44 protein-coding genes and 1 other RNA gene (2 of these 45 running past the window's edge) are annotated in these 57671 nt (G+C 71.8%); 8 read left to right on the top strand and 37 right to left on the bottom strand.

Annotation, left to right across the window (positions count from 1 at the left end):
* On the bottom strand, positions 1 to 1409 hold the 5' portion of the coding sequence (locus ACIRF8_RS02765; RefSeq protein WP_404210136.1) for a hypothetical protein. 247 nt of this gene lie to the left of the window's left edge; the window shows 1409 of its 1656 coding nt (coding positions 1-1409); it begins with the start codon at positions 1407 to 1409; its stop codon lies off the left edge, out of view.
* Positions 1409 to 1960, bottom strand: coding sequence for a hypothetical protein (locus ACIRF8_RS02760; protein WP_404210135.1), 552 nt, complete (start codon positions 1958 to 1960; stop codon positions 1409 to 1411). Before ACIRF8_RS02760 ends, ACIRF8_RS02765 begins: the two co-directional genes overlap by 1 nt.
* 271 nt (positions 1961 to 2231) lie before the next feature.
* On the opposite strand from ACIRF8_RS02760, the gene ACIRF8_RS02755 reads away from it, so the two are divergent.
* Positions 2232 to 2786 carry a hypothetical protein gene (locus tag ACIRF8_RS02755; protein WP_404210133.1) on the top strand — a complete coding sequence of 185 codons (555 nt, stop codon included), beginning with the start codon at positions 2232 to 2234 and terminating at the stop codon, positions 2784 to 2786.
* Positions 2787 to 2849: 63 nt separating this feature from the next.
* Here the strand turns inward: ACIRF8_RS02755 and ACIRF8_RS02750 are convergent, their stop codons facing one another.
* From ACIRF8_RS02750 to ACIRF8_RS02710, 9 genes are all read right to left on the bottom strand, one after another.
* Positions 2850 to 5168 (bottom strand): xanthine dehydrogenase family protein molybdopterin-binding subunit, encoded by a 2319-nt coding sequence (locus ACIRF8_RS02750; protein WP_404212242.1) that lies wholly within the window; start codon positions 5166 to 5168, stop codon positions 2850 to 2852.
* 26 nt (positions 5169 to 5194) lie between these two features.
* Complete coding sequence (locus tag ACIRF8_RS02745) at positions 5195 to 6928, bottom strand: 2Fe-2S iron-sulfur cluster-binding protein (RefSeq protein WP_404210131.1); 1734 nt, start codon at positions 6926 to 6928, stop codon at positions 5195 to 5197.
* Positions 6925 to 7821 (bottom strand): FAD binding domain-containing protein, encoded by an 897-nt coding sequence (locus tag ACIRF8_RS02740; RefSeq protein WP_404210129.1) that lies wholly within the window; start codon positions 7819 to 7821, stop codon positions 6925 to 6927. Before ACIRF8_RS02740 ends, ACIRF8_RS02745 begins: the two co-directional genes overlap by 4 nt.
* A 311-nt stretch (positions 7822 to 8132) precedes the next feature.
* Entirely contained in the window at positions 8133 to 9758 is a 1626-nt protein-coding gene (locus ACIRF8_RS02735; protein ID WP_404210127.1) for a beta-N-acetylhexosaminidase, read from the bottom strand.
* Between the two features lies 1 nt (position 9759).
* Positions 9760 to 10632, bottom strand: a complete 873-nt coding sequence (locus ACIRF8_RS02730; RefSeq protein WP_404210125.1) for a carbohydrate ABC transporter permease — start codon at positions 10630 to 10632, stop codon at positions 9760 to 9762.
* Positions 10629 to 11522 carry a carbohydrate ABC transporter permease gene (locus tag ACIRF8_RS02725; RefSeq protein WP_404210123.1) on the bottom strand — a complete coding sequence of 298 codons (894 nt, stop codon included), beginning with the start codon at positions 11520 to 11522 and terminating at the stop codon, positions 10629 to 10631. Before ACIRF8_RS02725 ends, ACIRF8_RS02730 begins: the two co-directional genes overlap by 4 nt.
* The gene (locus ACIRF8_RS02720) at positions 11519 to 12829 is read right to left on the bottom strand and encodes an extracellular solute-binding protein (RefSeq protein WP_404210121.1); all 1311 of its coding nucleotides are present in this window, start codon (positions 12827 to 12829) and stop codon (positions 11519 to 11521) included. The genes ACIRF8_RS02725 and ACIRF8_RS02720 overlap by 4 nt, the downstream gene beginning before the upstream one ends.
* 217 nt (positions 12830 to 13046) lie before the next feature.
* Positions 13047 to 13334 carry a DUF3039 domain-containing protein gene (locus ACIRF8_RS02715; RefSeq protein WP_404210119.1) on the bottom strand — a complete coding sequence of 96 codons (288 nt, stop codon included), beginning with the start codon at positions 13332 to 13334 and terminating at the stop codon, positions 13047 to 13049.
* A 52-nt stretch (positions 13335 to 13386) separates the two neighbouring features.
* The gene (locus ACIRF8_RS02710; RefSeq protein WP_404210117.1) at positions 13387 to 13947 is read right to left on the bottom strand and encodes a YqgE/AlgH family protein; all 561 of its coding nucleotides are present in this window, start codon (positions 13945 to 13947) and stop codon (positions 13387 to 13389) included.
* 263 nt (positions 13948 to 14210) lie between these two features.
* Between ACIRF8_RS02710 and murA the strand changes: the two genes are divergently transcribed.
* Positions 14211 to 15557, top strand: a complete 1347-nt coding sequence (gene murA / locus ACIRF8_RS02705; RefSeq protein ID WP_404210115.1) for a UDP-N-acetylglucosamine 1-carboxyvinyltransferase — start codon at positions 14211 to 14213, stop codon at positions 15555 to 15557.
* Between the two features lie 345 nt (positions 15558 to 15902).
* On the opposite strand, the gene ACIRF8_RS02700 is transcribed toward murA, so the two are convergent.
* The 13 genes from ACIRF8_RS02700 to ACIRF8_RS02640 all read right to left on the bottom strand — a co-directional run bounded on the left by ACIRF8_RS02700 (position 15903) and on the right by ACIRF8_RS02640 (position 32218).
* Positions 15903 to 16184, bottom strand: a complete 282-nt coding sequence (locus ACIRF8_RS02700) for an HU family DNA-binding protein (protein ID WP_161701580.1) — start codon at positions 16182 to 16184, stop codon at positions 15903 to 15905.
* A gap of 327 nt (positions 16185 to 16511) precedes the next feature.
* Positions 16512 to 17945 carry an NAD-dependent malic enzyme gene (locus ACIRF8_RS02695; RefSeq protein ID WP_404210113.1) on the bottom strand — a complete coding sequence of 478 codons (1434 nt, stop codon included), beginning with the start codon at positions 17943 to 17945 and terminating at the stop codon, positions 16512 to 16514.
* A gap of 366 nt (positions 17946 to 18311) precedes the next feature.
* Positions 18312 to 20687 carry a HelD family protein gene (locus ACIRF8_RS02690; protein ID WP_404210111.1) on the bottom strand — a complete coding sequence of 792 codons (2376 nt, stop codon included), beginning with the start codon at positions 20685 to 20687 and terminating at the stop codon, positions 18312 to 18314.
* Between the two features lie 91 nt (positions 20688 to 20778).
* Positions 20779 to 21588, bottom strand: coding sequence for a zf-HC2 domain-containing protein (locus ACIRF8_RS02685; RefSeq protein WP_404210109.1), 810 nt, complete (start codon positions 21586 to 21588; stop codon positions 20779 to 20781).
* Positions 21585 to 22160 (bottom strand): sigma-70 family RNA polymerase sigma factor, encoded by a 576-nt coding sequence (locus ACIRF8_RS02680; protein WP_404210107.1) that lies wholly within the window; start codon positions 22158 to 22160, stop codon positions 21585 to 21587. Before ACIRF8_RS02680 ends, ACIRF8_RS02685 begins: the two co-directional genes overlap by 4 nt.
* 115 nt (positions 22161 to 22275) lie before the next feature.
* Positions 22276 to 22875 (bottom strand): CGNR zinc finger domain-containing protein, encoded by a 600-nt coding sequence (locus ACIRF8_RS02675; protein ID WP_404210105.1) that lies wholly within the window; start codon positions 22873 to 22875, stop codon positions 22276 to 22278.
* A gap of 88 nt (positions 22876 to 22963) precedes the next feature.
* Positions 22964 to 24130: a uroporphyrinogen-III synthase gene (locus ACIRF8_RS02670; protein WP_404210103.1), complete on the bottom strand. Its 1167-nt coding sequence runs from the start codon at positions 24128 to 24130 to the stop codon at positions 22964 to 22966.
* 136 nt (positions 24131 to 24266) lie between these two features.
* Entirely contained in the window at positions 24267 to 25628 is a 1362-nt protein-coding gene (locus ACIRF8_RS02665) for a nitrate/nitrite transporter (protein ID WP_404210101.1), read from the bottom strand.
* 147 nt (positions 25629 to 25775) lie between these two features.
* Positions 25776 to 26600, bottom strand: coding sequence for a hypothetical protein (locus tag ACIRF8_RS02660; protein ID WP_404210099.1), 825 nt, complete (start codon positions 26598 to 26600; stop codon positions 25776 to 25778).
* Positions 26601 to 26722: 122 nt separating this feature from the next.
* A complete protein-coding gene (locus ACIRF8_RS02655; RefSeq protein ID WP_404210097.1) occupies positions 26723 to 28078 on the bottom strand; it encodes an acyltransferase family protein in 1356 nt (451 codons plus the stop codon).
* Entirely contained in the window at positions 28075 to 30261 is a 2187-nt protein-coding gene (locus ACIRF8_RS02650) for a glycosyltransferase (protein WP_404210095.1), read from the bottom strand. The genes ACIRF8_RS02655 and ACIRF8_RS02650 overlap by 4 nt, the downstream gene beginning before the upstream one ends.
* Complete coding sequence (locus ACIRF8_RS02645; protein ID WP_404210093.1) at positions 30262 to 31068, bottom strand: hypothetical protein; 807 nt, start codon at positions 31066 to 31068, stop codon at positions 30262 to 30264.
* Positions 31069 to 31225: 157 nt separating this feature from the next.
* Positions 31226 to 32218 carry a LysR family transcriptional regulator gene (locus tag ACIRF8_RS02640; RefSeq protein ID WP_404210091.1) on the bottom strand — a complete coding sequence of 331 codons (993 nt, stop codon included), beginning with the start codon at positions 32216 to 32218 and terminating at the stop codon, positions 31226 to 31228.
* Between the two features lie 84 nt (positions 32219 to 32302).
* Between ACIRF8_RS02640 and ACIRF8_RS02635 the strand changes: the two genes are divergently transcribed.
* Complete coding sequence (locus tag ACIRF8_RS02635) at positions 32303 to 33553, top strand: MFS transporter (protein WP_404210089.1); 1251 nt, start codon at positions 32303 to 32305, stop codon at positions 33551 to 33553.
* A gap of 4 nt (positions 33554 to 33557) precedes the next feature.
* On the opposite strand, the gene dacB is transcribed toward ACIRF8_RS02635, so the two are convergent.
* The 7 genes from dacB to ftsE form a co-directional block, all read right to left on the bottom strand.
* Positions 33558 to 35204, bottom strand: coding sequence for a D-alanyl-D-alanine carboxypeptidase/D-alanyl-D-alanine-endopeptidase (gene dacB, locus ACIRF8_RS02630; protein WP_404210087.1), 1647 nt, complete (start codon positions 35202 to 35204; stop codon positions 33558 to 33560).
* A 28-nt stretch (positions 35205 to 35232) separates the two neighbouring features.
* The gene (locus tag ACIRF8_RS02625) at positions 35233 to 36225 is read right to left on the bottom strand and encodes a PHB depolymerase family esterase (protein ID WP_404210085.1); all 993 of its coding nucleotides are present in this window, start codon (positions 36223 to 36225) and stop codon (positions 35233 to 35235) included.
* Between the two features lie 102 nt (positions 36226 to 36327).
* Positions 36328 to 36716: a transfer-messenger RNA gene (gene ssrA, locus ACIRF8_RS02620) on the bottom strand.
* 104 nt (positions 36717 to 36820) lie between these two features.
* Positions 36821 to 37372, bottom strand: coding sequence for an SsrA-binding protein SmpB (smpB, locus tag ACIRF8_RS02615; RefSeq protein WP_404212240.1), 552 nt, complete (start codon positions 37370 to 37372; stop codon positions 36821 to 36823).
* 19 nt (positions 37373 to 37391) lie between these two features.
* Positions 37392 to 38573: a S41 family peptidase gene (locus tag ACIRF8_RS02610; RefSeq protein ID WP_404210083.1), complete on the bottom strand. Its 1182-nt coding sequence runs from the start codon at positions 38571 to 38573 to the stop codon at positions 37392 to 37394.
* 78 nt (positions 38574 to 38651) lie between these two features.
* Positions 38652 to 39569, bottom strand: a complete 918-nt coding sequence (gene ftsX / locus ACIRF8_RS02605; RefSeq protein WP_404210082.1) for a permease-like cell division protein FtsX — start codon at positions 39567 to 39569, stop codon at positions 38652 to 38654.
* A gap of 39 nt (positions 39570 to 39608) precedes the next feature.
* Positions 39609 to 40298, bottom strand: coding sequence for a cell division ATP-binding protein FtsE (ftsE, locus tag ACIRF8_RS02600; protein ID WP_404210080.1), 690 nt, complete (start codon positions 40296 to 40298; stop codon positions 39609 to 39611).
* 327 nt (positions 40299 to 40625) lie between these two features.
* Between ftsE and ACIRF8_RS02595 the strand changes: the two genes are divergently transcribed.
* Positions 40626 to 40820 (top strand): hypothetical protein, encoded by a 195-nt coding sequence (locus ACIRF8_RS02595; RefSeq protein ID WP_404210078.1) that lies wholly within the window; start codon positions 40626 to 40628, stop codon positions 40818 to 40820.
* Between the two features lie 114 nt (positions 40821 to 40934).
* Here the strand turns inward: ACIRF8_RS02595 and ACIRF8_RS02590 are convergent, their stop codons facing one another.
* From ACIRF8_RS02590 to ACIRF8_RS02575, 4 genes are all read right to left on the bottom strand, one after another.
* Complete coding sequence (locus tag ACIRF8_RS02590; protein ID WP_404210076.1) at positions 40935 to 41840, bottom strand: hypothetical protein; 906 nt, start codon at positions 41838 to 41840, stop codon at positions 40935 to 40937.
* A 335-nt stretch (positions 41841 to 42175) separates the two neighbouring features.
* On the bottom strand, positions 42176 to 43279 hold the full coding sequence (gene prfB, locus ACIRF8_RS02585; RefSeq protein WP_404210074.1) for a peptide chain release factor 2: 1104 nt from the start codon (positions 43277 to 43279) through the stop codon (positions 42176 to 42178).
* A gap of 56 nt (positions 43280 to 43335) precedes the next feature.
* Entirely contained in the window at positions 43336 to 44655 is a 1320-nt protein-coding gene (locus ACIRF8_RS02580) for a serine/threonine-protein kinase (protein WP_404210072.1), read from the bottom strand.
* Positions 44656 to 44776: 121 nt separating this feature from the next.
* Positions 44777 to 46495 carry a protein kinase gene (locus ACIRF8_RS02575; protein ID WP_404210070.1) on the bottom strand — a complete coding sequence of 573 codons (1719 nt, stop codon included), beginning with the start codon at positions 46493 to 46495 and terminating at the stop codon, positions 44777 to 44779.
* A 402-nt stretch (positions 46496 to 46897) separates the two neighbouring features.
* On the opposite strand from ACIRF8_RS02575, the gene ACIRF8_RS02570 reads away from it, so the two are divergent.
* From ACIRF8_RS02570 to ACIRF8_RS02555, 4 genes are all read left to right on the top strand, one after another.
* Positions 46898 to 50095 carry an FHA domain-containing protein gene (locus ACIRF8_RS02570; protein WP_404210068.1) on the top strand — a complete coding sequence of 1066 codons (3198 nt, stop codon included), beginning with the start codon at positions 46898 to 46900 and terminating at the stop codon, positions 50093 to 50095.
* A 238-nt stretch (positions 50096 to 50333) separates the two neighbouring features.
* Positions 50334 to 51704, top strand: a complete 1371-nt coding sequence (locus ACIRF8_RS02565; protein WP_404210066.1) for an ABC transporter substrate-binding protein — start codon at positions 50334 to 50336, stop codon at positions 51702 to 51704.
* A 127-nt stretch (positions 51705 to 51831) separates the two neighbouring features.
* Positions 51832 to 53160: a carbohydrate ABC transporter permease gene (locus tag ACIRF8_RS02560; RefSeq protein WP_404210064.1), complete on the top strand. Its 1329-nt coding sequence runs from the start codon at positions 51832 to 51834 to the stop codon at positions 53158 to 53160.
* Positions 53157 to 54038 (top strand): carbohydrate ABC transporter permease, encoded by an 882-nt coding sequence (locus ACIRF8_RS02555; RefSeq protein ID WP_404210062.1) that lies wholly within the window; start codon positions 53157 to 53159, stop codon positions 54036 to 54038. Before ACIRF8_RS02560 ends, ACIRF8_RS02555 begins: the two co-directional genes overlap by 4 nt.
* Positions 54039 to 54074: 36 nt before the next feature.
* Here the strand turns inward: ACIRF8_RS02555 and ACIRF8_RS02550 are convergent, their stop codons facing one another.
* On the bottom strand, positions 54075 to 55220 hold the full coding sequence (locus tag ACIRF8_RS02550) for a glycosyltransferase (RefSeq protein WP_404210060.1): 1146 nt from the start codon (positions 55218 to 55220) through the stop codon (positions 54075 to 54077).
* Positions 55217 to 57671: the 3' portion of a CDP-glycerol glycerophosphotransferase family protein gene (locus ACIRF8_RS02545; RefSeq protein WP_404210058.1), read on the bottom strand. The gene runs 281 nt beyond the window's last position; only the last 2455 of its 2736 coding nucleotides appear in the window; the start codon falls outside the window, past its right edge — the gene reads right to left on this strand; it ends in the stop codon at positions 55217 to 55219. The genes ACIRF8_RS02550 and ACIRF8_RS02545 overlap by 4 nt, the downstream gene beginning before the upstream one ends.

The following is a 57671-nucleotide window of genomic DNA, read 5'->3' as shown; positions in this document are numbered from 1 at the left end:
CGGGTGTTCGCACGCTGTTGTTGGGGGCGGCCCCCGACAATGCCGCCCTTCTGTCCGGTGGTTCCGGGGGTCGAACGGCCGGTGGCAGCACCACGCGGATCGGCGCCGAACACGCCGGGCTTACTTCCGGCCGACCGCTGTCCACCGGCTCCCTGGGCCGGACCACGGCCTCCGGTGCTCCCCCGCGCGCTGTTCGCTCCTTCATTGCCCATGACGGTGCCGCGCGGCATCCCCTTGCCGGGCTTGTCCGTCGTCGGCTGCGCGCGGCCACCCGTGACACCGCTCTGAGCGGGTCCGCGTCCCATCGATGAGCCTCCCGGCCCGCGCGTGCCCGTTGCCCCTTGCGCCGACGGCGCATTGGTGGTCGGGCGGCCGAACACACTGGGCGTCGACGGGCCGGAGCGCCCGTTCGTGCCACCTGGAGAGGTCGGCGTCGCCCGGCTGCCGGACGACGTGCTCTGGCCGCGAGCGCTCGGCGGAGTGCCGCCTGTGATGCCGTAGGCGGGTGGGACCGGCACTTGGCCCATGGGTTGGCTCCCGCCAGGCCCGGGCGTGCCCGAAACGCTCGGCGGAGTCGGTGCGGTCTGTGTTTGTGGACGTACGTCGACCGAGTCGACATCCATCCGTGCCCGCTCCTCCGAAACGACCGGGGCCGATGTGCCCGTGTGCTCGACGACCGGGGCCGATGTGCCCGTGTGCTCGACGACCGGGCTTCGGGTTTCGACGCTGCCCTGAGAACCTCCCGTTCCGCTGTGCACCGCCTCTCGGGTAGTCGCATGCCCGGGCACGACACTGGTGGACGAAGCGGCGCCTGTTCCACCTCCCCCGCCGACAGCGAAGTCCTTGCTGCCCCCATCGCGGGCATGAGCTGCGGGATCCTGGATCGCTAGTGGCGGCGGCGGGAACTTACGCGGCTTGGACGACTGCATCTGCGTCTTGGACAGCGAGTAAGCCTGCCCGAGCTTCTCCAGCTCGTCCGCCGTCTGCTGCCGGACGGCCATGTTCTTCGACAGGACGTCTTGCGCGTCGGGGTCGTTGTGGGCCGACTTCGCCGCGTCGATGTTGGCGTCCACGCCCTTGTCACGCGGGACCGATGTCTTGGCCCGCCCAATAGCCTGGGCCGCCTGCCCCAACCAGTGCGCCTGGTGCTCACTGTACTCACTCAGCGACAGGGTGGACTTGGCGAGATCAGCGGCCCAGGTACGGAAGGAATCCGCGCTCTTGCCCTTCCACTTCACCCACTGCGGGCGAATCTGGAGCTCCTCCGCAATGCTGTTGATCTCCTTGGCCGCGGCAGCGAGCCGGTCTGCCGCGCCTTGGACCGATTCGGCGTCCGCGGCATCGAGCCACGCCAGCATCTGTTCGTGCGTCATACCGTCGAACGGGGTCTTCTTGCCCTTGCCGGCCATCAAAAGCTCGCCTCCTTCGTGCCGCTGTCAGGCTTCGCATCGGGGCCACCCGAGTCGCCGGGCCTACTGCCCGCAGTCGACTTCTCGCCCTCCACGGCAGGCGACGGAGGCACGTAGTCGCCCCCGTAGTGCTGCCGCGTCTCGGCGTTGATGGCCGCCATACGGTCGCGAATATCCGAGTCGATGTTCTCGAAGCCCTTGTGCGACGCCAGCACCGCGAAGCCCATGGATTCGATCGAACCGGAGAGGATTTCCGAGAGGTTCTCCAACTCCCGGATCACCGTGCTGTACTCGCCGTACAGGTCGTCCGCCTCGTACCAGCCCTTGTCTCCCCCACCGAACTTCTGCCGCGTGAGCTGCCCCTCGCTCACCTTCTTGGGGCCTGCAGGCGACCCCTTCAGGTCCTTGATCAACTGATCCACCCGCTGCTGGAACTTCGTGAACGACTCCAGCTCCGTGACGATGTCCGCCGCCGCGCCCTTCGCGGCCTCCACCACGTTGAACGCCCAGCCACCCAGGCTCCCTGATCCGCCGCCTTTGTCGTCCGCCATCGCGTGACTCCCTCCCCGTTCCCCCGTGAGCATGCCTTTACAGAAAGTAGGCTGAGTGACAACTTTAGCCACCCGCTCCGACAGTTCACAGGCGCCTCAGTGCAGAGGCGATTCACATCACGTCACAGGTCGACACGGTTCGGTCGCAGCTCCGAGGCTCGTCTGCCCGCGAGGTGAGCGGGAGTGCGAGGTCGCCCGAACCGGGGGCCTCGTCGGAGTCGTTGACGCAGGCGACAGGAAAAATGGCGACGGGAAAAACGGGGGATTACGCGTGACCGTCATGGCGTACATGTTGCTGGCCGCTGCCGTGGTGTTCGGTGTGCTCGGCGCGGTGAACCAGGAGTGGCTTCGGGAGCGGTTTCCCGGTGGGCGGGGGCCGTCCGCCGGAGCTTCCTCGGGCTGGCGGCGGGTGTTGTTCCTGGTCATCGCCGTGGTCGCCGCCTATCAGGGATACAAGGGGCTCCGGCTCGTGGACGAGACGTCCTGGAGCGCCGACGAACTCCGGCAGTCCGTGCGGCAGGCCGCCGCCGCGTTGGAGGAGGAGACGCACCTCGACGATCCCTACGAGGACTATTCGTCGCTGATCAGGGATGAAGTGGTCGAAGCGGGTGAGGGGCTGGGGCCTGCCTTCCGTGTGGACGTCGAAGCGGTCGGCAGGAGTTCCTACCATGTGACGGCCACCGGCGCCGGGGACGGCTACTGCATGCACCTCTCGCAGTCCGAGGACGAGGAGGGCGGCTTCATGGTGCCCGGCGCCGGCGATCAGGGGCCGACCCGCGTTCCCGAGTACACGCTTTCCGCCCGAGTCGGCCAGGGCGCGTGCTGAGAGCGCGGCGCGGGCGATCGCAGCGCGGGGGATCGCGGCGGGGCGTCCCGACTAGGCCGCAATTCAGCTAGTTGCCTCCTGCGGCGCCCCGGTGCCGGTCGTCGGCGGGTCCGTCACCACCGCCGCCTGCGGCCTGATCGGGAGGCGGTTGATCGGGCGGCCCGTTGCCGCGCGGACCGCCGAGGCGATCGCCGCCGGGGACGCGACCACCGGGACCGCGCTGGCCGCCTTGGCGCCGAAGGGGGCCACCACGTCGCGTTCCTCGACCAGTTTCACGATGCGGATGTCCGGCGCGTCCAGCGCTGTGGGCAGGGCGTAGCCGGTGAGGTCGGGGCGGCGGACGACGCCCTGCGGGGTGCGCAGGTTCTCCGTGAGGGCCGCTCCGACGCCCTGGGTGACCCCGGCCTCGATCCGCGCCGCGAGCTGTCCTGGGTTGAGGATGCGGCCGACGTCCTGGGCCACCGCCAGTTCGACGACGCGGACGGAGCCGATCTCGATGTCGACGTCCACGACCGCGCGGATCGCGCAGAAGGCCAGGCCGACGAAGGCGTCCCCCTGGCCACTCGCGTCCAGGGGCTCCGTCGGGTGGGGGCGGCACTGGGCCGTCGCCCACAGCTCCTTGCCGTCCATGGCCTCTTCGACCGTCGTGGAGAGGACACCGTCGTACGAGGTGATCTTGCCGTCGGCGATCTGGAGCAGCTCCGTGGACATGCCGAACTTGTGGGCCAGCGGCTGGAGGAGCTGCGTGCGGACCATCTTCGCGGCGCGTTCGACCGCTCCGCCGGATACCCAGGTGTGGCGGCCACGGCAGCCGGGGCCCGCCGGCGGCTGGTCGGTGTCGACCGGGGCGACGTGCACCTCGTCGATGCCCAGCGTCTCCTGGACGATCTGCCGGGCGAGGGTGGTGAAGCCCTGGCCCGTCTCGACCGCCGCGCAGATGACCGTGGCCACGCCGTCGTGCACCTTGACCGTGGCCGTCGAGACCTCGTCCGCGCCCTCCGCGCCCAGCATGTGCACCATGCCGATGCCGTAGCCGACGCCGCGGCGCACGGCGCCGGGCTCGCCCGCGCCCTCGGGTCCTCCGGGCAGCAGCCAGTCCTCCTCCGGGGTGTCCTTGGGGAGGGTGGGGAGCGGGTAGTGCCGTACGGCGTCGAGGAGTTCGGCGACGGGGGCGGGGCAGGTGACCGTCTGGCCGGTGGGGAGTACGTCGCCGGTCGCGAGGACGTTGCGCATCCGCAGTTCCGCCGGGTCGACGCCCACCTTCTTCGCCAGCTTGTCCATCTGCGCCTCGTAGGCCGCGCAGACCTGGAGGGCGCCCTCGCCCCGTACGTGGCCGGAGGGCGGGTTGTTGGTGCGTACCGCCCAGCCCTCGATGGAGGCGTGCGGGACGACGTACGGGCCGCAGGCGAAGGCGACGGCCGCCGCGAGCGCGTCCGACGACGTGTCCGCGTAGGCGCCCGAGTCGAGGAGGATCTGCGCCTCGACCTTCACCAGCCTGCCGTCCGCGTCCGCGTGGTGGCGGTAGCGCAGGAGCGTCGGGTGGCGGTGCGGATGACCCAGGAAGGATTCCTCACGGGTCGCCGTCAGCTTGACCGGGCAGCCGGTGTGCAGTGCCAGCAGGCCGAGGGGCAGGTGGAAGCTCTGGTCCTCGCGGTCCGCGGTCGCGCCGGGGACGCCGGTGACCACGACCTTCACCCGGTCGGGTTCGAGGCCGTAGCGGGCCGCCGCGGCGTCGCGGTCGCCGTGCGGGTCGGTCGAGGCGATGTAGAGCTCCACGCCGCCGTCGGGGCGGGGCACGGCGAGGCCCGCTTCCGCGCCGATGGGGGCCGGGTCCTGGCGGCCGATGCGGTAGAGGCCGTCGACGATCACCTCGCCCGTCGCCTCCAGGTCGCCGTGGCGCAGGGGGATGTGGCGGATCAGGTTGCCGTCGGGGTGCAGGGGCTCGGCGGCGAACGCCTTCTCCGGGTCCGTGACGGGTTCGAGGATCTCGTACTCGACGATGATCGCCGCGGCTGCCATGCGCGCGGTGTCCGGGTGGTCGGCGGCCACCGCCGCGAGGGGTTCGCCGTGGTGGCGTACGACGTCGGAGGCGAACACCGGGCGGTCGGCCGTGCGGTGGCCGGACAGCGGGCCGCCGGGGACGTCCTCGTGCGTGACGACCGCGCGGACGCCGGGCATCTCGCGCGCGTGGGTGGTGTCGATGGAGACCACGCGTGCGTGCGCGTGCGGGGAGCGCAGGATCGCCGCCCACAGGAGCCCTTCGGCCCACAGGTCGGCGGCGTAGGGGAAGGTGCCTTCGGCCTTGGCGCGCGCCTCCACCGAGGGCAGGGTCGTGCCGAGTCCGTGCGGGATCTCTTCCGTAGCGGGGGTCGCGGGGGCCATGGGGGCCTCCGTCGTCGTCTCGTTGGTCACGCTCGGCCTCCGTCCCGAGTGTCCCGGCTGTCCTGGGCGTTCCGGACATCCCCGATGTCCTGACCCTCGTGGCCGGTGTAACCGTCGTGGCCCGCCTGGCCGGTGTGACCGTCGTGGCCGTCGCGGATGTCCTCGCTGGAGGACGGGCCCGCCTGGTGCGGGATGCGCGCTCCGCCCTCGGGGGGCGTGCCCGTCGTCTCGCCCTGCTGGGTCGGATCCACCGTCTCCACCGCCTCCGCCGACGAGCGGCGTTCGTCGGCGACCTGGCGCACCGCGTCGAGCACGCCCCGGTAACCGGAGCAGCGGCACAGATTGCCGCACAGCGCCTGGCGCGTCTCCAGGTCGGTGGGGTTCGGGTTGCCTTCGAGCAGGTCGTGGACGGTCATCGCCATGCCGGGGACGCAGAAGCCGCACTGGACCGCGCCGCAGGCCGCCAGCGCGCGCTGCACGTCGGAGCCGTGGCCGTCGGCGGCGAGGCCCTCCACGGTGCGGACCTCGCTGCCCGCGGTGGTCGCCGCGGGCACCAGGCAGGAGGCCACGAGGCGGCCGTCGACCTGGACGTTGCACGCGCCGCACTCGCCCTGCGAGCAGCCGTCCTTGGCGCCGGCGAGGCCGAGGCGCTCGCGCAGTACATACAGCAGTGACTCGCCGATCCAGGCGTCGGTTACGGGGCGGTCGGTGCCGTTGACCCGCAGGACGTAGCTGGCCATCGGGTGGTCGTCGTGGAGCGGGACGGGGGTGGTGGAGGCGGAACTCTCGCTCCCCGGCGCGCCCTCGCTTTCCGGCGCGCCCTCGTCCTGCGGTCCACCCTCGTCCTGCGGACGGTCCTCGTGCTGCGGGCGGTCCTCGTGGTGCGGGCGGTCCTCGTGCTGCGGCCGGTCTTCGCCCTGCGGGCGGTCCTCGCCCTGCGGTCCGGCGTTCTCCTGCGCTCCGTCCTCGTTCTCCCGCGGTCCGTCCTCGTTCTCCGGTTCCCTCTCGGGCGTCGTCGCCTGCTCGGGCTCCGCGATCGGTTCGGGCTCGGGCTCGGGCGCGGGTTCCGTCGCGCGCTCCGGTGCCACGTCCTCATCCGTCGCGGCGGGCCCGGTCTCGGGCACCACCTCGACCGGTACAGGCGCGGGCACGGGCTCCGGTTCCGGTTCGGCCACCGGCACCGGCGCCGGTTCCGTCACGCCCGTCTGCGCCCACGGTTCCGACGCCCAGGGCGCCGCCGCTCCCCCGGGCAGCGTCGCGGGCGGTGTGCGGTCACCCCACTGCGCGGCAAGGGACGACGTCGTGTACTCCCCCGATTCCTCGGGGAGTTCGCCGCCCGCGACCGGGATCGACCACTGGCCGGTCTCCCCCGGCGCCGCGTACGGCTGCTCGGCGTGCGGGTGCGGTTCCGGCTCGTGGTGCGCCGGGGGCCAGTTGACCTGCGGCGGCCCGGACTGCTGCTGTTCCGCGGAGACGATCGGGAAGCCCTCGGCGCCCCCGTCGCCCGTGAGGTCCGCCGGCAGCATCCACACGCCGGTCGCCGCCGGGTCGGTCGCGGCGGTGCCCGAGGCCGGGCTCACCGTTATCTGCGGCGGTACGTACCCGTGGCCGGGCGCGGCGAGCGGCGCGTCCGGGAAACTGTCGGGGGGCAGGTGCACGAAGGCCGTGGCGTCGGAGTCGTAGTCGCCCTGGGGCAGCGGCCGCCAGCCGTCCGCGTCCGGTGCGGCGCCCGAATCGGGTCCGTTGTACTCGTTCGTCACGACAGCGCCCTCCCAAGTGCACGTCGGGCCAGGGCGGCGACGGTGCGCCGCAGATGCAGTACGGCGGGCGGCAGTGGCTCCTGCGTGCCGTCCGGGGCGGGGGCGTGGTCGGGGATGCAGGCCGCGGCGACGTACTCGCCGAACGCCTGCACGGCCTCGGGCACGAGCGCGCCGCGGTCACCGTCCCAGTCGATGAGCGAGGCCACCCACTGCTCGGCCTCCAGGGGGCGCAGCGGCATCGGCGCGATGGCTCCGACGGCGCAGCGCACGGTGCGGCGGGCGGGGTCCATCACGAGGGCCACGGAGGCGGTGGCGCGGCCGGGTCCCGTGCGGCCGGTCGCCTTGAGGAACACCTGCGGCGCGTGCAGCAGCGGTACGCGTACGAAGCCGATGAGTTCGCCCGGGCGCAGCATCTCCATGCCGGCCAGCAGGTGCGAGACGGGCACCTCGCGGCGTGCGCCCTGCGGCCCGGCGATGATCAGGGTGGCTTCGAGGGCGGCGAGGACGGGCAGCGCGTCGTTGGTCGGGGCGGCCGAGGCGATGTTGCCGCCGAGCGTGCCGGCGTTGCGGATCTGGGGCGGGCCCGCCGCGCGCGCGGAGGCGGCGAGGGCCGGGATGAGGGCGGCGAAGTCGGGGCGGCCGATGCGGGCGTGGGTGAGGCCCGCGCCGAGCAGCGCGTGGCCGTCCTGGTACTGCCAGCCGCGGATCTCGCTGATGCGGTTCAGGCCGACGAGGGCGGCGGGGCGCAGTTGACCCGCGTTGACCTGGGCCATGAGGTCGGTGCCTCCGGCCACGGGCACGGCGGCGGGCATGGCCGCGAGCGCCGCGACCGCCTCGTCCAGCGAACTCGGAAGTACCGCGGCCTGTGTCGCCTGCGGTGCGTGCGTGGTCAAACCGGCTGCCCCTTCCCGATGCCCGGCCGCGCGCCCGGCGGCCACGGTGGTGCTCACGTGGGCTGTGCCGCTCGCGTGACCGCCGTTCCCGCCGTTACGCCTGTTCCGCCGTACGGTACGTGCTGACAGGCCGGACGTGGCAACTCTGGCACATCTTCCCCGGCACCCGGAGAGGGGGTCCGGTAGGAGGCATTCGCCCCTTCCACCTGGGAGATGACCGATTTGGCAGGCCATCGCCCGTGAGGGCTGATTGACCCTCTTCGGTGACGTATGGGGCGGTGGGCGGGGCCCCCGTCGCCGGGGGCGTTCCCTCACACGTTCGGGGGCGCCCCTTCGATCGGGCGTCCGAGCACTCCGGGTCGACGCTGCCGGGGCAACGGTCCGTCCGGCCTGCGGTAGTCGACGCCCAGGGCGTCAAGTCGGCGGTAGTGGGTGGTCATTCGGCGCTCGAAGTCGGCGTAGTCGCGATCGGCGGGTGCGGGAAGGGCGCTCCAGGCCACTTCGCTGAAGGCGGACAGGCGCGGGAACGCCTGGTAGTCGACGCGTTGCTGGTTCTCCATCACCTCGGTCCACAGGTTGGCCTGGGTGCCGAGGACGTGGCGCGCCTCCTCCTCGGTGAGTTGCGGCGGCACGGGTTCGAAGCGGTAGACGTCCTCCAGGGTGCGGACGAAGCCGATGGGGACCGGTTCGTCGTCGCCGGGTGCCTGCCGGTGGTCCAGGTAGACCTGCTGCTCCGGGCACATGACGACGTCGTGGCCCGCCCTGGCGGCGGTGATGCCGCCCTGGTAGCCGCGCCAGGAGGAGACGGCGGCGCCGGGCGCGAGGCCGCCTTCGAGGATCTCGTCCCAGCCGATGAGCCGCCGGCCGCGTGCGCTCAGCCAGGTGTCGAAGTGCCGGATGAACCAGGACTGGAGCTCGTCCTCGTCCTTGAGGCCCAGTTCCCTGATGCGGGCCTGGGCGGTCGGCGACTGCCGCCACTGGTCCTTGGGGCATTCGTCGCCGCCCACGTGGATGAAGGTCGAGGGGAAGAGGTCGAGCAGTTCCTCGAAGACGCCCTCGTAGAAGCGGAGGGTGGTGTCGGTGGGGGCGAGTACGTTCGGATTGACGCCCCAGGTGTCCCAGACGGGGAGGGAGGACGTGTCGATGACATCGGAGTTGCCGAGTTCCGGGTATGCGGCGATGGCGGCCTGCGAGTGGCCCGGCAGGTCGATCTCGGGGACGACCGTGATGTGGCGGGCGGCGGCGTAGGCGACGATCTCGCGGATGTCGTCCTGGGTGTAGTAGCCGCCGTGCGGCTTGTCCTCCCACAGGGGTGAGGCGCGGTGGCCGAATTTCGTCCGGGCGCGCCACGATCCGGTCTCGGTCAGCCTGGGGTGGCGGGTGATCTCGACGCGCCAGCCCTGGTCGTCGGTGAGGTGGAAGTGGAAGACGTTGAGCTTGTGGGCGGCGAGCAGGTCGAGGTGGCGCAGGACGCCGTCCTTCGGCATGAAGTGCCGGGCGACATCGAGCATGGTGCCGCGCCAGGGGAAGCGCGGGCTGTCCTCGACGGTGACGTGCGGGACGGCCCACTGCCGTCCCGGGGTGAGCGGTGCCTTGCGGAAGGCGTCGGGGCCGAGGAGTTGACGCAGCGTCTGGGCGCCCCAGAAGACACCGGCCGCAGCGCCGCCCTCGATGCTGACGCCGGTGCCGGTGACGCGCAGCCGGTAGCCCTCCGGCGCCAGGGCCGGGTCGAGGGTCAGGCGTACGGTGCCGCCCTCGTCCTGCGGTGGCAGGTCCAGGCCGGTGGCCGGGCCGAGCGTGGCCCGCAGCCACTGTGCGGTGGTTTCGGTGCCCTGCCCCGCCGTGATGCCGGTGCCGCTGTCGAACACGTAGGTGCCGTCGCCGTCCCGGGTCAGTCGGTGGGGCGCCGGGATGAGATCCAAGGGTGCGTCAGACACTTCAGTCCTTAACCGCGCCGCCGAGCCCGGAGACCAGGCGGCGCTGTACGAGTACGAAGAAGACCAGTACCGGAAGGGTCATCACGGTCGACGCCGCCATGATTCCGCCCCAGTCGTTCTCGTCGGGTTTGAAGAAGACGAGCAGAGCCATCGGCAGCGTCGAGTGGGACGTGTCGCTGATGATGAATGATTTCGCGAACAGGAAGTCGTTCCAGGTGGAGATGAAGGAGAAGACGCTCGTCGCCACGAGTCCTGGCAGGACGAGCGGGAAGAGGATCTGCCACAGGAAGCGGGAGCGGCTCGCGCCGTCGAGATACGCGGCTTCCTCCAGCGCCTCGGGTACGGCTTTCACGAAGCCGCGCAGCATCCAGATCGCGAACGGCAGGGAAAAGGCCAGATGCGGCAGGATCAGCGAGCCGAGGGTGTTGAGCTGCCCGAAGTCCCGCATGAGGAAGAACAGCGGGATGGTGAGGGCTTCCACGGGCACCATCTGCGCGACGAGGAACATGATGAGCAGCGTCGTGCGGAACTTGAAGCGGAACCGTGTCACGGCGGTCGCCGCGAGGAAGGCGACGAGCGCCGAGAGGACGACGACCGTTCCGGCCACGATGAGGCTGTTGAGGAAGTACCGGCCGAAATCCTGCTGTTGGAACACACGGCGGAAAGAGTCGAGCGACGGGGAAAGCGTCCAGGGGCGCGGCTCGGTCGATTCGATCTCGCCCGCCGGTTTGAAGGCGCTGAGCACCATCCAGTAGAGGGGAAAGGCGACCGCGAGGGCGATCAGAAGTGTGGACACCTCGGCGGCGAGCCGCCAGGGTCGGCGGATGCGCGTCGCGCGCAGGGCTCGTATGCCGGAAAGGCCCGTGGCGCTCATGTCTCCCTGCCTTCTCTGCGCATCAGCCGCAGGTAGACGAGTGTGACGGCGAGCAGGATGACGAGCATCACGACGCCGATCGCCGAGCCGAGGCTGTACTCGCTGCCCGCGAAGGCTTTTTGGTAGGCGTAGACGTTCAGGACGAGGTTCTGTCCCGCGATGCCGCCGCCGTTCGTCATGACGTAGATCTGGGTGAAGACCTTGAAGTCCCAGATGATCGACTGGATGGTGACGACGACGAGGATCGGCCGGAGCATCGGTGCCGTGACCGAGCGCCAGGTCCGCCACTGCGAGGCGCCGTCCAGTGCCGCCGCCTCCAGCACCTCGCCCGGGATCGCGCGGATGCCCGCGTACACGGTGACCATCACGAACGGGAAGGAGCACCACACCACTTCGAGCAGGACGAGGGCGAAGGCGCTGTACCGCCCGTACGTCCAGGAGTGGTCGCCGAGCCCGAGCACCTTGTTGACCGGGCCGAAGTCGGGGTCGAAGAGGAACACCCAGACGGTGGACCCGGTGATCGCGGGGGTGGCCCAGGCGCCGAGCGCGGCCAGCATCAGCGCGAGGCGGGGCACGGCCCGCACGCGCGTGAGGAGCACGGCGAGCGCGCAGCCCACCAGGAGGGTGCTGACGACGCAGGCCGCCGCGAAGAGCACGGTGGCGGACAGCACCTGCCAGAACTGGCTGTCGGAGAAGAGGCGCTGGTAGTTGCCGAGCCCCTGGAAGGTGGTCGGTTCGCCGCCGCTGACCTGGGCCTGGGTGTACTCCAGGAAGGAGATCAGGCCGAGTTGGTAGATCGGGTAGACGAGCAGGCCGCCGAGGAGGACGAGGGCGGGGGCGAGGTACAGCCAGGGGGCCGCTCCCCCGCTCCGGGCCCGTACGGAGCTCACCCGGCGGACCCGAACGCGTCGTTCATCTTCTTCGCCGCGTCACCGGAGGCCGTCTTGACGTCCTTGCGGCCGCTGACGACCTCCTGGAACATCGTCGGCAGGACGAGCGAGGCGTCGATCTTCGCCCAGGCGGGCGATGCGGGCACGAACTTGGCTCCGGCGCCGAGCGTCTTCACGAAGGGCGCGACGAACGGCTCGCGCTCGGCGACCTCGGCGCGGACGTCGGTGTAGGTCGGCAGGAAGCCCATCCCCGAGAAGAGGGCGCGCTGTGCGTCCTTCCCGGCGAGCCGCTTCATGAGGTCCACGGCCAGCGTCCGGTGGGACGTGCTCTTGAGGACGCCGATGTTGTTGCCCCCGGCGAACGCGGGCGCGATCTCCCCCGCCTTGACGCCCGGCAGCGGTACGACGCCGTACTTTCCCTTGACCTTGCCGTCCTCCATGGCCTGGTGGCTGAAGTCGCCGCCGATCGCCATGGCGGCCTTGCCGGAGGCGAAGGCGGTGACGGTGTCGTTGCCGCCCATGCCGGCGCACTTGGCGGCGGGACAGTTCGCGTCGCCGAACAGGGAGGTGTACGCCTTGATGCCCTTGCGCGCGGCGGGGCTGTCGAGGGTGGAGACGTACGAGTCGCCCTTCTTCTCGGCGAGTTCGCCGCCGTTGGCCCAGAGGAAGGGCATGGCGCCGTAGGTGTACGCGCCGCCGACGGCCAGCCCGTACAGCTCGGGCCGCGCCTTGTGGATCCTCCTGGCGGTGGCGGCGAGTTCGTCCTGGGTCCTGGGGACGGCGATGCCGAGGTCCTTGAAGACGTCGGTCCGGTAGTAGAGGGCGCGTACGCCGACGAAGTAGGGGGCGCCGTAGATCTTCCCGTCGACGGTCACGGACTCCTTGGCGGTCGGGTCGGTGTCCTTGGCGTCGGCCCACTGTCCGAACTCGGCGGTCACGTCGGCGAGTCCGCCGTCCTTCACGTATCCGGCGGTGTCGGTGTTGCCGTACTCGATGACGTCGGGCGCGCTCTCGGGGTCGTTGAACGCGGCCTTGATCTTCTCGGCGCGGGTGTCGACGGGGATGTAGTCGACCTGGACCTCGGCGCCCTTGTGCGCCTTCTCGAAGGCGTCGATGGCGGTGTCGACGGCCTTCTTCTTGGGCGCGTTGTTGACCTCCTGGAAGAGCCAGACGCGCAGGGTGCCGCTTCGTTCGTCCTTGGCGGAGCCACTGTTGTCGGAGGTGCCGGGGGCGCAGCCGGTGGCGGCGAGGACAAGGGCCGTGAGGGGCAGGACCGTTCGTGCGGAGAGTCGCACAGGGAGCTTCATCGGAAACGCCTCCGAAGTGTCGTTGCAACATACGCAATGGTTGTTTCGCTGTGCACAACAGGAGGGAGGCTAGAAGGACTGGACCAGTGAGCGCAATGGGTCACGAGGGACGGAAGGAACGGAGGGAACCCGAGGTGTGGACACGCAAAGGCCCCCGGCGTGCGTCACCGCACACCGGGGGCCTCGCGAAGCGAACGCGGAAAGCGGGGTGCCTGCCCTACTTGCCGCCGTCCTTGCCGTTGTCCTTGTCGCCACCGGCGCCCATGGACTCGTAGATCTCCTTGCACATGGGACAGACGGGATACTTCTTCGGGTCGCGGCCCGGTACCCACACCTTGCCGCAGAGCGCGACGACCGGCGTGCCGTCCAGAGCGCTCGCCATGATCTTGTCCTTCTGGACATAGTGGGCGAAGCGCTCGTGATCGCCGTCGCCGTGCGACGTCTGCGGCGTCGGCTCTACGAGGGTCCCCGTACCTGTCCCGCGCTCGGGCTCAAGAGTGCTCATAGGAGCCAAGGGTACTGAAGGCCGCCCCCTGGGCGAAGCGGTGCCGGGGCCCTCAGTTGAGCGAGGGATCGTCCGGGTACGTCGCCACCATCGCCAGCTCGCCGCGCTGCCGGCGCAGCACCGCCCGCCACAGCCCCTCGGGGTGCGTGGCGGACACGTCCCCGGGCTCCGACTCGACGACGTACCAGGCGCCCTCGGTCAGCTCGTTCTCCAGTTGGCCCGGGCCCCAGCCGGCGTATCCGGCGAAGATGCGCAGCGAGCCGAGCGCCGCCGCCAGCAGCTCGGGCGGCGCCTCCAGGTCGACGAGGCCGATCGCGCCGTGCACCCGGCGCCAGCCCAGCGGGCCGTCCTCGCCGGGGATGACGGCGACGCCGAGCGCCGAGTCGAGGGAGACCGGGCCGCCCTGGAAGACGACGCCCGGCTCACCCGCCAGCTCGCCCCAGCCCTCCAGGATCTCGCCGACGTCCACCGGGGTCGGCCGGTTGAGGACGACGCCGAGGGAGCCCTCCTCGTCGTGGTCGAGGAGAAGCACCACCGCGCGGGCGAAGTTCGGGTCGGCGAGGGCGGGTGTGGCCACGAGCAGCCGCCCTGTGAGCGAGGACACCTCGGTCATGCCAGACATGATCCCGCACATTGCCCGCGCGGGGGGAGACAAGCGCGAGAACCGGAAGAACGCAGCTCAGGGCGGATCGAAGCACGAAGGGAGCGGACGCATGGTTCCACAACGCGCCTGTCACCCCATGTGCCACGTTCGTGACGGTTCGTGTTGTAGCGAAGTCATGACGGTCCCGGGCCTCCTCCGGCTTACGGAACAGGGGGACCGGGCCTTTACCCTTGTCCCTTGGTCCCTGCCCCCCTCTTCGGAACGCGAGATCCATGACCGTCACCGGCATTGACGACGTACTGCTTGTCCACGGCGGAACCCCGCTGGAGGGCGAGATCCGTGTCCGCGGCGCCAAGAACCTGGTGCCCAAGGCCATGGTGGCCGCGCTGCTCGGCAGCGCTCCGAGCCGGCTGCGCAATGTCCCGGACATCCGTGACGTCCGGGTCGTACGCGGCCTGCTCCAGTTGCACGGCGTGACGGTCCGCCCCGGTGAGGAGCCGGGCGAGCTGGTGATGGACCCCTCGCACGTGGAGTCGGCGAACGTCGCGGACATCGACGCCCACGCGGGCTCCTCGCGCATCCCGATCCTGCTCTGCGGCCCGCTCCTGCACCGCCTCGGGCACGCGTTCATCCCGGGCCTCGGCGGCTGCGACATCGGCGGCCGGCCGATCGACTTCCACTTCGAGGTGCTCCGCCAGTTCGGCGCGACCATCGAGAAGCGCGAGGACGGCCAGTACCTGGAGGCCCCGCAGCGCCTGCGCGGCACCAAGATCCGGCTGCCCTACCCGTCCGTCGGCGCCACCGAGCAGGTGCTGCTGACCGCCGTGCTCGCCGAGGGCGTCACGGAGCTCTCGAACGCGGCCGTGGAGCCGGAGATCGAGGACCTGATCTGCGTCCTGCAGAAAATGGGCGCGATCATCGCGATGGACACCGACCGCACCATCCGTGTCACCGGTGTCGACAAGCTCGGCGGCTACACGCACCGCGCGCTCTCCGACCGCCTGGAGGCGGCGTCCTGGGCCTCGGCCGCGCTCGCCACCGAGGGCAACATCTATGTGCGCGGCGCCCAGCAGCGTTCGATGATGACGTTCCTCAACACGTACCGGAAGGTCGGCGGCGCCTTCGAGATCGACGACGAGGGCATCCGCTTCTGGCACCCCGGCGGCCAGTTGAAGTCGATCGCGCTGGAGACGGACGTCCACCCCGGCTTCCAGACAGACTGGCAGCAGCCGCTCGTCGTCGCGCTCACGCAGGCCACGGGCCTGTCCATCGTCCACGAGACGGTGTACGAGTCGCGCCTCGGCTTCACCTCCGCGCTGAACCAGATGGGCGCGCACATCCAGCTCTACCGCGAATGCCTCGGCAGCTCCGACTGCCGTTTCGGCCAGCGCAACTTCCTGCACTCCGCGGTCGTTTCGGGCCCGACCAAGCTGGAGGGCGCCGACCTGGTCATCCCCGACCTGCGCGGCGGCTTCTCGTACCTGATCGCGGCGCTCGCCGCGCAGGGCACGTCCCGGGTGCACGGCATCGACCTGATCAACCGCGGCTACGAGAACTTCATGGACAAGCTCATCGAGCTCGGCGCCAAGGTCGAACTCCCGGGCAAGGCGCTCGGCTAGCCGCCGCGTTCCCCGGCTCTACGGCGATGGGGCCCACCCGGATCTTCCGGGTGGGCCCCATCGCCGTTCCGGCGGCTCAGAGGGTGCTCTGAGGGCTCTCGCGGCCGTCTGCGGGTGGTTCGTGGCTGGTCGCGCAGTTCCCCGCGCCCCTGAGATGCGCACTGCGTGCGCCATCTCATGGGGCTGCGGCGAAGCCGCATGCTCCAGGGGCGCGGGGAACTGCGCGATCAGCCACGACGGCGTCGCACTCGGCGACGAGACGTCAGCCCGGCAGACGCCGCCCCGCGAACGCCCGCGGGCGGCCACCCGGAACCCCGGATGGCCGCCCGCCGAAAAGGCCGAAGGCTACTTGCCCTTGGCGGCTTCCTTGAGCTTCGAGCCCGCGGAGACCTTCACGCTGTAACCGGCCGGGATGTCGATCGGCTCGCCGGTCTGCGGGTTACGAGCGGTGCGAGCGGCACGGTGGGTGCGCTCGAAGGTCAGGAAGCCGGGGATGGTGACCTTCTCGTCGCCCTTGGCAACGATCTCGCCGACGGTCTCGGCGAACGCGGCCAGCACGGCGTCGGCGTCCTTGCGAGTCACCTCGGCGCGGTCGGCCAGCGCGGCCACCAGCTCACTGCGGTTCATGTTTGTACTCCCGTGTTCTTCTTGCCGTTGAGGCGTGCCATACGGCTGGGCCGCATGTTGGGCAACAGCGAAGCCGATGCTGCCAGGGTCTCGGTCAGGCCCAGTACCCGGGGTCCGTTGTCCGGACCCTCGCGCCCGTGGGGGCGCCCCCTGGACGCAGTCCTTGGGGAAGCATCCTGCCCCCACCAGCGGCGGTAAAGCCAATCCGGCACCCGTCGGGGTCACACGGAGAGGCTCACCACCAGGGGCCGGGGCGGGTCCCGGGGCCTGCTTCCCGGCCACCCTAGAGGGCCCGGAGGGACCCCACGTTCCGCGACGCGCCGGGCCTCAGGCCGTCGTGGCGCCCGTCACAACGGTCCCGGCGGCCTTCGCGGCATCGCGCACGGCACCGGCGACGGCACCCGCGACCTTGTCGTTGAAGACGCTCGGAATGATGTAGTTCGGGTTGAGTTCGTCCTCGCTCACCACGTCGGCCAGGGCCGTGGCGGCGGCCAGCATCATCTCCGTGTTGACCGTACGCGACTGGGCGTCGAGCAGGCCGCGGAAGACGCCGGGGAAGACCAGGACGTTGTTGATCTGGTTGGGGAAGTCGGAGCGGCCCGTGGCCACGACCGCCGCCGTCTGACGGGCGATCGCCGGGTCGACCTCGGGGTCCGGGTTCGCGAGCGCGAACACGATGGCGCCCTCGGCCATGGCCGCGACGTCGTCGCCGTTCAGCACGTTGGGCGCGGAGACGCCGATGAAGACGTCCGCGTCGACGACCGCTTCCTTGAGCGTGCCGGTCAGACCCTCCGGGTTGGTGTTGTCGGCGATCCAGCGCAGCGGCGAGTCGCTGTCGGCGTCCTTCAGGTCCTCGCGGTCGGCGTGCACGACGCCGTGGATGTCGGCGACCACCGCGTTCTTCACGCCCGCGGCGAGGAGCAGCTTGAGGATGGCGGTGCCGGCGGCGCCCGCACCGGACATGACGACGCGGATGTCGCCCATGCCCTTGCCCGCCACGCGCAGCGCGTTGGTGAGGGCGGCGAGGACGACGATCGCGGTGCCGTGCTGGTCGTCGTGGAAGACGGGGATGTCCAGGGCCTCGCGCAGGCGGGCCTCGATCTCGAAGCAGCGCGGCGCGGAGATGTCCTCCAGGTTGATGCCCGCGAAGCCGGGAGCGATCGCCTTGACGATCTCGACGATGGCGTCGGTGTCCTGGGTGTCCAGGCAGATCGGCCAGGCGTCGATGTCGGCGAAGCGCTTGAAGAGGGCGGCCTTGCCCTCCATGACGGGCATGGCGGCCATCGGGCCGATGTTGCCGAGGCCGAGCACCGCGGAGCCGTCCGTCACGACCGCGACGGTGTTGCGCTTGATGGTCAGGCGCCGGGCGTCCTCGGGGTTCTCGGCGATCGCCATGCAGACGCGGGCCACGCCCGGCGTGTAGACCATGGAGAGGTCGTCACGGTTGCGGATGGGGTGCTTGGACTGCATCTCGATCTTGCCGCCGAGGTGCATCAGGAACGTTCGGTCGGAGACCTTCCCGAGCGTGACGCCCTCGATGCCGCGCAGCTCCTCGACGATCTCGTCCGCGTGGGACGTGGAGCTGGCCGCGATCGTGACGTCGATCCGGAGCTTCTCGTGGCCGGAAGCGGTGACGTCGAGGCCGGTCACCGAGCCGCCGGAGGACTCCACGGCGGTGGTGAGCTGCGAGACAGCCGTACCGCTCGCGGGCACCTCCAACCGGACCGTCATCGAGTAGGAGACGCTGGGCGCCGTTGCCATGGCCGACTTCCTCTGCTTTCACCGTGTAGCTGTTGCCGTCCGATGGTCGCACCTACCGCCGAGTACGTGGTAGCCGCATCGGATTGTGAACGTTACGTTCACCGCGCTTTTGGAAACTTGTTTCCACCATACGAGAAGTCGCGGGGAACAGGAAGGGCTGCCCGGAAACGAGAAGAGGCCCACGTCACTGGGTGACGTGAGCCTCTCTCTCCGTTCATGACACCGGCCCGCCATGCTCGCCTCGCGGCAAGTGGTCCCTCTGAGGGACGAAGGTTGGGCCCGGGGGCTTGGATCGAGCCGGTGCCACCACCAACGGTACTCCATTCTCCGGAAACACCCCAGACCCCTGTGGCCCTCGCCGGCCCCTCAGTCGCGCAGCAGGTCCGGCACCCCCGAGGCGTCGGGCACGTCCCGCTCGCCGGAGACCACCGTGAGCTGCTGCGTGGCGCGGGTCAGCGCCACGTAGAGCACGCGCAGGCCCGCCGGGGACTCGTCGGCGATCTCCGCCGGGGAGACCACCACCGTGGCGTCGTACTCCAGGCCCTTGGCCTCCAGGGAGCCGAGCGCGACGACCCGCTCGCCGAGCCCGTCGAGCCAGCGGGCCGCCTCCGCGCGGCGGTTCATCGCCACGACGACACCGACCGTGCCGTCGACCCGGTCGAGCAGCTGGGCCGCCTCCTGTCGGACCGTGGCGCCGAGCCGGTCCGCGACGACGGCGAAGCGCGGCTCGACCCCCGTGGAGCGGACGGCGGACGGGGACTGCGCGCCCGGCATCGCGAGCGCCAGGACCCGCGCGGCCAGCTCCGCGATCTCGGAGGGGTTGCGGTAGTTGACGGTCAGCGTGAAACGGCGGCGCGGGCGGGTGCCCAGCGCCTCGTCGCGGGCCGCCGCCGCCTCGTCCGGATCGGACCAGGACGACTGGGCCGGGTCACCGACCACCGTCCAGGTGGCGTGCCGGCCGCGGCGCCCGACCATGCGCCACTGCATCGGCGTGAGGTCCTGCGCCTCGTCGACGATGACGTGCGCGTACTCGGTACGTTCCTGCGCAAGGCGCTCGGCGCGCTCCCGCTGGGTCTCCTCGCGCTGCGGCATCAGCTCCTCCAGACCGGTGAGCTGGTCCAGCGGGTCGTACTCGCGCTTGCGCCGCGGGCGGGCCGGGGCGCCGAGGATCGCGTTCAGCTCGTCGAGGAGCGCCACGTCGTGCACCGACAGCGCCTCGCGCCGCAGCGAGCGGGCGACCTTGCGGACCTCGCCCGGATTGAGGACGCGGCGCGCCCAGCGGCCCAGGCGCCGCTCGTCGGACATGGCGGACAGGACGGCGCGGGGCGTCAGCTCCGGCCACCAGGCGTCCAGGAAACGGACGAAGTCGTCCTCGCCGGTGATGTCCTCGTCGAAGGAGGAGCGCAGCTCCGCCGCCAGCTCGGGGTCGGTGTGCCGGCCGCCCGCGCCGGACTGCTCCCACAGGGCGTCGAGGAGGAGCTTGCGGGCGCGCGGGCGCAGGTGGTTGACGGGCGCCGTGCCGCCGAGAGCGGCGTGCCGGATGCGGTGGAGCTGCCCCGCCTCCAGCTCCAGGCGGCGGCCGAAGGCGACGACACGCAACCGGGTGGGCGTACCGGCGGGTGCCGCGGCCTGCGCCTCCTCGTCCGGCTCCTCGCCGAAGGCGAGCTGCCCGGTGGCGGCCGGGGCCGCGCGGCCCGACTCCAGCGCGCCGCGCGCCGCCTTGCGCAGCACCTTCAGCATGCGCGAGGAACCCTTGACGCGGGCCACGGCCGGGCTGTCGTACTCGGTGGCCTCGGCCCCGTCGACCAGGGAGCCGACCGCGCGGATCGCGACCTGGCCCTCCTCGCCGAGCGAGGGGAGCACGCCCTCGGTGTACGCCACGAGCAGCGGCGTGGGCGAGACGATGAGGATGCCGCCCGCGTACCGGCGGCGGTCCTGGTAGAGGAGGTAGGCGGCGCGGTGCAGGGCGACCGCCGTCTTGCCGGTGCCAGGACCGCCCTCGACGTACGTCACGGAGGCGGCGGGCGCCCGGATCACCTGGTCCTGCTCGGCCTGGATGGAGGCCACGATGTCGCGCATCGAGTGGCTGCGGGCCTGGCCGAGCGCGGCCATCAGGGCGCCGTCGCCGACGGCCGGGAGCCGCTCGCCGTCCAGGTACGCGGTCAGCTCGGGGCGCATCAGGTCGTCCTCGACACCGAGCACCCTGCGCCCCTTGGAGCGGATGACACGGCGGCGTACCACCCGCCCCGGGTCGACCGGCGTGGAGCGGTAGAACGGCGCGGCGGCGGGCGCCCGCCAGTCGATGACCAGCGGCGAGTAGTCCGCGTCCAGGACACCGATGCGCCCGATGTGCAGGGTCTCGGCGATGTCGGCCGTGTGGTCGGGGCGGACCGCGCCCTCGGCCGGTTCGACGGCCGTGTACGCGCCGTCCGGGCCCTTCTTGCCGTCCTTGCCCCGGAGCAGGTCGATACGGCCGAAGAGGAAGTCCTCGAACTCGTTGTTGAGCCGGCTGAGATGGACGCCCGCGCGAAAGACCTGCGCGTCCCGCTCGGCGAGCGCGCCGGGCGTGCCGACCTGCCCGCGCTTGGCGGCGTCGTCCATCAGGAACTCCGCCTCGTGGATCTTCTCTTCCAGGCGGTGGTAGACGGCGTCGAGATGTTTTTGTTCCACGCCGATCTCGCGATCACGAACGGAGTCCGTATCCGAGTCCACCGCTGGATCCTGTTGAGCCTGAGCGGCCACCGGGCCCCCTTCTGACGTGCTGGGCAGCCGTCAAAGGTACGCGAAAGGGGGCCCGCGCGGCTACGTGCCCGGCGGTCGGCTCACCAGGCGGTCACGCGTTCACCTCCACGAGCCGCTTCCCGTCGAGCGTCTCGACCTCGAAGTGATCGATCTGGTTCCGGTCGAAGGCGGCGCCTCCGTGCACGTACAGCGGGTAGTGGGCGCTCTCGTGCGCGCTGCCCTCGATGCCGTAGCCCCACTTCGGGACGGCCCACGTGGTGACGGTCTCGCGCTCGCCGTTCTTGCCGACCGCGATCAGCGAGCACTTCAGGGGCCCCTTGACGTTCTTCAGTCGCAGGACGGTGTGGGTGCCCCATGCCTTCTTCTCCATGCCGACCGTCGCACTGACCTTCGTCGTCGCGTCGGTGGCCGACACCTTCTCGTCCATGTGGTGGAAGAAGGCGTCCTGCGCGGGGCTCGTGGGGTGCGGCTCCGCCACGTTGCCCGTACCGCCGTCGTCGGTGACCGCCATGACCGTCAGCGGCCCGCCGATGATCAGCGCCGCCGCGGCGGCCACCAGATAGAGGCCCCTGCGCCGCTTGCGTCCGCGCCTGCGGGCGACCTCGTCGACCAGGGACTCCGCGAGCCGCGGCCCCGGCGTGGCCGCGAGGGACTCCCCGACGCGCCGCACACCGGACGCGTCGCGCGCGGCCGGCAGGTCGGCGAGGGCGGCCAGCATCGGCTCCATCCCCGCGAACTCCTCCAACTGCGCCGCGCACCGCTCGCATCCGGCCAGGTGGGCCTCGAACGCGCTCGCCTCGGCGTCGTCGAGGACGCCCAGCGCGTAGGCGCCGACCGTCTCGTGCACGTCACCCGCCGGTTCGTGACCGGACGGTCCGTACGACCCGTACGCGGACGTCATGCCGTCACCCCCCGCTCCTCAAGGGCCAGCTTCATGGAACGCAGTGCGTAGAACACGCGGGAGCGCACCGTGCCGCTGGGGATGCCGAGCGTCTCGGCCGCCTCATTGACGGTACGCCCTTTGAAGTACGTCTCCACGAGTACTTCCCGGTGCGCGGGGGTCAGGTCCTCCAGGGCATCGGAGAGGGTCATCAGCCAGAGCGCCTTGTCGATCTCGTCCTCCGCGGGAATGACCTCCAGCGGTGACGCGTCGACCTCCTGTGGCCGGGCCTGCCGGCTGCGGTGGCCGTCGATGACGATGCGTCGGGCGACCGTCACCAGCCAGGGGCGTACCGAGCCGGTCGCCCGGTTGAGCTGACCGGCGTTCTTCCAGGCACGGATGAGCGTTTCCTGCACGACATCCTCCGCGCGCTGCCGGTCCCCCGCCACCAGTCGGAGCACATAGGCGAGAAGCGGTCGCGCGTGCTCGGCGTAGAGCGCGCGCATCAGCTCCTCGTCCAGCGCAGGGGGCCGGGGTGCGCGATGTCGGGCCCGGGAAGGGCGTTCATCGGCCACGGCGGAATCCTTGCGCACGCCTACCTCCGGTGTCCCCAGTTCGACGATCCGACCGTCTTTTCTCGGCTGGGCTCACCGGTGGAATACGTACGCGAACACGCCGGTGTTCAAAGGGAGTTCGGGGAGACGTGGGTCAGGCCCTGGCCAGCGCCGCCCGGCGGCGGTGCCGGGCCACGCGTTCGCGGTTGCCGCAGACCTCGCTCGAACACCAGCGGCGTCTGCGCCCGCGGGACGTGTCGAGGTAGATGATCGGGCAACTGTCGCCCTCGCACTGGCGCAGGCAGCCCCGGACGGCGGGGTCGGTGAGCAGGTCGACGACGTCCCGGGCGACGGCCGCGAGCAGGGCCGGGCAGCCGGGCTCCTCGTGCAGCGCCCGGACGAGGGCGCCGTCGGCGGTGCGGACGGCGCGGGGTGCGGGCGGGGCCGCGCGGGCGAGCAGGTTGACGCGTTCGAGGGCGGTCGGCGCGGGAAGACCGTCCAGCTCACCCCGCACCAACTGGCCTATGTGGACGCGCAGTTCGCGGAAGGCGGCGAGCCACGCCGGGGTGCACACGGGCAGTGCGGCGGGATCGGGGACGAGCCCGGCGCCCAGGAGCCAGGCGCGCAGCCGATCGGTGGAGGTGAGGCGTTCGTCGGGGTGTGCGGTGGCGACCAGATCCAGGCAGAGGCGTCCGGAGTCGAACCGCAACTCGCAGAGAGGGGGGAGGGAGGACCCTGTGGGTACTGCTGCCATGCCCTCTACAGTGCCCGCCACGACGCGCCACCGTAACCCCCGCTCCCGCGGGGCTGCTTGCGGAGGCGCGGGGGCGGGCGGCGGCGGCTCACTCGGCGGCGTACTTCGCGTCCGCCGACGACGGTTCGAGGGCCAGCCGGTAGCCGCGCTTGACCACCGTCTGGATCAGTTTCGGCGCGCCGAGGGCCGACCTGAGCCGGGCCATCGCCGTCTCCACCGCGTGTTCGTCGGTGCCCGCGCCCGGCAGTGCGCGCAGCAGGTCCGCGCGGGCCACCACCCAGCCGGGCCGCCGCGCGAGGGACCGCAGCAGGGACATGCCGGCCGGCGGTACGGGCCGCAGCTCCCCGTCGACCATGACGGCGTGCCCGCGGATCTCCACCCGGTGCCCCGCGATCGGCAACGTGCGGGCCCGGGAGGGAAGTTCGTGGCAGAGGAGCTGCACCAGCGGGCCGAGCCGGAACCGCTCCGGCTGCACCGTGTCCACGCCGTGCCCCTGGAGCGGCAGCGCCGTCACGGGGCCCACGCAGGCGGGCACGACGTCATGGTGCAGCGCCGCCAGCAGCTCGGGCAGCAGGCCGCGCTCCTCCGCCCGGTTCAGGAGCGACGCCGCCGCGGGCGCCGAGGTGAACGTCAGCGCGTCCACGCCCCGCGCCACCGTCGCGTCCAGGAGCCGGTCGACGGGCCCGATGTCCTCCGGCGGCATCCACCGGTACACCGGCACCCCCACCACCTCGGCCCCGGCCTCGCGCAACGCCTCCACGAAGCCGGGCAGCGGTTCACCGTGCAACTGGACCGCGACCCGCCTGCCCTGGACGCCCTCGGCGAGCAGCCGCTCAAGGACCTCCGCCATCGACTCCGACGACGGCGACCACTCCTCCGTCAGCCCCGCCGCGCGGACCGCCCCCTTCACCTTGGGCCCGCGCGCGAGCAGCTCCACCCCGCGCAGCCGGGCGATCAGCTCCTCGCCCAGGCCCCAGCCGTCGGCCGCCTCGACCCAGCCGCGGAAGCCGATCGCGGTCGTCGCCACCACCACGTCGGGGACCTGGTCGATCAACTCCTTGGTGGCGGCGAGCAGTTCGCTGTCGTCGGAGAGGGGCACGATCCGCAGCGCGGGCGCGTGCAGCACCGTCGCGCCGCGGCGCTTGAGCAGCGCGCCCAGTTCGTCGGCGCGGCGTGCGGCGGTCACGCCCACGGTGAAGCCCGCGAGCGGGCCGTGCGGTTGCGCGGCCCCGGCTGTCTGCTGTTCCTCGTCCATGCTGGTTCTCGTCCCGCTCGACGGTCGTCCGTGCTCTGCCGGCTCGGTCTCTGCTGTCACGCCGACGTCCGAGCCTGTCAACCCACCATGACAGGCCCGGATCAGCATGATTGCGTACGTGTTACGTGCTCGCTTCTCACACCTCGGCGTAGCTGAGCTGCGGCTTCGCCTCGGCGGCCGGCGCGGCCTCGGCGCGCGCGGCCGTACGGCGAAGGTATACGGCCCAGGTCACGGCGAAGCAGACCGCGTAGAAGACGAGGAAGGAGACGAAGGCCCCGGTACCGGTACCGGCCGTCTGGAAGGACTGGCGGAACGCCAGGTTGATGCCGAGTCCGCCGAGCGCGCCGACCGCGCCGATCAGCCCCATGGAGGCGCCCGAGAGACGGCGCCCGTACGCGGCGGCCTCCTCGCCCGTCAGCCCGAGGCCGAGCGCCTTGTTGTGGAAGATGCCGGGGATCATCTTGTACGTGGACCCGTTGCCGAGGCCGCTCAGCACGAACACGACGATGAACGCGACGGTGAACAGGGCGAGCGACTTCTGGACCGACGCCAGGATCACCACGGACGTCGCGGCGCCCATCGCCACGAAGTTCCACAGCGTGATGCGGGCCCCGCCGAACCGGTCGGCGAGCCGTCCGCCGACGGGCCTGATCAGCGAGCCGAGCAGCGGCCCGATGAAGGTGACACCGGCGGCCTGGAGCGGCGTACGGCCGAACTGGGTCTGGAGGACGAGCCCGAACGCGAACGAGTAGCCGATGAACGAGCCGAACGTGCCGACGTAGAGGAACGCCATGATCCAGGTGTGGGCGTCCTTGGCGGCGTCCCGGGCGGCGCCGGTGTCGTTCTTCACCGACGCCAGGTTGTCCATGAACAGGGCCGCGCAGAGCGCCGAGACCAGGATCAGCGGGATGTAGATGCCGAGCAGGACGCGCGGGCCGCCGCTCATGCCGATGACGGCGAGGGCGACGAGCTGGATGACGGGGACGCCGATGTTGCCGCCGCCCGCGTTCAGGCCGAGCGCCCAGCCCTTCTTGCGCATGGGGAAGAAGGAGTTGATGTTCGTCATGGAGGAGGCGAAGTTGCCGCCGCCGACGCCGGTGAGCGCCGCGCACACCATGAACGTGCTGTACGAGGTCCCCGGCTCCATCACGACGAACGCGGCGATCGCCGGTACCAGCAGCATGCTCGCCGAGATGACCGTCCAGTTGCGACCGCCGAAGACGGCGACGGCGAAGGTGTAGGGCACGCGCGCGAAGGCGCCGACGAGGGTGGCCATCGAGACGAGGAAGAACTTGCCCGCCGGGTCGATGCCGTACTCGGGCCCCATGAACAGGACCATGACCGACCACAGGGTCCAGATGGAGAACCCGATGTGCTCGGACAGGATGGAGAAGAGGAGGTTGCGCCGGGCGACCTTCGCGCCCGTCTCCGCCCAGAACGTCTCGTCCTCGGGGTCCCACCGATCGACCCACTCACGGGTCCGGCTCCGGCCTGCCATCTCACGCCTCCAGGGTCGCTGGTCCTGCCTTCCGCGACCGACGGTAGAGAGGGCGGATTTCCGGACTGTGGCGTGCGATGACCGGTGGGGAACGTTGCTCTCACCCGGGGCGGCGGCGAGCGGTGAGGCCCGGGCAAGGGCGACGGATCAGTCGGAGCCCGCACCCGACCAGGGCAGCTTCACCGAGCCGCCCTTGTCCCAGGTGAGGGTGACGACGTCGGCGGCCTGGCTGAGGTTGGCGGCGAAGACCTCGTCGCCGGTGTCCTTGCCCAGGCAGGAGACGGCGATCCGGAAGCCGTCCCCGCCGCGCGTCTCCCCGATGCCGCTGCAGATCCCCTTACCGGCGGAGTCGATGTAGGAGACGCTGTACTTCCCCTTGGCGTTGCCGGACGCGATCTTCGCGCCGACGGTGAGGGTCTGCGCCTTCTCGTTCTGCCACTGCCCCTGGTAGCCGGTGGAGCCCGCCGGGCGCTCGCTCGGCTCGTCGCCGTACGGGGTCTCGGACGGGGGTGACCCGGGGCTCGGGTAGCCGGTCTCGCTCGGCGCCGGTCCGACGCTGCCCGTCGCGACGATGCTGCTCCGCTCGGCGACCGGCTCGGCATCGCCGCCGTCGTCGTCGCCGCTGGTGGCCAGGAGGACACCGCCGCCCGCGAGCGCGGCGCCGACCACGACCGCGACGGCGACCAGCACCGCCCGCTTCCTGCCACCGCCGCCGCCCGGACCGCCCTGCCCCGGCTGGGGCGGGAAGGGGGCCTGCGGCGGCGGGAACCGGCCGTACGGCGACTGCCCGTACGCGGGCTGTTGCGGTGGGGTGGGGGGCGCGCTCGCGTACGGGTTGCCGGTGCCGTACGGGCCGGGGTGGTGCGCGGGGGCGCCGTAGGGACCCGGCGCCCCGTAGGGCCCGGCGGGCGGCTGCTGCGGGGGCGGCCCGCCGTACCCGTACCCCGGCCCGTCCTGCGGCGGCTGCGTCATGGCTGTCCCCGTCCCCGTACTCCCCGTACGAACCGAGCGGCCCACGCCGCACAGCGCGCACAAGTCAACCCGGAGGCAGCCTTCGGGCACAAGCCCTGCCGGGGCCTCGGGGCCTCGGGCCCTCAGTGCCGTTTGCGCCGTCCCTTCGGGCGGCTGCGCGCGCCGTCCGGCCAGAGGCGCGGCGGGCGCTTGGCGGCCAGGTCCTCGACCCAGCCCGTGCCCACGATCGCGAGCGCGATCAGCGGCCAGACGAGGACGAACGTCCAGAACATGTACGTCGAGTCGAGGGCGGAAACCAGCCCGTCCGTCATGAACGGAAGCGAATAGACCAGGTCGACCAGCGGGAACGTCGCCATGATCAGCAGGTTGTGCCAGAGGTAGATCGTGACGGCCCGGTTGTTGGCCAGCGTGATCGGCCTGTCCCAACGGGCCAGGCGCCCCGGCAACTCCCGCCAGGAAGGCGCGTACTGGAGGAGGATGACGACGAAGCCGAGGGACCACGTGGCCTGCGCCGGCGGGATCTCGTTCAGGTCCCAGCCCTCCTCGGTCAGATGGCCCGAGGCCCACCACAGGCCGAAGGCCATGACGAGGGTCGCGCCGGAGACCGCCAGATAGCGCGGCACCTTCGCCAGTACGCCCTCGTGGTGCGCGAGGCCCAGCACCCAGCAACCGCCGTAGACGGCGAAGTCGGTGACCGCCTCACCGGTTCTGCCGGGGATCTCGACCAGGCCCGTGCCCACGACGGCGGTGAGCGCCAGCGGCGCGAGCAGTGTCGCCCACGGCATCTTGCGGAAGGCCCACAGGAGCAGCGGCGAGGCGAGCACGAACCAGAGGTACGTGCGCAGGTACCACAGAGGCCCTACGCCCTGCTCGGCCCAACTGCTCTCCAGGAACCCGGGCGGGTTCGCCACCTCGAAGGGGAAGGGCGGTGAGCCGATCGGGACGACGTAGTCGATGATGCCGAGCCAGCCCCACAGCCCCCCGTAGTCGGGGTCCTTGCCCGGGTTCCAGCCGCCGATGAACAGCAGCGACAGCGCCACCGCGCTGAACGCCCACAGCGGCGGCAGCAGTCGTCGGACGCGCCCGCGGATCACGCCGAGCGCCGGTCGGTTCAGGGAGCGCGCCATCAGGGACCCGGCGAGCGCGAACATCACGCCCATCGACGGGAACACCACGCTCAGCCACGCCCAGCCGAAGAGGTGGTAGACGACGACGCGGAGGAGCGCGACGGAACGCAGCAGGTCGAGATAGCGGTCCCGGCCCGGCTTCGCGGGCGCCGGTGCGGAGGTCCGGGCCTGTGCGGGCACCAGGGCCTCGTCCGGTGTCAGCAGGGAGGTGGCCTCCGTCCCGCGGGGCGCCTCGGTGACCCGGGCGGCGGGCTGCGCGGGCGCCTGGGTGCTCAGCGGCCGGGCGTCGGTCTCCGGTCCGGCGGGCGGGACCGGCCACGAGGGGACGTCGTCCCCGTACGGCTGCGTCATGCGACGGGCCTCCTGCTCTCGCCGGGGACCGACGCGGTCCGCTGCCGGGGCAGGCTGCCCGGCACGGCGCCGAGCGCGCCCGTGCGGCGCAGCTTCTGCCAGCGCAACCGGCCGCCGGTGAGGGCCGTGATCCAGGACTGGAGCAGCACGACGTACATCAACTGCCGGTAGAGGATCTGCTGGAGCGGGAGGGAGATGAGGTGCGTCATACGTTCCTTGTCGAGGCGGAAGGCGTACGCCGCGCAGACCGCCTGGACGGCGAGCACGCCGAGCCAGGCCAGCACCGTCTTCTGGGTGGGGCCGAAGACCACTCCGTACAGGAGGAAGACGTCGATCAGGGGCGCGAGGAGCGGGGCGAGGACCATGAACAGGGAGACCAGGGGCAGTCCGACGCGGCCGAAACGGCCGGAGGGCCCGCGCTCGACCACCGCGCGGCGGTGCTTCCAGATGGCCTGCATGGTGCCGTAGGACCAGCGGTAGCGCTGCGACCACAGTTGCTGGACGGACTCGGGGGCCTCGGTCCAGGCGCGGGCCTTCTCGGCGTAGACCACGCGCCAGCCGTCGCGGTGCAGCGCCATGGTGACGTCGGTGTCCTCGGCGAGGGTGTCGTCGCTCATGCCGCCGATACGGGCGAGGGCGGAGCGGCGGAAGGCGCCGACGGCCCCCGGGATCGTCGGCATGCAGCGCAGGACGTCGTACATCCGGCGGTCGAGGTTGAAGCCCATCACGTACTCGATGTGCTGCCAGGCGCCGATCAGCGAGTCCCGGTTGCCGACCTTCGCGTTGCCCGCGACGGCGCCCACGCGCGGGTCGCCGAACGGCTGGACCAGTTCGCGCACGGTGGCCGGTTCGAAGACGGTGTCGCCGTCCATCATCACGACGAGGTCGTACCGGGCGTTGGCCAGGCCCCTGTTGAGGGCGGCCGGTTTGCCCGCGTTGAGCTGGCGCACGACCCGGACGTTCGGCAGCCGCAGGTTCTCCACGATGCGGGCCGTGCCGTCGCCGGAGCCGTCGTCGATGACGATGACCTCGATGGGGTGCTCGCTCGCCATCAGGGACCGCACGGTGTTCTCGATGCACTTGGCCTCGTTGTACGCCGGTACCAGCACCGACACCGGTTCCGTGACGGGCGGGCCCCAGGCGAAGCCGCGGCGGCGTACGCGCCGGGCGTGCAGCGCGGACAGCAGCAGCATGAGACCGAAGCGGCTCATGACGAGGACGCCGATGACGGCGAGCCCGACGACCAGGACGCCCGTGATGTTCTCCGACGCCTGGACCGCGTAGACCCACGCCCGGCCCTTCCACAGCTCCACGCCGGTCACGGGTGTGTGCGCGCTGGGCATGCCGAGGGCCTCGGTGAGGTTCTTGAACCGGTAGCCCCTGTCCTGGAGTTCGGGCAGGAAGCGGTCGAGCGCGGCGACGGTCTGGGAGCGGTCGCCGCCGGAGTCGTGCATCAGGACGATGGCGCCCTTGCCGTCGCGCGGGGTGGCCCGGCGGATGATCTCCTCGACGCCGGGGCGCTTCCAGTCCTCGCTGTCGGTGTTGTTGACGACCGTGAGGTAGCCGCGGCTGGCGATGTACTCGGTCACCGGCCAGGACGTGTTGTCGAAGGCGTCGGAGAACGAGGAGTAGGGCGGGCGGAACAGCGAGGTGCGGATGCCGGCGGCGCCCTCGATCGCGAGCTGGTTCTGGGACAGCTCCCAGTCGATGCGGTTCTGCGTCTGGTAGGAGAGGTCGGGATGGTTGAAGGTGTGCAGGCCGACCTCGTGGCCCTCGTTGACCATGCGCCGCACCAGGCCCGGGTAGCGCGAGGCCATGGTGCCGGTGACGAAGAAGACGCCGTGCGCGTGGTGCTTCTTCAGGACGTCGAGGACCTCGGGGGTCCAGGTCGGGTCGGGCCCGTCGTCGAAGGTGAGCACCAGTTTCCGGTGCGGTATGCGGGCCGTGTCGACGTGGTCGTCGCGGGCGTCGATGACGGGTCCGCCGTCGAGGACGCGGTGCGGGACCTCGTCGGTGGCCGCCTCGGGCCGGACGCGGTGGTCGGCGAGGATCTCGCTGTGCACGTAACCACGCAGCATGAGCATGACCATCATCGCCGCGAGGAGCAGTGACGGCAGGAGGTAGCGCAGCGGAAGGCGGCGCTTTCGGGCACGGGGCTGCCCGGGACGTGAGCGGTGGGGCATCTACAGGACGCCCCTTTCCAGGGGCGCGAAGGACGGCGCCGGGGCGCCGCCGGGGAGGTGCGCGACGATCCGGCCCGGCAGGGCGCGGGAGGCGGTGATGTCGCTGCCGCCGCCCACCGGGTCCGCGGTCGGGACGCCGGACGGCTCGACGGGCGTCGGCGAGCCGCTGCCTGCGGGCGGGTCGACGGGCGGGACGACCGGTGGCGTGGTGGTGCTTCCCGGCGCGGTCGGGACGGCGGGCGGCTTCGGCTTGCTCACCCCGGGTCTGCCGGGCGGCGCGCTGCCGGTGCCCGCGCCCCGGTCGGGCTCGGCGTCGTCGCCACCGGCGTCCTGGGACGGGGCCTTGCCTGCGCCCGGGGTCACGGCGGAGCCGGGCGCGGTGCCGGAGACGCTCGGGCCGGGGGTGGTGCCCGGGGATATGGAGGGCGTCGAGGACTCGACGGGGAGCAGCGGCTTGGTGTCGACCTTGTCCGCGGGCTCCTTGGGCATGGGCAGCCAGGGCGCGCTGGAATTGCCCCACAGCATGGTGAGCACGATGACGACCGCGTACACCGCACAGGCCAGGCCCATCGCCACGCCGACCCGTCGGAAGGTGCGACCGCGCCGCCCCGAGTCGTCGACGAAGACGGGGACTTCCTTGCCCTCCTTGCCGCCGACCGGCACCCCGAGCGTCCCGACCGATCCGCCCGGCCCGGCGCCCGCGGTGAGCAGAGCACCCAACTGCCGCCCCGCGCCGTCGAGTTGAACCGTCACCTCGTTCGGATCATGGGTGTGCCCCGACAGGGCGTCTTCTCGCCAATTCTCCACCGTACGCACATCCCCCCAAGGACACGTTCATGGGTGCGTACGTGAGGGGCCGCATCTCCGTCGACCGGACCGGTCCCCACCCGATCCGAGCGCCCCTCTTATCACACCGCACCCGGGGAATGAACGTAGCGCCGCCGGTACCACGTGCGTCCTGGCTTCAATCGCGGTTCATCATGATGAGTGCATCTGCGGCGGGTATCCATGCGCCCTCGGGCTGTCTGAGCCACCCTTCCTCCTCGGCGAGTTCGGCCGCGGCGACCCTCAACGCCTCGATCCCCGGATGTTTCCGCCCCTTTCGCCACACAAGTGACACCGGTGACAGCGGGACGGGGTCGACGAGTGGCCGGAGCACCGATCCCGGCATGGCCGGAAAGTCGACACCGGTAAGAACCGGATGACGGTACTTCGCCATGATCCGCCGGAATTCCTCCTCGCCGACGGCGAGCGGTGCGGGTGGCGCGATCCGGATGCCCCGCCCGGCGAACAGCCGCCGGGCCAGATCGGTCCACTCGGGCGTCCGCGGATTACCGGCGCCCGCGTAGATCGTCTCCCCCGCGAGCCGGTCCAGCGGTACGGCGTCGAGCGCGGCCAGCGGATGTTCCTCGGGGAGCACGACCGCCATGGGCTCGTAGCGCAGGGGCTGCTGCGCGAGACGGTCCCGCACCGCTCGGTCGAGCCCCGCGAACCGGCCGAAGGAGACGTCGATCCGCCCCGCCAGGAGTTCGGCGGCGGCGCCCGTCAGGCCGCTTTCGTAACGGGCCATCAGCTCGCACTCGGGGGCGAGGTCGCGGGCCCGCGCGAGAACCCGCTCGTGCACGAGCCCGGGGCTGTTCACATCGACGAGCAGCGGCCCGGCCTCCGGGGCGGGCCGGGTGAACACCGCGAGCAGCTCGTCCTGTGCCTCGATCGCGCGCCGCGCGTACGGGAGCAGCCGCGCGCCCTCCGCGGTGAGCGTCACCTGCCGTGTGGTCCGTCCGAACAGCACGGCGCCCAGCTCCCGCTCCAGGCGCCGGATATCGCGACTGAGGGCCTGCTGGGCGACGTACAGGCGGGCGGCGGCGCGGGTGAAGTGGAGCTCGTCGGCGACGGCGAGGAAGGCGCGCAGCAGGCGTGGTTCGACGTGCCGTGGGGTTCCGGCGGAGGGCGGCATCGGGCGAACTTACAACGTGGACGCGTCAATCGTCACCGAGTAGGTGTTGGACCGCGTGGGTGACCCGCGGCGACGCTCTTCTCCATGCCTGACGCGACCACCGCCCCGGACACCACCCCGCCCGCTCCCGCTCCCGCTGCCGGGAAGATCACGTACGCCCGTCTCTTCGCCCTCCCCGGCGCCCGCGCCTTCACCCTCGGCAACCTCATAGCCCGCTTCCCGCAAGGGATGTTCAGCATCAGCGCGGTCATCATGATCTCCGGGACGCGGGGGTCGTACGCGCTCGCCGGGGCCGTCACCGCGACGGGCCTGGTCGCCAACGCGCTCGTCGGCCCGTGGACCGCCCGGCTCGTCGACCGCCACGGGCAGGCGCGCGTCGCCGTCCCGGCCACCGTCATCTCGGCATGCGGTTCGCTCGCGCTGCTGTTGTGCGTGCGCTTCGGGGCGCCGGACTGGACCCTGTTCGCCGCGTATCTGGCGTCGGCGGCCACGCCCAACACCGGCGGCATGTCGCGGGCCCGCTGGGCGCATCTCCTCAAGGGCGACGCGGACGCGCTGCACACGGCGAACTCCTTCGAGCAGGCGGCGGACGAACTCTGCTACATGCTCGGCCCCGTGGTGGCCGCCTTCCTGTGCGGAACCCTGTTCCCCGAGGCGGGCACGCTGGTCAGCGTCGTCCTCATGATGACGGGCGTACTGATCTTCGCGGCCCAGCGCGCCACGGAACCGCCTCCCCACGCGCGCGCGGAGACGACGAAAACCCCGCTACGCGCGCGTGGCATGCCGCCGCTGCTGATCGCCTTCCTCGCCACGGGCGCGATCTTCGGCTCCCTCGAAGTCGTCACGGTCGCCTTCGCGGACGCGCAGGGCCACAAGGTCTGGGCGGGCGGCATCCTCGCGCTGCAAGCCGCGGGCTCGTGCGCGGCGGGCCTGGTCCACGGGGCGACGAGACCCCTGGGCCCGGCCGATCGGCGCCACCCGGTGTGCGTCGCGGCGATGGCCGTCCTGATGACGCTGCCGCTGCTCGCCGCCGCCCTCACCGGCTCCCTTCTCGCGCTCGGCGGGGCACTCCTGATCGCCGGTATGGCGACGGCCCCGACGATGGTGACCGGCATGACGCTGGTCCAGGAGCGCACCCCGGCGGGCCGGTTGAACGAGGGTATGACGCTCGCGGTGACCGGTCTGCTCGGCGGTATCGCCTCCGGTTCGGCGGCCGGGGGTGCCGCGGTGGAGCACTGGGGCCCCACCGCGGCGTACACCGTGCCGATCACCGCGGCGGTGACGGCGCTGCTGCCGGCGCTCTACGGATACGTACGGCGCCCCCGGCGGCCCTGAGGAGTCAGCAGGTGGCGGGCTTGCGCCACGAGCACTCCAGGTCGCCGTCCCGTTCCGCCGCGGGCAGGGAGCGCGCCGACTTCGGCGGGACGGCGGTCGCCGCCTCGGCGGTCGACTCGGCGAGGGTCACGACGATCGCGTCCTCCAGCGGTTTCACGGAGGCGGCGAGGTAGTTGTTCTGTACGACGCTGTAGACCAGCTCGCGCCCGTCGGCGTCCTTCACGTAACCGGACAGGGCGCTCGCTCCCGTCAACGACCCCGTCTTGCCACGGGCGTTGAGGGCGGCCGGGGTGCCGCACATCCGGGAGCGCAGCGTCCCGCCGACGAACCGGTCCGGGGCGCAGGCCACCGGCAGCGACGCGTACCAGTCGGCGTACCAGGGCGCGTGCCGTACGGAGAGCAGCAGGTCGGCGAGTTGCCGGGCGGCGAAGTTGTTCTTGCGCGAGAGTCCCGAGCCGTCGACCTGCCGCACCTTGCCCGCGTCCACCCCGGCGCCCTTCAGGTAGGAGGCGATGGCGGCGGTCCCGTCGTCCCAGCTCCCGGGCCGCCCGGTCGCCTTGTAGCCCATGGCCTTGGTCAGCGCCTCGGCGTGCATGTTGTTGGACAGCTTCATGAACGGGACGAGCAGGTCCTTCAACGCCATGGAGTCGTGCGAGGCGAGCCGCCTGGCTCCGGCGGGGGTGGCGCGGCCCGGCCTGGTGGGGCCGGTCACCCGCACCCCGTGCGCGGCGAGCGCGTCGCGGAAGACGGCCGCCGCGTAGCCGGTCGGCTCCCACACGGTGACCCACTCCTTGGTGGTGTCCCCGCCCACCGGCACGGTGCCGTCGACGGTGATGGTGTTGGTCCCGTGCCGCCGCTCGACGGTGACGCTGTTCTCGCCCCCGGCGGCCACCGTGTTCGCCCGCACGTCGAAGTGCACGTAGTCCGTCTCGGGCGTGACGCGCACGGCGGGCTTCTCCCCCGCCTTCGTGCCCGGGACGACCTCGACGATGACGGTCCCCGTGTCGTAGTCGGTGTCGGGGGCGACGCTCAGCGCCGAGATCTGGGCGGCGTAGTACGAGGACTCGTCGTCGGCGCCCCAGGTGTCGCCCTGCCGCCGGTCGTCGAAGCGGGTGTCGTCGGCGACGAGCCGCCCGTCGACCTTCCGCACCCCGGCGGCGGCGACCTCCGCGGCGAGCTTGTCGTAGTCGGCCGCGAGCGTGGTCGGATCGCCGGTCCCGCGCAGATACAGGTCGCCGTCGAGCACCCCGCCGCGCACCCGCCCACCGGCCAGCACGTCGGTGGTGAACCGGTGGTCGGGGCCGAGGAGTTCCATGGCCGCGGTGGACGTGGCGAGCTTGGTGTTGGAGGCGGGCACGAGCCGCCCGGTCGCGTTGTGCTGGTACAGGGTCTCGCCGGTGGCGGCGTCGGCGACGACGACACTCGCCGCGCCGCCCTCCATGCGCGGGTCGCCGAGGACGGTGTCGATCGCCTCGGACAGCCCGCCGGGGCTGGAGTCGGCCCCCGCGGGCCCACCCCACGAGAAGGTGGCGGCAACCACGCCGAGGACGGCGGGCCACACCCATCTCCTGTACCCCCGACGGGAGTTGACGCCCGTCCCGCCCGCATCGCCCGGTCCGCCAGATCTGCCAGGTCCGTGGAATCTGCTCATGCCACGGAGCATCCCGGACGCCGCACCCTCAGCCAAGACCCCACGAGTGACCGAGGACGTAGGCGGCGCACATGTTCACATCGAGGAGGTACGCCCCCGCGGTCCCGCACTGGCCGGCGCCGGTCCCCGGGTCGACGGGCTGCCCGTGCCCCATGCCGGTGATGCTGTACGTCTCCACGGCCGGGCTCCCGGAGGCGTCCCGGAAGAGCTGGTGCGGGTATCCGGCGACGGTGTCGCTCACATCGGCGACCTGGTCGGCGCCCCGCACATCGGTCCACTGCTCCACGAGGTCCGCCATGTTGACGGGCTTCACGGTGTAGTCGGCGCTGCCCTGGAACACGGTGAGGCGCGGCCAGGGCCCCGCGTATCCGGGCCGCGCCGCCCGCACCCGGTCGCCCCACTGCCTCGGGCTCTGGGTGGCCCCCACGTACATGCAGACGTACGGCGACGTGGCGGCCTGCGCGCACCCGTACGGCAGCCCGGCGACGACACCGGCGGCGGCGAACTTCTCCGGGTACGCGGCCATCATCACGGCAGTCATCCCGCCCCCGGCGCTGAGACCGCTCACGTAGCTCCGCGAGGCGTCCGCACCCACGTCGGCGACCTGCTTGTCGACCATCTGCGCGATCGACGCGGCCTCCCCATGGCCGCGCTCGATGTCGCCGCTCTGGAACCAGTTGAAACAGGAGTTGAGGTTGTTGCCCGAGGTCTGCTGGGGCAACACGACGGAGAACCCCCACCGGTCGGCGAGCGAGACCCAGCCACTGCCGTTCCCGTACCCGGCGGCGTTCTGCGTGCAGCCGTGCAGGACGACCACGACGGGCCGCCCGCCCGGCAACCCGTCGGGTACGTACCGGAACATCTTCAGCCCGCCCGGATTGCTCCCGAATCCGGTGACTTCCTGGATCGCGGGCCCGGCGGCGGACGCCCGCGGCACGGCGGCCAGGAAGAGGGCGAAGAGGACCAGGAGCACGGTCGCGGCTCTGGTGCGGGGGCGGGTGAGTGCGCTGGTGTGTGTCATGGGGAGCGAAGGTAGAAGCGCCCCGGAACCCTCGGTATGGCGCCGGACCACACAACGACGAAGGCCCGGCTGTGTGAACAGCCGGGCCTGGGTCGCATGGGGTGGTGGAGATGGCGGGAATCGAACCCGCGTCCAACGGTGCAGCAGCAGGGCTTCTCCGAGCGCAGTTCGCTACGATTTTCTCGGCCCCGGAGATCTCGCGAACAAGTCTCCGACGGGCCCAGTCACTGTTTGATTTCCCATCGAACCCCGTGACCGGGCTCGATGGTTTAGTCCCCTAGATTATGCCAGGATCCGGGTCGGGAACACTCCCGGGCTGACACCCATTAAGGGTCCTTCACTCACTGCTTATTAGGCAGCGAGGGCGAAGGACTGGGAATCGCTCTTGGAATTGGCGATTATTGGTTGCGACATATGGTTAACGAGATCATTGCCGCTTCCTCGGCTCGCTTCCCCTGCTTCGACAGCCGCTGTCGAAACCGATCATCCCCATGTTGTTTTTTCAAGGTGGATCTTTCGATCCGGTGCTCCTGCGGTGAGGAGCAGTGCCATCGTACGTGACCAACGCCGGTCGATGCCAGCGTATTCCCGGCGGTCAGTGCTCCTTCGCCCGCTGGCGCCGCTTCGCCGCCGCGATGGCCCGGTCCGAGTCCCGGCGGTCCTGCTTCTCGCGCAGCGTCTGCCGCTTGTCGTACTCCTTCTTACCCCTGGCGAGCGCGATCTCGGCCTTCGCCCGGCCGTCCTTGAAGTAGATCGCCAGCGGCACGATGGTGTGGCCGGTCTCCTGCGACTTCGACTCCAGCTTGTCGATCTCCTCGCGGTGCAGGAGCAGCTTGCGCTTGCGGCGCACGGTGTGGTTGGTCCACGTGCCCTGGCTGTACTCGGGGATGTGGGCGTTGTGCAGCCACGCCTCGTGCCCGTCGATCTGGACGAAGCCGTCGACCAGGGAGGCGCGTCCCTGGCGCAGCGACTTGACCTCCGTGCCGGTCAGGACGAGACCGGCCTCGTAGGTGTCGATGATCGCGTAGTCGTGCCGTGCCTTCTTGTTCTGGGCGACGATTTTGCGCTTGCCGTCCTTCTTGCTGGACGCGTCCCCCTTGCCCTGCTTGGGCTGGGACTCCTTCGGTACGTACATTCCCTTGGCCATAGTGCTGGCCATTTTCGCACTACGAGGGGGTGCCGAGGCCACTCAATACTGTCTCGGCCCGATGGCGGGCGCCGTCCTCGGCCTCCAGGTCGGGGGTGATCCCGCGGCCGTCGACACCCCGCCCCGAGGGCGTGCGATAGTGCCCGACGGTCAGCTCGGCGACGGAGCCGTCGGGCAACGGGGTCGGCATCTGGACCGAGCCCTTGCCGAAGGTCCGGCTGCCCACGACGACGGCACGGCCGCGGTCCTGGAGGGCGCCGGTGAGCAGTTCGGCCGCGCTCATCGTGCCGCTGTCGACGAGCACGACCAGCGGCCTGGTGGCGTCGCCGCCGCGCTCGGCGTGCAGGGCGCGCTGCCTGCCCCGTACGTCGTACGTCGCCACGAGCCCGCCGTCCAGGAACGCCGAGGCCGCGCCGACCGCCTCGGTGACCAGGCCGCCCGAGTTGCCCCGCAGGTCCAGGACGATGCCCGCGCGCGCGGGCGCCTCGCGTACCGCGCGTCGCACCTGTACGCCGGAGTCCTTGGTGAAGGCGCTGACCTTGATGAGCACGGCGCCGGACGCGAGGCGGGTGGCGGTGACGGATTCGGTCGGGAGGTTGGCGCGGCGCAGTGTCTCGCTCCACGCGCGCGTGCCGCGCTGGAGTCCGACACGCACGGCCGTACCGGCGTGCTCGCCGCGCAGCAGCCCGAGGACCTCGGTGACGGGGCGGCCGGTGACCGGCCTGCCGTCGACGGCCGCGATGCGGTCGCCCTCACGGATACCGGCGAGCTGCGCGGGCGAGCCGGAACGGACCTTGGTGACCTGGACGTCGCCGTCGGCGGCCCGGCGGGCCCACAGCCCGACACCGGTGTACTCGCCGTCCAGCGCCTGCTCGAACTCCTTGTACTCGCCCTGGGAGTAGACCGAGCCCCAGCGGTCGCCGCTGCGGCTGACGGCCTCCTCGGCGGCGAGGGTCGGGGACTTGCCGTCCTGCATCGCCTCGGCGGCGGCCTCGGTCGGGTCCGCGTACGGTCTCTTGTGCACGGCGGCGACCCGGCGGCCCGGTTCCGCGGCGGTCTCGGGGCCCTCGTCCGGCCAGGAGCCGGTCGCGGCACCGGCGGCGAGGACGCCGGCGAAGAGCAGTGTCAGGGCCGCCCCACGACCGATGCGACGAGGCATGGAGTGCGCGGCGAGCGCGGGGAGCCGATCCGGGCCTGACATGTCGGTGAGTCTAGGACAACGCGGGGCGCCGTACGGGGCGTTGCCCCGCCCGGCGCCCCGCGCCTCCGGGGACTCTCGTCACACCTTCAGGTACTTGCGCAACGCGACGAACGCGGCCAGCGCAGGCATCAGCACACTCACCGCGAGGATGAGCGGCAGCTTGGTGAGCACCGCGTCCCAGCCGATGAAGTTGATGAGCTGGAGCTTGTCGGAGAGCGCCACGCCGTTGTCGATCACGAAGTACTGGCCGGCCGCCAGGAAGACGCAGGCGATGCCGCCGCCGATGAGTCCGGCGACCGCCGCCTCCATGATGAACGGCGCCTGGATGTAGAAACCGGACGCGCCGACGAGGCGCATGATGCCGGTCTCGCGGCGCCGGGAGAACGCGGAGACCCGCACCGTGTTCACGATGAGCAGCAGCGCGACCACGAGCATCACCAGCATCACGGCCCCGGCCGCGTAGTTCAGGTAGCCGAGCAGTCTGAAGAGGTTGTCGAGCACGCCCTTCTGGTCCTGCACGGACTGCACACCCGGTCGCCCGTTGAACGCGGTCGCGATGACCTCGTACTTCTCCGGGTTCGTCAGCTTGATCCGGTACGACTCCTGCAACTGGTCCGGCGTCAGCGAACTGGCCAGCGGGGAGTCGCCGAACTGCTCCTTGTAGTGCTTGTACGCCTGGTCCTGGGACTCGTACGCGACCTTCTGGACGACGTCCATCTTGGCGAGGTCGTCCCTGATCTGCTTTTTCTGCTCGGCGGTGACCGGGCCCTTGGCGCAGTTCGGGTCGGACTCGGCGTCCCCCTTGTTGCACAGGAAGATCGAGACGTTGACCTTGTCGTACCAGAAACCCTTCATCTGGTTGACCTGGTCGCTCATGAGCAGTGAGCCGCCGAACAGGGCGAGCGAGAGGGCCACCGAGATGATGACGGCGAAGGTCATCGTGAGATTGCGGCGGAGGCCGACACCGATCTCCGACAGAACGAATTGGGCACGCATAACGCTTACTGAGCCTTTCGCAGCTTCTCTCGGTACTTCTCAGTGCTGGTAGCCGTAGACGCCGCGCGCCTGGTCGCGGACGAGGCGGCCCTTCTCCAGTTCGATGACGCGCTTGCGCATCTGGTCCACGATGTTCTGGTCGTGGGTGGCCATGACCACCGTGGTGCCGGTCCGGTTGATGCGGTCGAGCAGCTTCATGATGCCGACCGACGTCTGCGGGTCGAGGTTGCCGGTGGGCTCGTCCGCGATCAGCAGCTTGGGCCGGTTCACGAACGCCCGCGCGATGGCCACACGCTGCTGCTCACCGCCGGACAGCTCGCCCGGCATCCGCCCTTCCTTGCCGCCGAGTCCGACGAGGTCGAGGACCTGCGGCACGGCCTTGCGGATCTCACCCCGGGACTTGCCGATGACCTCCTGCGCGAACGCCACGTTCTCGCCGACGGTCTTGTTGGGCAGCAGCCGGAAGTCCTGGAAGACCGTGCCGAGCTGGCGGCGGATCTGCGGGACCTTCCAGTTGGAGACACGGGCGAGGTCCTTGCCCAGTACGTGCACCTGGCCGTGGCTGCACCGCTCCTCGCGCAGGATCAGCCGCAGGAACGTCGACTTGCCGGAGCCGGACGAGCCGACCAGGAAGACGAACTCACCGCGCTCGACCTCCAGGGAGACATCCCTGAGGGCGGGGCGGGTCTGCTTGGGGTAGACCTTGGAGACGTTGTCGAATCGGATCACGGGGGCGCCTCGGAGCGTCGGGGGCGTCGGGGCGGGGGTGTCCGAGACACCCCCTCGGTGAGCGTGACCATACGCGAACCGGCACACGCGGCGCAGGCGCCGTCCCTGGTTGCGCGTTTTGTCCCGGTGCGGGCCCTGGTCGGTGCCGTTTTTGTCCGCTCCGTGCCTGGTCAGAGACGGTCCTGGGGACGGGCCGCGCCGAAAATACGGGAAGCTGGCACAGTGGAGGGGGAACGGTTGCGTTTCCCTGAGCGTTGAGCGGAGAGAACCAGTGGGAATCTGGCAGACGTTTCCGTCGGCTCCGCCGCGCGGGAGGAGGACGGGCGCATGACCTTGGACCGGTTGGTGTGCGCGAACTGCGCGGCACCTGTGAGCGAGGGTCGCTGCCCGGTGTGCCGGGCGAACCGCCAGCGACTTCAGCAGGAGGGCCCGTTCGCCGGGCTGAACCCGACAGCGCTGATCGCGCTCGTGATCGTTCTGGTGGCGGCCGTGGCCCTGCTCGCCGCCCATCAGACCGTATAGACGCAGACCGTACAGACCCAGACCGCGCGAGAGGGCCCGGAGCCGTTCGGCTCCGGGCCCTTCCGTGTGCGCCGCCCACGTGCTCGACGTCGGCCGCGCTGTGTCGCTCAGGCGTTACGCAGCGGCACCGCGGTTGCCGGCGAGGCGCGGCAGGAAGCGGAAGCCGACACCGCCCGCGATCATCGTCGCGGCGCCGATCAGCAGGATCGTGGTGCCGTCGGCACCGGTCTCGGCCAGCTCGCCGCCCTTCTGCGAGGCGCCGGTCTGCTCGGCCGGGGTGGAGCCGGTGTCCTGGAGGCTGTCCTTGCCCTGGCCCTGCTCGACGGGGTTGTTGTTGCCGTCGGGGTTGGTGTTGTCGCCACCGGTGGACGAACCGCCCGTGGAGGAACCGCCGGTGGAGGAGGAGCCGCCCGTGGACGAGCCACCGGTGGACGAACCGCCGGAGTCACCACCGGAGTTGCCGCCGCCGTTACCGCCGCTGTTTCCGCCGGAGTTGCCGCCGCCGTTTCCGCCGGAGTTGCCGCCGCCGTTGCCGCCGCTGTCGCCACCGGAGTTGCCGTTGCCGCCGTCGCCGCCGCCGATGGTGGCGCCGCCGTCGGTGGTGCCACCGTCGGTCGTGCCGCCGTCGGTGGTGCCGCCGTCCGTGGTCCCGCCGTCGGTCGTACCACCGTCGGTGGTGCCGCCGTCCACGCCACCGATGGTGAGGCCACCGTCGGTGGTGCCACCGTCGGTGGTGCCGCCGTCCGTGGTCCCGCCGTCGGTCGTACCGCCGTCCGTGGTGGCGCCACCGTCGGTCGTGCCGCCGTCGACACCGGCGACCGCGCCGCCGTCGGCCGCGCCACCATCGGCACCGCCGACCACACCGACGCCCAGCCCGTCCTCGTCGGCGCTCACGTGCGCGAGGCCCGGAAGATCGACCTCCAGGGCGGAAGCGGCACCCGCGGCGGTCAGCGACGCGCCGGCGGCGATCACCGCACCGGCGGCTATCCGCGCTACACGGATCCGCGTCTTCTTGGTCATCTGTCTGCTACCCCCAGTAGCCAATCGTGAATGGAGCAGCGCCCGGGACCGCGTTCAACAGGGGGCAGCAGGTTTCACGTTCGACCGGCCCCCGTTCACACGCGTCCCACTGATACGCATGCCGCGCGCCAGCCTTCCCAGTTTTCAGGTCAACGTCAAGGTCGTTGCGCACGCGATGCCCCGAAATAGGGCGAGTTGACCGTCGTACGGACATGTGACTGTGACGTAAAAGGCCGAAGGACCTTCACAGTCGGAACCCGTCCCGGAAAACGACAAGGCAACTACCGCTCGAAAAGCGGCAGTTGCCTTGTCGATAAAGCCAGTCGGGGCGGTGCTTACTTCTCCTGCTGCTTGCGCCAGCGAATTCCGGCCTCGATGAAGCCGTCGATCTCGCCGTCGAGCACGGCCTGCGGGTTGCCGACCTCGAACTCGGTGCGCAGGTCCTTGACCATCTGGTACGGGTGCAGCACGTACGAACGCATCTGGTTGCCCCAGGAGCTGCCGCCGTCCTTGAGGGCGTCCATCTTGGCCCGCTCCTCCTGGCGCTGGCGCTCCAGGAGCTTGGCCTGCAGCACGTTCATCGCGGTCGCCTTGTTCTGGATCTGCGAGCGCTCGTTCTGGCAGGAGACGACGATGCCGGTCGGCAGGTGGGTGAGGCGGACCGCGGAGTCCGTCGTGTTGACGCCCTGGCCGCCGGGGCCCGAGGAGCGGTAGACGTCGACGCGCAGGTCCGACTCGTCGATCTCGACGTGGTCGGTCTGCTCGACGACGGGAAGCACCTCGACGCCGGCGAACGACGTCTGGCGGCGGCCCTGGTTGTCGAACGGGGAGATGCGCACGAGCCGGTGCGTGCCCTGCTCGACGGAGAGGGTCCCGTACGCGTACGGCGTCTGGACGGCGAAGGTGGTCGACTTGATGCCGGCCTCTTCCGCGTACGACGTCTCGTACACCTCCGTCTTGTAGCCGTGGCGCTCGGCCCAGCGCAGGTACATGCGCTGAAGCTGCTCGGCGAAGTCGGCGGCGTCGACGCCACCGGCCTCGGCGCGGATGTTGACCAGGGCCTCGCGGGAGTCGTACTCACCGCTCAGGAGCGTACGGACCTCCATCTCGTCCAGCGCCTTCTTCACCGAGGTCATCTCGGCCTCCGCCTCGGCGCGGGTGTCCGGGTCGTCCTCCTCCTCGGCCATCTCGAAGAGGACGGAGAGGTCGTCGATACGACCGCGCAGCGCCTCGGCCTTGCGCACCTCCGCCTGGAGGTGGCTCAACTTGCTGGTGATCTTCTGCGCCGCCTCCGGGTCGTCCCACAGGGACGGCGCGGCCGCCTGCTCCTCGAGCACGGCGATATCTGCCCTCATCTTGTCGAGGTCCAGGACGGCCTCGATCGACTCCATGGTCGAGGAGAGGGACTTCAGCTCTTCGGATACATCGACGACTGCCACGACACCAGCCTAACGGCTGGTGCAAGTGATCCGGTCCCGGCCGTCCCGGGGCCGCCCTACGGGGACTCCGGGGCCGAGTTGCTGCTGTCCGCGGGCGGTGCCTCGTCCGAGCCGGAGGAGGTGGCGGCCCAGACACCGCCGCCGACCGCCGCCGCGAGGACGACACCGGCCACGCCCAGGGTGATGCGGCGGCGCCGCGCGGGGTGCCGGTTGCGGGCCGAACCCGGGCGCGGGGCGCCGGCGGCGCGCGGCGCGCGGGCCGTGCCGCGGGCGCCCCCGGCCAGCTCGTCGGGGGCCGGGACCCGCATCGACGTATGGGTGTCGCGGTTGGAGTCGGCGGGGGCGGCGCCGGGCACCAGGGACACCGCGCCCCGGCGGGGCGCCGTGGGCTCGGCGGTCTCCCGCGCGGACGCGCGCGCGTGCTCGTCGGCCGGACCGGCGCCCGGTCCGCCGCTCGCCCCGTCTGCGCCCCGGTCCGCCTGACCGCCCTGGTGAGCGGGGGCGTCCGGGTCGCCGGGGTCGTCGGGGTCCTCCACGTCCAGCGGGGCCATGCCCGACAGGAGGGGTCCGAGTTCGCGCAGGCGCGCGGCCAGCTCCGAGGCGCGCAGCCGGGAGGCGGGGGCCTTCGCGAGGCACTGGATCAGGAGCTGCCAGAGCTCGTCGGGGATGCCGGGCAGCGGGACGACCGTCTCCGTGACGTGACGGCGCAGGATGGCGCCCGGGTGGCCGCCGCCGAAGGGGGTGAAGCCCGCGAGGAGTTCGTAGAGGACCGTCGCGAGGGCGTAGATGTCGACCGCGGCGCGCGGCGGCAGGCCCTCGATGATCTCGGGGGCCAGGTAGTCGGGCGTGCCGATGATCTTCGTGGCGCGGGTGCGGCGCGGGGCGTCGATGAGCTTGGCGACGCCGAAGTCGGTGAGCAGTGCCGGGTGCGCGCCGCCGGGGCCGAGGGGGCCCTCCATGTCGAGCAGTACGTTCTCCGGCTTCACGTCGCGGTGCACGATGCCGGCGGCGTGCGCGGCGGCCAGCGCGTCGGCGACGTCCGCGACGATGGCGACGGCGGCCTCGGGGGCGAGGCGCCGCTCGCGCTCCAGGCGGGTGCGCAGGTCGGTGCCGCGGACCAGGTCCATGACGAGCGCCAGGTCGTTCCCGTCGACGACCAAATCGCGGACGCCGACCACGCGCGCGTGGTCGAGGCTCAGCAGGGCCGTGCGCTCCTGGACGAAGCGGCCGACCAGTTCCTGGTCGGAGGCGAGGTCCTCGCGCAGGAGTTTGATGGCGACGGGTCCCTCGGGTCCCTCACCCAGCCACACCGTGCCCGCACTGCCGCGACCCAGGATCTGGTGTGCGGTGTACCGGCTGCCGATCTTCCGTGCCAAGGCTGCTCCTACAGACGCGTGTTGGCGCCCAAGCTACGCGGCTCGGACGCCAACCAACGCATCAGCGGGGGAAATCACCCGTCGGATGTCGACAAATCTCCAACGTCACGCACGAGGAGGGTCAGTTGCCTGTCTTGCTGCCCAGGTCGCCGATCCAGCCGGTGACCGTCGAGAACCAGTCGGAGAGCTGGGCCCAGTACCCCTTGCCGGTGCCGATCCAGTCCTGGAGCGGGGTGAACTCCCAGACCAGCCAACTCACGACGAACAAAATCACGATCATGAACAGGCAGCCCTTGAGGCAGCCGAGACCGGGGATCTTCATCGGGTTGGAGCTGCGCCGACGCGGCTCGCGCGGCTCCCGCGCGGGCGGGGCCTGCCGGGGCGGCTGCTGCGGCGGCGCGTACTGCTGCGGCTGCTGACGCTGCGGCGCGTACGGCGAGGGCTGGTGCGGCTGCGGCGGCTGAGGGGTCTGGCGGCGCGGCTGCCGGGGCGCGTACTGCTGCGGGCCCGGCCGCTGCGGCGCGGACTGCTGCTCGGGGCGTGCCACCTGGCGCTGCGGGCGGCGGCGCAGCGGGTCCTCGTTCGGGTCGAGGTACTGGACCTGCGTCTGCTCGTTGCGGTCGCGGGCGGCCCGCATCTGGTTCTGCCAGGGGTGCGGGTCGTCCGGGTTCTCAGGACCGCCGCCCTGCGCGCTGTGCCCCGGCCGGTTCGGCGGGACCGGCGGCATGACGGCGGTCGGGTCGGCGGCGCCCCGGTGCGGCAGCACGGAGGTGGGGTCCGCGTCGGAGCTCCCGAACCCCTGCTGGCCGGGCTGCCGGCTCATGACGTCGGTCGCCGCGTTCGGGTCGTAGGAGGGCGCGCCCGAGCCGGTGCTGGGCAGCACCTGGGTCGGGTCGGCGGCGCCGGGGACGCCCGGGACCTGCGCCGGGTCGGGGTCCGGCCGCAACAGGGCGCCCACGCCCTCGGCGGCGGCGATCTGCGCGCTGCCGGCGTGCACGCCGATGCCCTCGGCGACGGTGCGCAGCGCGCGCGCCAGGTTCTCGGCGCTCGGCCGGTCGTCCGGGTTCTTGCGCAGGCAGCGCTCGATGACCGTCCACAGCGGGTCGGGGACCGTCGAGGGGCGGCGCGGTTCGGCGCTGAGGTGCTGGTGCAGGACTTCGAGCGCGGAGCCGCCGGAGAACGGCGGGCGCCCGGTCACCAGCTCGTAGAGCAGGATGCCCGCGCCGTAGATGTCGACGGCGCTGGTCTGCGGGCGGCCCTCGGCGGACTCCGGGGCCACATAGGCGGGCGTGCCGACGAACTCGTGCGTACGGGTCAGGCCCGGGGAGTCGGCGAGGCGCGCGATGCCGAAGTCGGTGAGCATCGGGTGCATGCCCGCGTCGTCCTGCTTGAGCAGCACGTTCGCCGGTTTCAGGTCGCGGTGCACGACGCCGTCGGCATGGCTGGCGGCGAGCGCGTCGGCGATCTGGGCGGTAAGGAGTGCGGCGGCGACCGGCGAGAACGGGCCGTTCTCGCGCAGGTAGCGGTGCAGGTCGGGGCCGTCGACGAGGTCCATGACGAGGGCGAGCAGCTCGCCCTCGACGACCAGGTCGCGGGTGCGCACGATGTTCGGGTGCGTGAGGCGGAGCAGGACGGAGCGCTCGCGCAGGAAGCGCATCACCACGTCCGCGTCGTTCGCCAGCTCCTCCTTGAGGACCTTGATCGCGACGGTCTCGCCGGGCTGCCCGGCGACGGCCGCCTCGGCGCCCGCGGTCTCGCGCTGGCGGGCTCGCCAGACGGTGCCCGTGGCGCCGCGTCCGAGCGGCTCCTCGAGCAGGTACTTGCTGCCTACCGGCCGCACGTCATGCGCTCCCTGCATCGGTACTTGCTTGGTCTGCCCGGTCCCGGGTGTCGCGACCCACTGTAGTGCGGCGTCCGCGGCATCCGTCTGCCACGAGAGGACGCGTACGAGAAGTCACGTACGAGAGGGCGCACGGGAAGACGCAGCCGCCGCGTCCTTGGTTGCCGCCCGGTGGCGTGAGCGATCTCAAGCGGCACCGAGGCGGCACGCAGCAGGCACTTTTGCGGGCAGAGCCGACCAATCAAGATCACTTACGGGTGGGGCCCGGGCGTGTTGTCGGTGGCAAGTGCGAGGATGCCTCCAGCACTGGCTGACGTGCCCGTAGCGATGGGGGAATCTGCGGTGGGGGGACCGCGGGCTGTTCCGTCCCGGGCGCCCGCGCAGAAGGGACCGCAGACGGCGATGCAGATCCGCCTTACCGTCGTAGACCCCCTGGGCACGCGCCCCGACGCCGCCGCGCGTGAGGGAGCCGCGGGCAGCTCGGTCGACGTGCTGGTCACCGCGCCGACGGGCACCGCGCTCGCCGCCGTCGCCTCCGGCCTCGCCACGGCCGTCGCGGGCGGTGACGCCCCTTCCTCCGTCCTGTACGCGGGTGCCGAGCGGCTCGACGCACAGCGCTGCCTCCTCGGTGAGCCGCCGCTGATCGACGGCGCGGTGCTGTCGCTCGGCGCCCCCACCGATCCCGGGCCCGAGCCCGACGGCGCGGCGGCGCAGCTCCAGGTGGTGGCGGGGCCCGACGCGGGCGGTGTCCATCTGCTGCACGGCGGCCGGATCCGCGTCGGCCGCTCCGCCGACGCGGACGTGCCGCTGGACGACCCCGACGTGTCCCGGCTGCACTGCGCGGTGACGCTCGCCGCGGACGGGCAGGTCTCGGTGAAGGACCTCGGTTCGACGAACGGCACGACGGTGGACGGCCGCCCCCTCGGCGACCGCCCCGTCCGCCTCTCCTCCGGCGCCCTGCTGCGCCTCGGCGAATCGGCGCTGCGGGTCGCGGTCGCGGGTGACGCGGCGCGTCCCGCACCGGTGCGGACGGCGCCGGACGGCGAGGGGCATGTACGGGTCGCGGCGGGGGGTGGGTCCGGGGGGCTGCCGCCCGGGGGCGCCGGGTCCGAGACCATCGCCACGCCCCACCACCCCACGCCCGCCCCGGAACCCGCACCCGATCCCGAACCAGAACCCGAACCTGAATCCGAATCCGAACCCGAATCCGAATTCACGTCCGACGGAACCCGCCACGCCTACGGAGACGCCTCCTGGGGTGCCGCCGGGGAAGGGGGCGGGGCTGTGGTGCCCGGGCAGGGGGGCGCTCCGGACCTGGAGCGGACGCGGCTCGGTACCCCGGCGCGCGGCACCCCCGTCCCCCGCGCCGCGCGCCGCCGTGGCGGGCTGGGGCGGCTGTTGCGGCGCGGGCGCGACGAGCAGGATCAGCAGCACGAGATCCACGAGCCGTACACCCTGCGCACCCCGCACACGCCCGAGTCGCAGGAGGAGGCGCTCGAGCCCGCGCCGCTCGCCGGGGCACCTGCCGCCGAGACGTGGCCGGACGCCGCGGCCCTGTTGCTGACGGCGCTCGGGCCGGGGCCCCGGCTGTGGGAGCGCGGGCCCGGGCATCCGGAGGCGCTGGCCGTGCGGCTCGGCACCGTCGACCGGGCGGGGCCCGGCGGCGCGGGGCTGCTGCCCGCGGTCCCGGTGACCGTGGGGCTCGCCGAGGCGGGTTCGCTGGGTCTGGCGGGTCCGCGGGCGCGGCTGTCGGGGCTGGCCCGCTGTGTCCTCGCCCAGCTCGCCGCGTTGCACGCGCCGGACCGGCTGGAGATCGTACTGATCGCCACGGACCGGGCCAGGACGGTGCAGCAGCGCGTCGCCGAGTGGTCCTGGCTCGGGTGGCTGCCGCATGTGCGTCCGGCGCACGGTCAGGACTGCCGGCTGCTGCTCGCGTACGACCGCGATCAGGCGGCGGCCCGCACCGGTGAGCTGTTGCGGCGTCTGGACGACCATGCGGCGGGGCTCAGGCCGGGCCGCGCGGACTCGCTCGGCGCCGAGGAGGCCGTGGTCGTACCGACGGTCGTCGTCGTCGACGGTGACCCCGGGTCCGCGACACTGCGGGAGGCGACCGTGCGGCTCGCCGCCGAGGGCGCCCCGGCCGGGATCCACGTGCTGTGTCTGGCCGAGGCGCCCGCCACGTCTCCGGCGTCGCCCGTCGCGGAGTCGTACGAGGCGGCGTGCGCCGAGAGTCCGGCGTTTCGCGCGTGCGGTGCCGTGGCCCTGCTCAGCGGGGACGTGGCGACGGCGTTGCGGCTGCACCGGGCGGCGCACGGACAGCCCGTCGGGCACGGCACCGTCGCCACGGTGGACGCCGTCTCCCGGCCCTGGGCCGAGCGGTTCGCGCGGGCCCTCGCCCCGCTGCGTACGGATGTGGCGGGCGCGTCCGATGCCCGGCACGCGCGCGTGACGGCCCCGTTGCCGTCCTCGGCCCGGCTGCTGGACGAGCTGGGGCTCGCGCGGGCCACCCCTGCGTCGCTGCTGGCCCGTTGGGCCGCCGCCGCGGACGATCCCGGGTCGCTGGGCGGCCGGGTGTGGGCGGTGCTCGGGGCGGGGCCGCGCGGTCCCGTCGCCGTCGACCTGGCCGCGGACGGGCCGCATCTGCTGATCGAGGGGCCCGCGGGCAGTGGGCGTACGGAGTTGCTGCGTTCGGTCGCCGCGTCCCTCGCCGCCGCCGAGCGGCCCGACCGGCTCGGTGTCGTGCTCATCGACGGCAAGAGCGACGGGCACGGTGGCGGTACGGGCGGCAGCACCGGCGGCGAGCGGGCCGAGGGGCTGCGGGTCTGCACCGATCTGCCGCACGTCACGACGCACCTCGCCGCCAACGACCCGGTGCGCATGCGTGAGTTCGCCCAGTCGCTGACCACGGAGCTGAAGCGGCGGGCCGAACTCATAGGGCGTACGCACTTCACGGAGTGGCACACCCAGCGCGCCGTCTCGGGGCGGATCATCGCCCAGCGTGTCGCGTCGTCCGCGCAGGGCGCCGGTGATCTGGAGGCGCCGCCGAGTTCGACGATCCGGCTGCGTCCCGGTGGGGCGCGGCAGAAGACGGAACCGGCGCCTCCGCTGCCGCGGCTCGTGGTCGTCGTCGACGATCTGGACGCGCTGCTCGCGCCGCCGCTCGGCTCGCCGGGGCGGCCCGCCGCGGGGTCCGTCGTGCGGGCCCTGGAGGCGGTGGTGCGGGACGGGGAGCGGCTCGGGGTGCATCTGGTGGCGGCGTTCGCCTCCGGCGGGGCCCCGGGGTGGACGGCGCGCCCGCTGGTGGTGCTCGATCCGGTCGGGTCGGGTGCGGAGGATCCGGCGCCGGGGCGCGGCCTGCTGCACCAGACGGACGGCCGGGACGTGGGCCTCCAGGCGGGGCGCGTGACCGGCCGGATCCCGCGCACGGCCACGCAGCGGCCGACGGTGGTCGGTCTCGACTGGGCCCGGATGGGTGACCCGCCGGACCGCCGCCCGGTCCGGGAGCTGGGGAACGGGCCGACCGATCTGGCGCTGCTCGCCAGCGCGCTGGAGCGGGCCGCCCGGTCGGTGTCCGCCCGGGAGGTGCCGTCGCTGTTGTGAGGCGCGGACGGGCCCGGGGAGCCGGTCGGCCGTTCGACGTAAGCGGCACTTAAACCAACTCCCGGGCTCCGTAATGAGATTGACGCATCACGACCCCGTCACGATCACCGCCGGGACAGCACGGGCACTCTTGCCGGTTCTCCCTGGTCGGGCGTAGACCAGTGCGCACGGGACACCGCTCGGTACGAGACACCGCTCAGTACGTGCGTTCAGCGTTCAGGACGAGAACGGGGCAGCGATGCGCAGCACTCTTCGGACACCCATATACCGCCGGGCCCTCGCGGCCGTGGCCGTGGGCTCACTGGCCCTCGCGCTCACTTCCTGCGGGGATGGCGACAAGGACGACAAGTCGAGCGGGGGCGACGCGAGCAAGTCGCCCTCCTCCGGCCTCCAACTGCCCAAGCTGGACGGTGAGTCGCTGGAGATCGCCGCGGTGTGGACCGGCGACGAGCAGAAGAACTTCAAACAGGTCCTCGCGGAGTTCGAGAAGCGGACGGGCGCGAAGGTCACGTTCGTTCCGGCGCAGGACCCGATCATCAACTTCCTGGGGTCGAAGGTGGCCGGTGGCGCGCCGCCGGACATCGCGATGCTGCCGCAGCCCGGCGCGATCAAGCAGGCCGTCGACAAGAAGTGGGCCAAGCCGCTCGGCACGGAGGCCCAGGCCCAGCTCTCCAAGAACTACAGCCAGGGCTGGCAGGACCTGGGCAAGGTCGACGGGAAGCAGTACGCGGCCTACTACAAGGCCGCGAACAAGTCGCTCGTCTGGTACAACAACGCGGTCTTCGAGAACGCGGCGGCCAAGGTGCCGAAGACCTGGAAGGAGTTCCTGGCGACCGCGCAGACGATCTCCGACTCCGGGGTCACGCCCATGTCGATCGGCGGGGCCGACGGCTGGCCGCTGACCGACTGGTTCGAGAACATCTACCTCTCCCAGGCGGGCCCGGAGAAGTACGACCAGTTGGCCAAGCACGAGATCAAGTGGACGGACCCGTCCGTCAAGGAGGCGCTGACCACGCTCGCGCAGTTGTGGGGCAAGAGCGACTTCCTCGCGGGCGGCAACAAGGAGGCCGTGCAGACCGAGTTCACCAAGTCGGTCGAGCAGACCTTCACCGGCGGCGACCAGCCCAAGGGCGCCATGGTCTACGAGGGTGACTTCGCGCAGGTCAACATCGAGCAGACCAAGGCGAAGGTCGGGACGGACGCGAAGGTGTTCCCGTTCCCGGCGGTGGGCGCCCAGATGCCGGTGGTCAGCGGTGGTGACGCGGCGGTGATCCTGAAGGACTCGAAGGCGTCGCAGGCGCTGGTGACGTGGCTGGCCTCGCCGGAGGCGGCGACGATCCAGGCCAAGCTGGGCGGTTACCTCTCCCCCAACAAGAGCGTGGACCTGTCGGCGTACCCGAACGAGGTGCAGCGCACCATCGCCAAGGCGCTCATCGACGCGGGCGACGACTTCCGCTTCGACATGTCGGACCAGACGCCGCAGGCGTTCGGCGGCACGCCCGGCAAGGGCGAGTGGAAGGCGCTCCAGGACTTCCTGGTGAACCCGAAGGACGTCGCGGGTACGCAGGCGACGCTGGAGGCCGACGCGGCCAAGGCGTACAAGGACTGACGCGGCGATGACTCCGGCCGCCGACGGCGGCGGCCCGGACCGCACCCCCAAGGCGCCTGTGACCACAGGCGACTTGGCGGCTGCGTCCGGGTCCGCCCCCGCACAGGGTTCACCACGGTTCAAGAGCGTGACCGGTACGCGCAGGACGGTCGCGCTGCTGTTCCTGCTGCCCGCGCTCATCCTGCTCGGCGCACTGGTCGTGTATCCCATCGGGTACTCGGTCGTGCGCAGCTTCTTCGACGCGTCGGGCGGCTCGTTCATCGGGTTCGACAACTACGAGACGCTGTTCACGCGCGAAGACACCAAAGCCGCGATCAACAACAACATCTTCTGGGTGGTGCTCGCCCCGACGGTCGCCACGGCGCTCGGCCTGATCTTCGCCGTGCTGACGGACCGCATCCGCTGGGGCACCGCGTTCAAGCTGGTCGTCTTCATGCCGATGGCGATCTCGATGCTGGCCGCGGGCATCATCTTCCGGCTCGTGTACGACCAGGACCCGGAGAAGGGCGCGGCGAACGCGGTGTGGGTGGGCATCCACGACACGTTCGCCGATTCCTCCGCGTTCCCGAAGGCGCATCCGCGGCCGAACGGGGAGCTCGCCGGGAAGAGCGGCGGCCCGTTCCTCACCAAGGAACCGGTGCGGGCCGGGCAGCCGGTGAAGCTGGCGCTGGTCGGGGTCGCCGCCGACCAGATGCCGAAGGACGCGAAGCCGGCGAAACAACCGCGCGGCGCGTCGTCCGGGGTCACCGGCACCGTCTGGCAGGACTTCACCCTCGGCAAGGGCGCGGGCGGCCTCAACGGCATCGACTCCACCGAGCTGGGCTATCCCGGCATGAGGATCGAGGCGGTCAAGGGCGACAAGGTGGTGGCGTCCGCGTCGGCCGCGGCGGACGGGACGTTCAGCCTGCCCGCCGCGGCCGACGGGGCCAGGCTCCGGCTGCCCGCCTCGAACTTCGCGGAGCCCTACAACGGTGTCGACTGGCTCGGCGACAAGAAGTTCTTCACGATCCACCTGGGCGGGTTCGACCTCTACCTCAACATCGTCACGACCTCGATCATGGTCTCGTACGTGTGGATGTGGGCCGGGTTCGCGATGGTGCTGATCGGGGCGGGGCTCGCCAGCATCCCCAGGGAGCTGCTCGAGGCGGCCCGCGTCGACGGGGCGTCGGAGTGGCAGGTGTTCCGGCGGGTCACGGTGCCGCTGCTCGCGCCGGTGCTCGCCGTCGTCCTGGTGACGCTGATGATCAACGTGCTGAAGATCTTCGACCTGATCTTCATCATCGCGCCCGGCGCCTCGCAGGACGACGCCAACGTACTGGCGCTGCAGCTCTACCGGTCGGCGTTCAGCGAGGGCAACGAGGGCCTGGCGAGCGCCATCGCGGTCCTGCTGCTGCTCCTCGTGATCCCGGTGATGTGGTTCAACATGCGGCGACTTCGACGGGAGGCACGACCATGACCACCGTCGACGGGACAGTGAAGGCGCGGCGTTCGTTCGCGAGCAGGGTCACGGAGAAGGTCAGCGGCGGGTTCCTCCAGTTCGTCCTCATCCTGGTGGGGGCGTTGTGGCTGGTGCCGACCATCGGGCTGCTGCTGTCCTCGCTGCGCACCCCGGAGGACATGTCGGCGAGCGGCTGGTGGAAGGTGCTGAGCGAGCCCTCGCAGCTCACCTTCGACAGCTACACCAGCCTCCTGGAGAACTCCGACATCACCCGGTCGCTGGTGAACACGGCACTGATCACCGTGCCCGCGACGCTGCTGGTCATCGTCATCGGCTCGCTCGCCGGGTACGCGTTCGCGTGGATGGAGTTCCCGGGCCGCGACTGGTGGTTCCTCATCGTGGTGGGGCTCCTGGTGGTGCCGGTGCAGCTCGCGCTGGTGCCGATCGCGAAGCTCTTCGGCGACATCGGGATCTTCGGCTCGCTGTTCGGCGTGATCCTCTTCCATGTCGGGTTCGGGCTGCCGTTCGCGGTGTTCCTGCTGCGGAACTTCTTCGCGGAGATCCCGCGGGAGTTGTTGGAGGCGGCGCGCCTGGACGGCGCGGGCGAGCTGCGGCTGTTCGTCCGCGTCGTGATGCCGCTGGGCGGTCCCGCGATCGCCTCGCTCGGCATCTTCCAGTTCCTGTGGGTGTGGAACGACATGCTGGTCGCGCTGATCTTCACGGACACCGACAGCCAGCCGATCACGGTCGCCCTCCAGACCCAGGTCCGGCAGTTCGGCAACAACATCGACGTGCTCGGGCCGGGTGCGTTCATCTCGATGGTGGTGCCGCTGGCCGTGTTCTTCGCGTTCCAACGCCAGTTCGTGTCCGGCGTCATGGCGGGCGCGGTGAAATAGCGGCGCAGCGAGGAGGCGAGGGGCGGGGGCCGCGCCCTACCGTTCCAGGAGGGCGAACATCTCCTCCCACCTCTCCAGGACCCGCTCCTCGGAGAACCGCTGCACGTTGACGCGGGCCCGCTCCCCCAGGGTGTCCCGCAGCCGCGGGTTGCCGGTCAGGCGCAGCAGCCGGTCGGCGAGGGCGTCGAGGTCGCCGACGGGGGCGAGGAGGCCGTCCTCGCCGTCGCGGACGATCTCGCGGACGCCGGGCGCGCAGTCGAACGCGGCGCAGGGCACGCCGCTGGCCATCGCCTCCATGAGGGCCAGCGGGAAACCCTCGCCGCGGGAGGACTGCGCGAACACGGAGGAGGTGGCGAGGGCGCCCGGTACGTCGTCGGTGCGGCCGAGCCACCGCACCGACGTGTCGAGGCCCAGCTCGGTGCACTGCCGACGCAGTCGCGGTTCGTCCGCACCGGCCCCGTACACGTGCAGTTGCCAGTCCGCGCGGAACGGCGCGACCTTCGCCCAGGTGTCGAGCAGCATGTCGACGCCCTTCTGGTCGGCGAGCCGGCCGATGGAGCAGACGACCTTCCCGGTGCGCGGCGAGGGGACGGCGGGCAGGTGGGCGAGGGCGTTGGGCAGGAAGTCCACGTTGTTCAGGCCGTCGGCCGCCCAGGTGTCGGCGTCCTCCTGGGTGAGCACCAGCCAGCGGTCGACGTGCGGGTAGTGCCGCTTCACCCAGCGGTAGCGGTGGCAGGCGCGCGAGTAGCCGTACGACTCGTGGCTCATGCCGATGACCGTGAGGTGCGAGGTGTCGATCTCGCGCAGCCACTCCATCGGCCACACCTGGGTGACGATGACGACGGAGCCGGGCCGCGCCGCGCCCAGGATCGACGCGAGCCTGGCGACGGCCCGCTTCCTCGCGGCGATCCTGCGGGCCTCGCGGCGGCGCGCGGGCACGCTGAGGCGGCGGGCGCCGCGCGGCGGGTCCGGGGTCGGCGGGTGCTCCGGGTAGAGGCTGGTCACCGGGTAGTTGGGGGCCGTCGGCACCGCCATCTTCAGGTCGGACTCGTAGACGCCGATGACGTGCACGCGGTGGCCCGCGCCGGTGAACGCGCGGGCCATCTGGTGGGTCCAGGCGGTGACGCCGCCCAGTTCGTCGGCGCTGTTGGCGACGAGGAAGAGATCGCGGGCCGCGGTCATGAGCCTGCCTTTCGCGTGAAGAGGGCGTCGACGACGGCGCGGGCGGCCCCGCCGTCGTCGTACGTCCCGAACTCGGCGGCGAACGCGCGCCGCGCCTCCCGCCAGTCGCCGTCGGACTCCTTGATCCCGGCGAGCGTGCGGTGCAGCTCGTCCTGTGTCGCGACGACGGGACCGCCGGCGCGGGCGCGCAGGTCGAAGTAGCTGCCTCGGTCGGCGGTGTACGCGTCGAGGTCGGGGGCGAAGTGCACGAGGGGCCGGTCGAGGAGCGCGTAGTCGAACATGATCGACGAGTAGTCGGTGACCAGCACGTCGGTCAGACAGAGCAGTTCGCTGACGTCGTGGTGGGCCGAGACGTCGAGGACGGTGCCCGGCGGGGTGACCGGCAGGGTGGCCGCCTCCATGTAGTGGGCGCGCACGAGCAGGACGTGCGTGTCCCCGAACCGCTCGGCGAACGCCCGCACGTCCAGCGGCAGTCGGACCTTCCTGTTCTTCGGGGCGCCGCGGAACGTGGGCGCGTACAGGACGACGGTGCGGTGGTCGGGGATGCCGAGCGCGGCAGCGGGGGCCGGGCGGGGGAAGCGGCCCTCGCGTTCGTCACGCGCCCTGGCCGCCACGAGGCGGTCGTTGCGCGGGTAGCCGACGCGCAGCAGGCGTTCCTCGGGGATGCGGTAGGCGCGGGCGAGTGTGCGCACGTCGTGCTCGGAGCGGACCAGGAAGTGGTCGAACCGGTCGACGGCGCGCGCCAGCCGCTCGCGCTGCGGGGCGTTCTGCGTCTTGTGCCGGATCTCGTCGAAGCCCATCCGTTTGTACGCGGAGCCGTGCCAGGTCTGGAGGTACGTGGTGTGCCTCGGCTTGTCGAGGGCGTGCGGGAAGCCCTGGTTGTCGACCCACCACTCGGCGCGCGCCAGCGCCCACAGATACCGCCAGGACCAGCGGCGTACGAGCCGCGCGTCCCGCGGGAAGCCTTCGGGCGAGGTGGCGTAGGACCAGATGGCGCGCGCTCCGCGGCGGCGCGCGACCAGCTCCTCGTGGACGGCGCGGGGGCTGTCGCCGTAGGACGTGCCCATGTGGCTCTCATAGACGACGGTGCCGCGGCTGACGGGCAGACGGCGCAGGTACCGGTTGTAGACGTGGGTCTTGACGCGCTGGGAGTGCAGCGCCTCGTACCGCTCGCGGAGCTTTCTTCCGAGTCGCCTGGCCGTGCGGGCCGGGCGGAAGTGGGTGAGGTACCGGACGAGGGCGGCGGCCCTGCGGGCGGCGCGTCCGCGCGGCAGCAGGCACACGGCGAGGTGGTGCCCGGTGGTGACGTAGGGCTGCCAGGTGTCGGCGGCGAGGCGGGTCAGCCGGGGGCGGGCCGGGAGCGCCGCGGCCTTGCCGGGGACGGTGTCGGGTCCGGCGAACAGGTCGAGCGGGGGCAGGAGTCCACCGTCGACGGCGAGGCGCAGGCGCAGGTCCCATACGCGGTCGCCGATGCCGCGCGGGCGCAGCGCCCGGGTGAGCGGGACGGCGGCGCGCCAGGTGAGGGCGGGCCCTGGCGCGTCCCGGAGGCGTACGTCGTCGGCGGGGACGGTCAGGGCGGGGCGGGTGGTGCCGCGGGCGGTGAGGTCGAGGGTCGCGGTGAGGACGGGTTCCTGGGCGCCGTCGGCCAGGCCGAGGGGTGCGACGACCTCGCCCTCGATGACCAGCACCCCGTTCTCGCGTGCGCAGCGGGTGACGCGGTTGAGGAGGACGAGGTCGCGGGGTGCCCGGTGCTGGTGCCCGAGTTCGGTGACGTCGTACGCGGCGTCGGTGTGGTCCGCGCTCCAGTGGACGCGGTCGCCGTGGCGGGTCAGGGGGGCCACGACGGTGCCGGGCCGCTCCAGGGCGTAGGCGGCGGTGTGCACGCCGTCCGCGTCCCCGTCGGCGAGCAGCCGGGCGGCGACCCGTTCCAGGGCGGGGAGCTGTCCGAGGGCGGCCGGTTCGAGCAGCCCGTCGAGCAACTGCCGTGCCTCGGTTGCGAGTTGCTTGCGGCGTGCGGAGTCGAGGCCGAGGAAGGCGCGGGCGCACGGCAGGACGTGGTCGGCGGTGAAGGCGTGCGCGCGGCGGGACCGCAGCCCGGGATCGGTGATCAGGGTGAGCGCGTGCCGGTGCCGGGCGACGGCGGCCGGGAGGTCGCGTGCCGGGTCGGGGGCGGCGCGGCGCGTGGTGATCAGGTGGGGCACGAGAGCGAGGCGGCGGGCGGCGACGGCGAGGTCGAGCCCGGAGCGCCGGTCCGGGGGCGCCGCGTCGAGCAGGGCGCGCCGCACGCAGTACCCGGCGGTCAGCGCGTCGTGCGTCAGCAGTTCCGGCGCCTCGGCCGCCGTGTCGAGCATCCGCGTCCTGGCGTACAGGCCGCTCTGCCACTCGGGGGCGCGCTCCCTGGTGCCGGTGCCGGTCAGCCGGGTCCAGCGGCCCGCCACCAGATCGGCGTCG

Source organism: Streptomyces sp. NPDC102406 (assembly GCF_044765725.1).
GTDB lineage: Bacteria > Actinomycetota > Actinomycetes > Streptomycetales > Streptomycetaceae > Streptomyces.
The sequence above is the reverse complement of the archived record's forward strand: the minus strand, read 5'-3'. Positions and strand labels throughout refer to the sequence as shown.

What these genes read in the sequence shown, in the direction of transcription:
- ACIRF8_RS02750 (WP_404212242.1), bottom strand. Translation starts at nt 5,168, where the DNA reads ATGGCCCCCGCGACCCCCGCTACGGAAGAGATCCCGCACGGACTCGGC.
- ACIRF8_RS02555 (WP_404210062.1), top strand. Translation starts at nt 53,157, where the DNA reads ATGACCACCGTCGACGGGACAGTGAAGGCGCGGCGTTCGTTCGCGAGC.
- ACIRF8_RS02695 (WP_404210113.1), bottom strand. Translation starts at nt 17,945, where the DNA reads ATGGCAACGGCGCCCAGCGTCTCCTACTCGATGACGGTCCGGTTGGAG.
- ACIRF8_RS02635 (WP_404210089.1), top strand. Translation starts at nt 32,303, where the DNA reads ATGCCTGACGCGACCACCGCCCCGGACACCACCCCGCCCGCTCCCGCT.
- ACIRF8_RS02590 (WP_404210076.1), bottom strand. Translation starts at nt 41,840, where the DNA reads ATGACCAAGAAGACGCGGATCCGTGTAGCGCGGATAGCCGCCGGTGCG.
- ACIRF8_RS02565 (WP_404210066.1), top strand. Translation starts at nt 50,334, where the DNA reads ATGCGCAGCACTCTTCGGACACCCATATACCGCCGGGCCCTCGCGGCC.
- ACIRF8_RS02655 (WP_404210097.1), bottom strand. Translation starts at nt 28,078, where the DNA reads ATGACGCAGCCGTACGGGGACGACGTCCCCTCGTGGCCGGTCCCGCCC.
- ACIRF8_RS02675 (WP_404210105.1), bottom strand. Translation starts at nt 22,875, where the DNA reads ATGGCAGCAGTACCCACAGGGTCCTCCCTCCCCCCTCTCTGCGAGTTG.
- dacB (WP_404210087.1), bottom strand. Translation starts at nt 35,204, where the DNA reads ATGAGCAGATTCCACGGACCTGGCAGATCTGGCGGACCGGGCGATGCG.
- ACIRF8_RS02730 (WP_404210125.1), bottom strand. Translation starts at nt 10,632, where the DNA reads ATGAGCGCCACGGGCCTTTCCGGCATACGAGCCCTGCGCGCGACGCGC.
- ACIRF8_RS02715 (WP_404210119.1), bottom strand. Translation starts at nt 13,334, where the DNA reads ATGAGCACTCTTGAGCCCGAGCGCGGGACAGGTACGGGGACCCTCGTA.
- ACIRF8_RS02650 (WP_404210095.1), bottom strand. Translation starts at nt 30,261, where the DNA reads ATGCCCCACCGCTCACGTCCCGGGCAGCCCCGTGCCCGAAAGCGCCGC.
- ACIRF8_RS02720 (WP_404210121.1), bottom strand. Translation starts at nt 12,829, where the DNA reads ATGAAGCTCCCTGTGCGACTCTCCGCACGAACGGTCCTGCCCCTCACG.
- ACIRF8_RS02640 (WP_404210091.1), bottom strand. Translation starts at nt 32,218, where the DNA reads ATGCCGCCCTCCGCCGGAACCCCACGGCACGTCGAACCACGCCTGCTG.
- murA (WP_404210115.1), top strand. Translation starts at nt 14,211, where the DNA reads ATGACCGTCACCGGCATTGACGACGTACTGCTTGTCCACGGCGGAACC.
- ACIRF8_RS02685 (WP_404210109.1), bottom strand. Translation starts at nt 21,588, where the DNA reads ATGACGTCCGCGTACGGGTCGTACGGACCGTCCGGTCACGAACCGGCG.
- ACIRF8_RS02670 (WP_404210103.1), bottom strand. Translation starts at nt 24,130, where the DNA reads ATGGACGAGGAACAGCAGACAGCCGGGGCCGCGCAACCGCACGGCCCG.
- ACIRF8_RS02660 (WP_404210099.1), bottom strand. Translation starts at nt 26,600, where the DNA reads ATGACGCAGCCGCCGCAGGACGGGCCGGGGTACGGGTACGGCGGGCCG.
- ACIRF8_RS02570 (WP_404210068.1), top strand. Translation starts at nt 46,898, where the DNA reads ATGCAGATCCGCCTTACCGTCGTAGACCCCCTGGGCACGCGCCCCGAC.
- ACIRF8_RS02610 (WP_404210083.1), bottom strand. Translation starts at nt 38,573, where the DNA reads ATGTCAGGCCCGGATCGGCTCCCCGCGCTCGCCGCGCACTCCATGCCT.
- ACIRF8_RS02625 (WP_404210085.1), bottom strand. Translation starts at nt 36,225, where the DNA reads ATGACACACACCAGCGCACTCACCCGCCCCCGCACCAGAGCCGCGACC.
- ACIRF8_RS02595 (WP_404210078.1), top strand. Translation starts at nt 40,626, where the DNA reads ATGACCTTGGACCGGTTGGTGTGCGCGAACTGCGCGGCACCTGTGAGC.
- ACIRF8_RS02550 (WP_404210060.1), bottom strand. Translation starts at nt 55,220, where the DNA reads ATGACCGCGGCCCGCGATCTCTTCCTCGTCGCCAACAGCGCCGACGAA.
- smpB (WP_404212240.1), bottom strand. Translation starts at nt 37,372, where the DNA reads ATGGCCAAGGGAATGTACGTACCGAAGGAGTCCCAGCCCAAGCAGGGC.
- ACIRF8_RS02665 (WP_404210101.1), bottom strand. Translation starts at nt 25,628, where the DNA reads ATGGCAGGCCGGAGCCGGACCCGTGAGTGGGTCGATCGGTGGGACCCC.
- ftsX (WP_404210082.1), bottom strand. Translation starts at nt 39,569, where the DNA reads ATGCGTGCCCAATTCGTTCTGTCGGAGATCGGTGTCGGCCTCCGCCGC.
- ACIRF8_RS02710 (WP_404210117.1), bottom strand. Translation starts at nt 13,947, where the DNA reads ATGACCGAGGTGTCCTCGCTCACAGGGCGGCTGCTCGTGGCCACACCC.
- ACIRF8_RS02700 (WP_161701580.1), bottom strand. Translation starts at nt 16,184, where the DNA reads ATGAACCGCAGTGAGCTGGTGGCCGCGCTGGCCGACCGCGCCGAGGTG.
- ACIRF8_RS02760 (WP_404210135.1), bottom strand. Translation starts at nt 1,960, where the DNA reads ATGGCGGACGACAAAGGCGGCGGATCAGGGAGCCTGGGTGGCTGGGCG.